The sequence below is a fragment of the Bacillus rugosus genome (genome assembly GCF_023238245.1).
GTDB classification, from domain to species: Bacteria; Bacillota; Bacilli; order Bacillales; family Bacillaceae; genus Bacillus; species Bacillus rugosus.
This window is the reverse complement of the sequence record NZ_CP096590.1, coordinates 3,513,872-3,571,542: the sequence shown is the minus strand read 5'-3', so window position 1 is coordinate 3,571,542 and position 57,671 is coordinate 3,513,872. Positions and strand designations below refer to the sequence as shown.

Below are 57,671 nucleotides of genomic sequence, written 5' to 3'. Positions count from 1 at the left end.
AGGTGATTCATCTAAAAAAGTTGTGGAAGAACTACTCGGATAAAAAACATATTCTTTTAAAGGAGTCCTTGAGATGTTGTTTTCAATTGTAATGCCTGTTTATAATTCGGGATCATATCTAAGAGAAGCCATTGACAGTATCATTGATCAAACTATTAATTTTGAAGAAAACATAGAAATAATATTGGTTGAAAATAATAGCACTGACAATTCAAAAAACATATGTAAAGAATACGCAACAGCATTTCCGAATAACATTAAAATTATCTATCAAGATACACCAAATGTCAGTTTAGCAAGAAATAATGGATTAAAAGCTTGTGAAAATAGTGAATTTATAGGCTTTATAGATTCTGACGACAAAATTTCACTAAATGCTATTGCTAAGGTGTTAAAGTTTTTTGAAAATCATACCGATATTAATTTAGCGGTGCTGCCGTTATTTTTCTTTGACAATAAATACGGAGAGCACTCACTAAATTATAGATTTAAAAGTGAAAAAAGTATTGTAAATATAACTGATAATTACTCCGCTATTCACTACCATATTGGTGGAACATTTTTTCGAAAAAAAACAATAAAATGTATGGGTATTGCTTTTAACGAACAAATGGATTTCTGGGAAGACGTTTTATTTATTAATACCTTTTTAATGAAAGAACAAAAATATGGACTTATTCCTGATGCTAAATATTTCTATAGAAAGAGGAAAGATGAAGGATCTCTAGTAGACACTTCGTGGTCTAAAAAAAATAGGTATACGTTTTTACTTATAAATGGATATGGTGAAATGATCAAGAGATCATTAGAAGAATACGGCGAAGTTATACCTTATATTCAATGTTTAATACTTAATCATGTAAAGTTATTTATTTTTCAAAAAAACAATAATCTGGTTTATGAAGTATTAAATGAGATAGAACAGCGTGAATTTTTTAATGAATTACATCACATTTTAAAATATATAGATGAAAAGTTAATTGTAAATCAAAACATGAAAACATATTTAAAAGAGTATCTAATTTCATTTAAACGATGGGGTTATCCTGTTAACAGACTTATTGAATTAGGAAAACTTGAAAATGAAAAAATAATTATTACTTCATGGAAAGTCGATAAATTTTCAATTGAACTAACTGTTAGTTTCAGTAATGAAGAATCTGCTATTAATGATAATAATAATGTTTATGTTTCCTATGGAAGAAAATATATAGAGGCCAAGTTAATAAACGAAAAAAAACAAAAGAATATTGTTATTTGGGGAACTACCGTTAGGGATAGAAAATATTCTTCTTATCAATTAAAACTTCCTTTAGGAGTTATTTTTTTTAGGTTTATTGTTAAAAAAGATAATGATTATATTCATCTTCAAAAAGTTAACGTTTTAACTAGATTATTTAAAAAGTTAATTAAAATCTAATACTTTTCAATAGAACAAATAATTAAAAGGAGAATGGAAACTTGGAACAAAAGAATTTTTTCTTTTCTATTATAATGGCAATTTACAATGTTGAAGAATTTTTAGAAGAAGCAATAACAAGCATAATTGATCAGTCGCTTGATTTTGAGCATCATATACAGTTGATTTTAGTGAATGACGGAAGTGTTGATGCGTCAAGTGAAATTTGCTTAAAGTTTAAAGAAAAGTATCCAGAAAATATAGTTTATATCGATAAGGAGAATGGCGGAGCGAGTAGTGCGCGTAATGAAGGTTTAAGATGTGCCAAAGGGAAATATATTAATTTTCTAGATCCAGATGATACATTATCTCCTTCAACTCTTTTAAAAGTATATGATTTTTTCGAAAAGAACTATTCTAAAGTTGATGTAGTTTCCATTCCAATGATGATGTTTGGAAAAACAAGTGGTCCACATTTATTAAATTATAAATTTGACAAAACTAGGCTAGTTCATACCTTGAAAGAACATACGGGGATTCAATTATCAGCACCTAGTTCATTTGTAAAAAAAGAAGTAGTTAAAAATCATTTTTTTAATGAAGATATGGCCTACGCTGAAGATAGTGAATGGCTGACTAAAATCATTATGAAACGTCAAGTATACGGAATTGTAATAGAGGGGCAATACAATTATCGGCGAAGGGAGGATGCATCGTCCGCAACTCAAACAGGAAAAAACGACAAAAAATGGTACACGGATTATTTGAAGAATTTCTGTCGAGAATTAATTAATTATACTATTACAACATTAGGGTACGTTCCAAGATATATTCAGTATATGATTGCCTATGACTTGCAGTGGAGAATAAATATAGAAGACAGAACTGATGTATTAACTGATAAGGAAGTTGAAGAGTTTTTTGACATGTTAGAAAGGATACTCGCATTTATAGACGACGACATAATTTTCGAACAAAAGTCTATTAACTTGCATAGAAAATACTTTTTAATCAAATTGAAATACAAAAATCAAAAAAATGTATTCAAAAAGATCTTTTTGAATCGTAATGTGAATTTATACTTTAAAGAGAAATTAATTAATTCTATGAGATATGAAGCTTTAACAATGGAGCTATTAAACATAGAAAAGGGGATTTTAACCCTCGAAGGTAATTTCGGTTCATTATTTGATGCTACCGAATTAGAAGTCAAAGCATGTGTTAATGACAAAATGTATCATGCTGAAAAAATTGATAGAACAGTGCACAATTTATATTGCTTAAATAAGCCAGTTAAAGAGTACTTAGGCTTTAAAGTTGATATCCCTGTTGATGATCTTGAAAACAACTCAAATATTGAAATGATGATTTCATCAAATGGCAAACTAATAAAAGTAAAAATCAACTTTGGACGGTTATTCCCGCTGGATAAACATATAGTCGATTTCTATACCAAAAATGGTATAGGGATTTATTTCGATCATGAATATAATAATTTAGTAGTCTTAAAAGATAAAAATCAAATTATTAGAGCGAAAGAAAAACGGGCACAAAGACGTTTTAAGACTTTTAATAAAGTAGGCGCTGAAAAAGCATCAAATGTAAGAAAGATTATGGAACACCTCTATAAAATAAAGAAAAATAAAAGAGTATGGCTATTTATGGATAGGATCAACAAAGCAGATGATAATGCTGAAGCATTATTTGAATATGCAATGCAGCAGAAAGACGATATCAAAAAATATTTTATTATCAGTAAAGATAGTCCGGATTATAATAGGCTGAAAAAAATAGGACCAGTTGTTGCATATGGTTCACCTAAACATAAGTTTTTGCATTTACTTGCTGATGAAATAATATCTTCCCATGCAGATGATTATGTAGTAAATCCATTTGTTAATATGAGGAAATATTATAAAGATTTATTTAAATTCAACTTTATATTTCTTCAGCATGGAATTACGAAAGATGATATATCCGGATGGCTTAATAAGTATAAGAAAAATATAAGACTATTTATTACTGCCGCTCAACCCGAGTATGAGTCTATAGTTAACGGTCATTATAATTATTCAAAGAGGGAAGTAGTTCTAACTGGATTTCCTAGGTTCGATAAGCTTGTTAATCATAATCACAAAAAGATATTAATTATGCCAACATGGAGAAATCACTTAGTGGGAAAAATAAATCCGCAAACAGGGAAAAGAGATTATTCACCACTCTTTAAAAACTCAGTTTATTTTAATGAACTTAATAATCTATTAAATGATGCTAAACTTATTAAGGAAGCTAATGAAAAAGGATACGAGATCGTATTCTTCCCGCATCCAAATATTGTTCAGCAGTTGAAAGATTTCAACAAAAATAGTTCAGTGAGAATTGCGGATATTAATGAAAGTTATCGAGATCATTTCAATAATAGTGCGATTTTAGTTACAGATTATTCATCTGTTGCATTTGACTTTGCTTATCTTAAAAAACCTGTTTTTTACTTCCAATACGAAAAAAATCATTTGGAAAAGGGTTATTTTGATTACAATTCTATGGGCTTTGGAGATGTAGTTACTGATAAAGATACATTAGTTGATAAGTTGATAAACTGTATGGAGAACAATTGTCTAATGGATGCCAAATATATTGATAGAGTAAATCAATTTTATAAATATACGGATAAAGAAAACTGTAAACGTGTTTATCAACAAATTGTTAGTCTGGAAACAAATATTAAAGAGGGAATTAAGAAATGAAAAAAGTAGCTGTTTATGGTAGTTGTGTTACACGCGATAACTTTAACTCTCAATTTAATGCTGATTACAAACGTTATTTCGATTGTGTATTAACACAAAACCAAACGTCCATTATTTCAACAATGAGTAAACCTAACTACCTCGTTTTTGAAAACGAGAACATGTCGACTCATGAAATAAACACCTTAAAGACTGATTTTGAGAATAGCTTTTTAAATGAAATTAAATCTGTCCAGCCAGACATATTGATTTTGGACTTTTTTGCAGATGTGCATTTTGGCTACGTAGAAATTTCAGATAACCAGTTTGTTACAAATAATAGATGGACCCTCCCTAAAACGAATTATTATAAACTTACAATTCAAAATAAAAAACAAAGTTTTAATATAGAAGATCATTTTGAAAATTATTTTGCACTATGGAAACAAAAATTTAATCTTTTCTATAACTACGTTAGATTAAATTGTCCTAAAACCAAAATTATCTTAAATAGTGCAAGAAACGTTCATCACTTTTTTGATAAAGAAGACCAGAAAAAATTGCTTATAAATGGAGGAAACATCAAGGTAATTGATGTTGATTATTATAATAAGATTTGGAATAAATTTGACGCATATGTATTAGAAAGCTTCAATGACATTGAGGCGATAGATTTATTCAAAAATAAAAGCTATAATTCCTTTGAAAACCATCCATGGGGTAAATTTTATGTGCATTATACAATGGATTATTACACTGATTTTATCGACCAGTTAAAAAAAATAAGTCTGTAGAGTAACTCGTCAACGGGGGAACAAACGTGAAAATTGAGATAATGAACATTTCTGCAAATTCTAAAAATGATGGATGGATGATATTTGGGCATGCCGACAGAATAGAGGAATTTGAGGGCCTGGCTCTTAAATTAAAGACTAATAATATAGCTTTTGAACAGCCTATTGAGTTAAATCTACCTTATTCTTATATGCATGAGGATGGTTATTTCTTATGTGAAGTGAAATTTGCTCAAATCATAAAAACGAAAAAACTCTCCTTCTCTAATAATTGGGAATTGAAAGTATTGAACGAAGATGCTCAAATACTAATTAGCTGTCCCGATAGTCAATATAAACTAAGAATAAAGCGACCAGATTCTTTGTATTTTGGGACCTTGTCTTTTGTAAATAATAAGTTAGTTATTACAGTACAGCCTGAAGATATAAAACTTAGTATATACAGTATTGAAAAGGGAAATTCACCTGAGAAGTTTATATTAAAATTTGGAATAAATGGAGAGAAGCGCAAATTATTTGAAACTAAGGATTTATTATTTGTTCTTTCACGCAGACCTCATGGAACCCTTTATCAGTTTCATGAAGAACAAATAGAAATCGGAAAACTGGCACAAGTTGATGACCACTTTGAGGTTGATCTTGATTTATATAATCTACCGGCTAATATCATCGTTGACGATTCAAACATTTGGGATTTTTATATCAAGTTAGACAATAATTATTCTGAATCTATTTTGATTTCTTGTTTAGTTGATATAGATTTACCCAATTTTCTTGATAAATTAAGTGCATTGAGAAATCACTCATTTCATTATGTCAAATTAAATAAAACAGGAAGCAATAGCTTATCTCTTCACACGTACCGAAAAGATACAAATATTGCTCAATTAACCTCATTTGAAGAAAATGACAAGCACGTAAAACTTTATATTAAGATAAATACTCAGTTAAAATCACAATGTAAAGTAGTCTTTAGAAAAAGAGAAAAAAAAGGAAAAGGCTTTGAATATTATTTTTCTCAAGAATTCAGTCTTTTAAATAACGGTGATCATTTTATTTGTGACATAGACAAAGAGAATTTGTTACATTTCCTAAGAAAAGATCATGCGAGTGTATGGGATGTTTTTATTTTAATTGATAGTAAAGATTATGTTTATATTAGCTGCAATGAAAATATTGAAACCGATTATTTTAATATAGCAGATGGATATAAAGTAAAGTTTTTTAAAAATGGTGGGAATAGATTATCTGCGTATATACTTTTTGATTCACACAAAGAAGCAGATACGCTTAATATAGCTGTTTTAGGTACTTGTTTTAGCAGAAATGCATTCAATTCCTCAGCATTTTTTAACCCTGATTACAAAAAATTTTATAAATGTTGCTATACACAATTCCATTCATCAGTCATTAGCTTGATGTCTGATCCTGTAGATGTAGATTTTAATCAGTTTAATGATGTTAAAGAAAGTGATCGGTCATGGGTGGAAACGGATTTTAAAAAAGACTTTTTTGAAAAGTTGAAAGAAGCAAAACCGGATTACATTATTATTGACCTTTATTGCGATGCGAGTAAGCCGGTTATTAGAACTCAAGAAAATAATTATGTGACTTGCAACTATTTTATAGAAGCTAGTAAGTTTTTATCAAATTGGAGTGATGTACATATTATAAATCATCATGAAAATCATAAGTATTTTGAACTTTGGAAAGAAAATGTTGGTAAATTTCTCGATAAACTAAGAACTATTATTCCTGAGGATAAAATTATATTGAATAAGGGAAGGTTTACTGAAACATATTATGGATTAGATGGTAAACTAAAAACATTTGATGATATTCCAATGATAAGGAGAAATAATTATTTTTGGGATAAATTAGATAATCATTTCCTGTCTATTGCTCCTTCAGCAAAAGTTATAGATTTGACTGATACAAAGTTTATAGGGGATGAAAGATATCCTTATGGTTTATCTTATTCTCATTATGAGTCAGGTTATTATAAAGAATTTTTAAACAGATTATTAAAAATTACATCTGAAGATCAAATAAAAAATTAATTTCATGAATAGTTCTAAAATAAGGTTGTTGTTGTTTTTATCTTTTTTAGAACTATTCTTTTTATATTGGCTGAATCTTGGATTTTTCTAAGTTAACTACTGGCTCTGCCGACTATTACATGAAAAATGATTGAATATCTGTTACAATATTCACCGGTGCTTTCAAATTTCTTTAACCGAAAGATCCAAAAAATCATTTAAGTCTAAGGAAGATAAACAATGAATGCATTAGTAAGAATCGTAAAAGAGCAAGTGACATCGTTTCCTTTAATTTTGCGCTTGGCTTCGTATGAGACAAAGTCTCAGTATCAGATGAATTATCTTGGTGTGTTATGGCAGTTTTTAAATCCTCTCATACAAATGCTGGCGTACTGGTTTGTATTTGGTATGGGGATTCGCAACAGTCAGCCGGTCATAACGGGTGTCGGAGAAGTGCCTTTTATTGTTTGGATGCTGGCTGGTTTGATCCCATGGTTTTTTATTAGCCCAACGATTCTTGATGGATCAAACAGTGTATTTAAGCGGATCAATATGGTCGCGAAAATGAATTTTCCGATCAGTTCGCTGCCTTCTGTCGTAATTGCTTCAAATTTATTTAGTTATTTTGTAATGATGGGCATTTATGTCATTGTCCTTTTAGCGAGCGGTGTTTACCCTAGCTTGCATTGGATACAATATATTTACTATTTAATCTGCATGATTGTGTTTATGTTTTCATTTAGCTTGTTTAACTCTACAATCAGTGTGCTTGTCAGAGATTATCAATTTCTGCTGCAGGCCGTAACCAGATTATTGTTCTTTTTACTTCCGATTTTTTGGAATATCTCAGAGCAGCTCGGGAAAAATCACCCGAACCTTCTGCCTGTGCTTAAACTGAATCCGATTTTTTATCTGATAGAAGGATTCCGGAACAGCTTCTTAGACGGCAAATGGTTTTTCCAAGACATGAAGTACACGCTGTATTTCTGGCTGTTCACATTCCTTTTATTGTTAGTAGGTTCTATCCTGCACATGAAATTCAGAGACAAGTTTGTTGACTTTCTTTAATACGTAAGGAGATTGTACGATGAAACTAAAAGTTTCGTTTCGAAATGTTTCAAAGCAGTATCATTTGTATAAAAAACAATCGGACAAGATTAAAGGATTGTTTTTTCCGGCTAAGGATAATGGTTTTTTTGCTGTGCGGAATGTCTCCTTTGACGTGTATGAGGGAGAGACAATCGGCTTTGTAGGGATAAATGGGTCAGGGAAATCAACCATGTCTAACCTGCTGGCTAAAATTATCCCGCCGACCAGCGGTGAAATTGAAATGAACGGACAGCCGTCGCTGATTGCGATTGCTGCCGGTTTAAATAACCAATTGACGGGCCGGGACAATGTCCGGCTCAAGTGTTTAATGATGGGGTTAACCAATAAAGAAATTGATGATATGTATGACAGCATCGTGGAATTTGCCGAGATTGGCGATTTTATTAATCAGCCGGTTAAAAACTATTCCAGCGGTATGAAATCGCGACTCGGTTTCGCGATTTCCGTGCATATTGACCCTGACATTTTAATTATTGACGAAGCGCTCTCCGTAGGGGACCAAACGTTTTATCAGAAGTGTGTAGACAGAATAAATGAGTTTAAAAAGCAAGGAAAAACCATTTTCTTTGTCAGCCACTCCATCGGCCAGATTGAAAAGATGTGTGACCGCGTCGCTTGGATGCACTACGGCGAGCTTCGTATGTTTGATGAGACAAAAACGGTTGTTAAAGAGTACAAAGCGTTTATTGACTGGTTTAATAAGTTGTCGAAAAAAGAAAAAGAGACATATAAAAAAGAGCAAACGGAAGAGCGGAAGAAAGAAGATCCTGAAGCGTTTGCCCGTTTCCGCAAAAAGAAGAAAAAGCCGAAATCACTGGCTACTGCAGTTCAGATTGCTGTTTTGTCAATCCTGACAGTTTTTACTGCGGGAACAATGTTCTTTAATGCCCCGCTTCGTACAATTGCTTCGTTTGGCGCGATTCCGCAAAATGAAGTGAAGAAGCATGATGGCGATGCAAAAGGCCAGGCAGAGAAACGCTTAACAGCAGTCAATAAGCAAGGGTTTATAGCAGATGAAAAAGTGTCTGCTTATAAGGATCAAGATTTAAAACAGAAAGCTGACGTTACACTGCTATTCGGTACCGAAGTGACGGTAGCTGCAAAAGGCAAACAAGCAGCGAAAATAAAGTTTGACGGGCAGTCTTATTTTGTGAAAGTAGGCGCTGTTACAACAAACGTAAAACATGCTGAACTGCGGGCAGCTGCCTTTACGCCTTATGTCTCGCAAAATGCAGCTGCTTCCTATGAATACTTTCTGAAATTCCTGGGAGACAGCAGCAGCAGCATCCAATCGAAATTAAATGGATATACTGAAGGAGATACAGCTGACGGCAAAAAAACGCTGGATTTTGATTATGAAAAAATCAGTTATGTGCTGGAGAATGATAGAGCTTCTGAGCTTATCTTCCACAACATCTCTCCTGTTACCCCGGCGTCACTATCTTTAAGTGACAGTGATGTATTGTATGACAGCAGTAAGGGTCGTTTTCTTGTGAATACAGCTGATCAGGTTTTTGCAGTTGATAATAAAGAGCATACACTGACCTTGATGTCGAAATAAGAAAAGGCTATTGGATGAATGTCCAATAGCCTTTTTGTTTAGATTTCTTCTTTGTTTAGTAAACCTTCCATAAATGGAACGAGCTGATCGCGTAGCTCTTTATCTTGCATCGCAAACTCAAGAGTTGTTGTGATAAAGCCCAGTTTTTCACCAACGTCATAACGCTTGCCTTCAAAGTCGTAAGCAAACACTCTTTGAATTTCATTTAGCTTTTGAATGGCGTCTGTCAGCTGAATCTCTCCGCCGGCTCCAACCTGCTGCTCCTCTAAGTACATGAAGATCTCAGGTGTAAATACGTAACGGCCTAAGATGGCAAGGTTAGAAGGTGCAGTGCCTTTAGGCGGCTTCTCAACGAAGTTTTTCACCTGGTAACGGCGGCCCTCACTTGTCAGCGGGTCGATAATGCCGTAGCGGTGTGTTTCTTCGTCAGGCACTTGCTGAACACCGATAATAGAAGAAAGTGTTCTTTCATACTCATCCATTAATTGACGCAATCCTGGTGTTTCTGCCTGAACAATATCGTCTCCAAGCAGGACCGCAAACGGCTCATCGCCAATAAAGTTGCGTGCGCACCAGACAGCGTGTCCGAGTCCTTTAGGCTCTTTTTGGCGGATATAGTGAATGTCAGCCAGGTTAGAAGCTTTTTTCACTTTTTCAAGAAGTTCTGTTTTTCCTTTTTCTTCTAGGTTTCTTTCAAGCTCAGGAGAGTAATCAAAGTGATCCTCAATCGCACGCTTGCTTTTTCCTGTTACGATAATAATATCCTCAATACCTGCTTCAACAGCTTCTTCAATTATGTATTGAATGGTAGGCTTATCAACAATAGGAAGCATTTCTTTCGGCATTGCTTTCGTAGCCGGCAAGAATCTTGTTCCGAGACCTGCGGCAGGGATTATGGCTTTACGTACTTTTTTCAATTTCAAAGCACCTTCCTTAAGAACAGATTTAGGGTTCAGCTTTATTGAATGCTGAGTATTTAAAATGTTTAAGTTTCTTTTCACATCAATACCCTATTTTCATTCTGTTAAACACATTTAATCATATAAGAAAAACCAATATTAAACAAGAGTCAATTAGTAACTTTGAGTTCATGGAAATACTAAAAAATAACACAAATTGATAGAGAAACCAGTTTACTTTGAACTGAAAACTTCCATCGGTGTAACTGCTTTTTCATCTCTAGAGCCAGCTCAGCAAAAATGATATAATGTAGTTCTGAAAAAGTGACTGTACGAATTTTATCCGAAAGGTAATAAATAGATGATGACGATTAAGGTTTCTACCCCAAAATTAGCATATGTTTGTTCAGGGCTGCAGGCTGCAAAAAAGTTTAGTATTAATACAATTGATTGGAATTATCCAATGGAGATTATCACTTTAAATCATGAGCCTAATGGGCCTTCTTCTTTTAAAGATGCTCTTGTTATCAATATGTACAACTACTTTAAAGGATCTGAACCGCAGAAAGATAAAATCGAGCATCCGATTGAACAAGAAGGTTTAACATATATTCAAGAACCGAACAAGCCAGTTTACCGTTACTACCATAATGGACGTTATATCAAATATCAAAGGTTTACAGCATCAGGAGAACTTGCTGTCATTGATTATTTTAATGAAAACAGGCAAAGGTTTAAAAGAGAAGAATACGATTCATCCGGCTATGTACACAGTTTAATGTACATGGATCTGGAGACTAACAAACCGAAACAGCATCTTTATTTAAGAGCAGATGGCACCTGTTATATGACCAAATGGTATAAGAATGATGGAACAACTGAAAAAATTGTCATTTTTGACGAAAAAGAGAATATAGTCAATGTATCGTGTTCAGAAAATGAACTTTCCTATTTTTTTCTGAGCCGCTTGATAAATAAGACGAAATATTTATTTTTAACATCAGAAAACGAGATATATACAACACTGAAGTCTCTTTCGGTTAAATATTCATCCATGTACTTAGGTTTTATAGAGACGAATGAGATGTTGGACAGCCCTGAAAAGGAAATAGACCACCTTGATGCGTTCGTGGTTCCTTCTTTGAAGAGATATCATGACACGGTTCAAAAAGCGGGGCCTCGCACAAATATTTATTATGTTTCTGATGAGCCATTTACCCGCAAACGTTTTGCGGACAAACTAATTGATCAGGTGCCTTTTAATAATCAATTAAAAAATATGGATGTTGAGCTGTTAACGTCAGAATGGCAATCAAAATCCGACTTGTATTTGTCAGCCAAGGTCGAATTTAAAGGCGACATTTCGGCCCATTCTGTTGGCCGTCATAAAATGTATTGGAAATTAAAAAATCAAAAGAGCGGCACTGAAAGTATATTTAATGCAAACGTAAGCAGTGAGGAAGCGCTGATGTTTACTGTAAGCGGTACGCTCCGTGTTCATTCTGTATTAGATCAGCTGTCCACGATTGAATTGTATCTCTGTTGTGAGTGGGATAATCGCTTCTTTGCATCGAGTGTGCGAGTAAACGATCCAAAGGAAATTCCATCATTAGAACGTAGTATTTCAGGCTGGCAAATTACTTTGGCGGAAGAAAATAATCATTTGCGTGTTCATACAGCTGAGGGATTTCGGAGAAAATTAATGAAACGGCTGTTTGTGAAAAAATAGAAGAAAAAGCTTTACCAGAAGAAGGAGCTTGAAGATGAGAAGGATCTTTTCACTAATATATGAAATAGACATTGAAAAAGGCGGCATTACAAGCTCGATGATGTCAAGATCTTTTACATTTGCGGAGCGCGGTCATAAAATCGATTTGGTCACACTTGATTATAAAGAGAATTATGATCAGATAGAGAAAGAGCTGAAGAACGCAGGAAGACTGCATGCTGATGTAAATATCCTTAATATTTATGATTACTATAAAAATCAGCAGCGGCATATAAAAGTCGGGAATGCACAACAAAGTTATTATGAGCAAAATCGTAATCGCTTTGAAGAACCATATGCCGTTTTTCATAATGAAGAAAAATTAGAAACGGAATACTTCAAGAATGGTTTATATATAAAAAAGAAAAAATGGGATGAGTCGAATAACCTTTTATATGTGGACCATTTCAATGAAAATATGCAAAAGACAAAGCGGGAATTCTTTCACGGTGCTTATGTAAATAAAACTGTTTTTTTCGATACGAGAAGCGGAAAAATTAATCAAATTCACTATACAGCACCGGACGGCTTTTGTTATTTAACGGAATGGCACCATTTCAATACGGGAGCCAGTCAGGGAGTTATGCTGTTTGAACGAGATCAAAAGGAAGCTTATTTTTTCAAAAACAAGCACGCATTTCATACCCATTGGCTTGAGAAGATATGTGAAAAAGAAAAAGACCCTATTATCATCTGTGATGGAGTCGGAAGTGCTTCAAAAGTAAATGAAATGCGTGAGGGATTGGCAAAACGGTATTATTGTGTTCACTCAAATCATTTAGATTATCCTTATACGTTAGGCAGCAAAGTTCGGAAAAATCATCAATACGCGATGGAACATATTAAAGATTATGACGGGCTGATCGTATTAACGAATGAACAAAAAGAAGATATTATGAAGGATTTTGAATCGAACAATAATATTTTTGTTATTCCCCATGCTCCAAGAAGGCTTGAAAAATTACAAACGTATGAAAAAAAGAAAAACGAATTTGTCATGGTGGCCAGATATCATGAAGAAAAAGGGATCGATAAGGTCATAAAAGCAATGGAAATCGTAAAAAGATCCCGGCCTGATATTGTCCTTAATATTTATGGCAGCGGTCCTGGCCACGAGCAATATCAGCGATTGATCGATGATCTCCAGTTAGATAATGTGCATTTAAAAGGGTATATCGCAAATCCTGCTCCATTTTATCAGCAGGCGCTTGCTACATTGTTAACATCTAAATTTGAGGGGTTCAGTCTTGCCATTTGTGAATCGTTTTCGTGCGCCACTCCGGTCATCAGTTTTGATGTGAAATACAGCCCAAGAGAGCTCATAAAAGAACACGAAACGGGAATGCTTGTAGAACCTGATCATATTGAAATGCTTGCTGATAGTATCATTTATTTGTACGACAACCCTGAGAAAGCCATTCAATATGGAAAAAATGCAAAGAATTTAATGGATACAGAATATAGTGAAGACCGATTAATTGAAAGATGGGAAGAAGTATTTGAAATGACGAAATAGTGCATTTCTAGACCATTTTTGTTCATTATATGAGCTTTTGTGAAGAAATAGAAGCGGATAAGAATAGAGGTGTAATGTTGAAAATTACTGCAGCAGTACCCACATACAACTCAGAACATTTTATCTCCCGCTGCCTGGATAGTCTGGTTCAACAAACCATGCCGAATAATGAGTATGAAATTATTTGTGTAGATGATTGTTCTCAGGATGGCACGGTTTCAATATTGAAAAAATACAGTGAACAGTATTCTAATATAACGGTTATTGAACGAAAGGAAAACTCGGGAGGGCCGGGAGAGCCAAGAAACCAAGCCATACGTGCTGCGAATGGTGAATACATCTTTTTTATTGATTCCGATGATTATTTGGGAATTGAAGCGTTTGAGAGAATGTATCAATTTGCACAACAGCACGATTCAGATATTGTGCTTGGAAAAATGGTCGGTATAAACGGCAGAGCGGTCCCGCAAGCTATTTTTAAAGAAACAAAACCTGAGGCGGATCTTGTTAAATCTCCGCTTGTCTACTCAATTGGTCCGACAAAACTTTTTAAAGTTTCACTGCTTAGAAAGCATGACATATATTTCCCATCTAATATACAGGCCACAGAGGATCAGGTATTTGTCATAAAAGCTTATTTAGAAGCGGACAAAATTTCTGTCTTGGCTGACTATGATTATTACTACGCTGTACAGCATGACGGCGAGCATATGACATTTGCATATGTTGCGCCTCAAAGCTACTACGGCGCAATGAAGGTAATCGTAGATATGATTTGTGAGTGCCGTCTTTCTCATACCCGCAAAATGAAGTTTATGGCGAAGTTTATAAATCGCCATTTTGACTTTTCAAGAACCACGGATTTTACCGTAACGATCGAAGATGAGCGGGAACAGCAAACATGGATGACAGAGCTGCATCATTTTGTTGAACAAAATATTCCACGGGAAATTGACCAGCTTGTCCATTCTCATACGCGGTTAAAATTATTTTTTGTGCGGCAGAATGACTTAAAGGGTTTGAAGCAGTTTGAAGCTGATAAAGAAAATATGACTCAATTTACGTCTGTTAAAAATGGTCATATCATAGCAAACTATCCCAGCCTTACGCCGTATCAGTTAACAGAGAATGAACGGATTATTGATGACAGAAACAAAATCAGTCATTACGTGAGCAAATTTCAAATGAAGAACAATACTTTTTCATTAAGAGGGTCGATTACCCACACGGCTTTACAACCAGAGCAACAAGCTATGCAAACTTTATTAGGCATTTGGGTGCATCGTGAAAGAAAAACTGAAAAAATCATTTTTCCGGTGTATGCTAAGGACGGGGAATTTGAATTTCTCACGAAGTTTACTGATTTGGCCGTTAATGAAGAAGATATTGGAGTTTGGGACTTCTTTATTGAATCAGAGATTGACGGTTATAAAAAACGCGCGCGAATTGGCAGCAGCAGAGAATCGTATCCTTATTCAAAACATGCTAAATATATTGGAAATAATGGGAAATACGCTTTTAGCGCAAGACCGTACTTTACAAAAACATACGATAATTTGTCTGTGGATATAAGAAAGCAAGAAGTTTTGAAAGTGGAATTCAGAAAAAATGATTCGGATTTAACGTTCGTATTCCCTGGAAGCCAATTGTTCTTTCCGCAGCAATCCTTATTATTGCTGGAATGCAATAATCAAGAGTTTTTAATTCCAATAAAAAATCAAATCAGTTCAGCTGATGGGACAGTAATACAGGTTGACCGGAATCTAGTTGAACAAAAATTTGCCCCGTCTCACATAAAAAACATGAATATCGTTTTATCAATAAATTCATACAAAACGATATTGGTTCCAAAAAAGGATGTCAGCGTGTACTTTTGCAGTAAAAATATTGAAAAAAAGCTATGGTGCTTTAAAATAAAGAAGAAAGTAGACCTATTTATACAATCAGACCAATCAAGATTCTATCTAACAGCCCGTTAAACAAAGAAACCAGGTGACAATATGAAAAAACTAAAAGTCATGACCGTCTTCGGGACCAGGCCTGAAGCAATCAAGATGGCACCGCTTGTGCTGGAATTGAAAAAATATCCCGAAATAGATTCCTATGTGACAGTCACTGCCCAGCACAGACAAATGCTAGACCAGGTTCTAGATGCGTTTCACATCAAGCCTGATTTCGATTTGAACATTATGAAGGAACGGCAGACGCTGGCTGAGATTACGTCCAACGCCCTTGTGAAATTGGATGAGCTGTTTAAAGATATCAAACCCGATATTGTGCTGGTCCATGGGGATACGACGACGACGTTTGCAGGAAGCCTAGCCGCTTTTTATCACCAAATTGCTGTCGGGCATGTGGAGGCCGGCCTTCGTACAGGGAATAAGTATTCCCCTTTTCCGGAAGAGCTCAACCGCCAGATGACCGGGGCGATTGCTGATTTGCATTTTGCGCCGACAGACCAGGCGAAAGACAATTTATTAAAAGAAAATAAGAAGGCTGACTCTATTTTTGTGACAGGAAATACTGCGATTGATGCACTCCGCACAACGGTGAGGGACGGCTATTCACATCCTGTCCTCAATCAGGTGGGCGAGGATAAAATGATTCTGCTGACCGCGCACCGCCGGGAAAATCTGGGTGAGCCAATGGAAAACATGTTCAAGGCTATCCGAAGAATTGTTGAGGAGTTTAACGATGTACAGGTCGTTTACCCTGTGCACCTGAATCCTATTGTCCGGGAAGCGGCTCAGAAGCATTTTGGCGACTCTGACAGAGTGCATCTGATCGAACCTTTAGAGGTGATTGATTTCCATAACTTTGCGGCAAAATCGCATTTTATTTTAACAGATTCGGGCGGCGTGCAGGAGGAAGCACCTTCTCTCGGAAAACCGGTGCTTGTGCTGCGCGATACGACGGAACGCCCTGAAGGAGTGGAAGCCGGAACGCTAAAACTTGCAGGGACGGATGAGGAAAACATTTATCAGTTGGCAAAACAGCTGTTAACTGATGATGATGAGTACAAGAAAATGTCTTACGCCTCTAATCCGTATGGCGATGGAGAGGCTTCCAGACGGATTGTGGAAGAATTGCTGTTTCATTATGGGTTTCGGAAAGAACATCCGGAATCATTTACAGGCACATAAAAAAGAAGCTTTGCACACTGTGCGAAGCTTCTTTTTGTTTTAATTTTCGAGGCTTTCCTTCAGCTCTTTTGTAATATCGGAAAGGGCGTTTTTATCTGCTTGATAGTAGTAAATTCCGTTGATTTTCGTGCCAGTGCCTTTCAGTTCATGCTGTTTAATATTTTTACGCGCGCCTTTGTAGTCGGATTGGATATCCCACATGTTATCGAAGGTTAAATTCGTTTTCACATTATCTTCAACGACTTTAAACATATCTCCGAACTTCGTGATGGAAGAAATATTTGCGCCTTTATTAATGATTCCTTCAATCACTTGGCGCTGGCGGTCTTGACGGCCAAAATCGCCTCTCGGATCTTCTTTTCTCATCCGGGTATAGGCGAGTGCCTCTTTTCCGTTTAGCGTGATTTTTCCTTTGCCGAACGAATAACCGTCATAGCTGAACGCGAATGTGCTGTTTACTGTGACACCGCCAAGTGTATCAACAACGTCTCTAAAGCTTTCCATGTTCACTTTTACAAAATAATCAACCGGAACATCGAGGAAGTTCTCAACAGTGTCTACCGTCATCTGCGTGCCGCCAAAAGCGTATGAATGGTTGATTTTATCCATTGTGCCTTTTCCGATAATTTTTGTATAAGTGTCACGCGGAATGCTGACCATGTCGGTTGTATTCGTTTTTGGGTTAACGGTCATATAAATGAGCGTATCGGCACGGCCCTTATCGCCGTCGCGTTCATCCACACCCATGATTAAGACAGAAAACGGGTCTTTTTTATTGATGTTGACTTCAGTATCCCTTTTTTTAGATTTATCAATACTCTCATGAATACTTGCCACAGTTGAAGCTGCTTTATGCCATAAGTAGTATGCATAGCCGCCTGTTCCGAGCACAAATACGGCCACAATGGCTAAAATGACAAGTAACGCTTTTCTTTTTTTCTTTCTTTTTTCAGCTCTCATAATAAAGTCCTCGCTTTTTTGTAATCTAGTACGATTATAAGTTTCTTAATATTTGAAAACAACTAAAATTTGTCTGATTCTTTACAATAGACGGCCGCTTGTAACAAATGTTTCGGTATTTTAAGAAAATCCGCAAAAATTTTTCGTTGTTTTGAAAGAAATCTTAAAATAAGCTTAAAATTGTCGATAAAAAGTGGAGAGGTGATATAGGAATGAAAAAACTTGCTATTTTAATGTTCTCAATGCTGCTTCTTTTGTCTGCATGCGGCACAGCTGAGAAATCATCAGGTTCAGAAACAAATTCAGGTAGCCAGGATGCGGCTGCTGAAGAGACTGTAACGAAGGAAGGCACATTTGCCGGTTTGGCGGACAGCCATACGATTGCAGTCACTATTGATGGTAAAGAGACATCGATTCAGGTTGGTTCAGACCTTCAGGACAAAATGAACAGCATTTCAGAAGGACAAAAAGTTGAGGTCAAATATACAAAAGATTCAAATGGCGTATTATTGCTTAAGGATCTTGAGACAAAGGAATAAAAACTTCTTAGGGGGTTCCATGTTTTGAAAAAAATGAAGCTCTTGCTTCTATCATCAGTCACTGTGGCGGCCTTAGCATGTCCATCGTTTATGCAGTCTGCGAAAGCCGCTGATAAAACCATTTCTGTTAAGCTGAGTAATTATGTAGGCAGCAAATCAAGCTTGGATGTCGATATCACAGGCGGTTATGAAATTCCCGGCTCAAGAATTGCGGATACAGAGCGATATGGTGGAGCAACCCGTTTTGATGTTGCCAATAATGTAGCTTCAGCCGGATGGACAAATCCAACGACTGTGGTCATTGTGAATCGAGACGCTTTTGCCGATGCGCTCTCAGCAACACCGCTTGCCAAAAAATACGATGCGCCGATTCTATTAACAGACGCGGATTCGCTAACACCAAAAACAGAAAGTGAAATTGCAAAACTAAATCCTGACAATATTCTCATCATTGGCGGGACAATCAGTGTTTCTAAAAATGTAGAAAATACATTAAAAAAATATGGTTCTATCGACCGTATTGGCGGAGCAACCCGTTACGAGGTTTCTAAAAACATAGCGGATCGAATGGGAAATTACAGCCAGGCAGTAGTGGCTACAGGCATGGTCTTTACAGATGCCCTGTCAATCGCGCCATATGCTGCAATGAACGGTTATCCGATATTACTTGCTGGAGACAATAACATCCGCAGCGATTACAAAATTCCGAGCAACGTAACAATAGTCGGCGGTCCGTTGAGTGTCAGCACTGGCGTGGAAGCCACATTAAAAAAGCAGGCGACTGTGAAACGGATTGGCGGGGTTTCCCGGTATGAGGTATCTGCCAATATCGTAAAAGAATTAAATATGAAAGCAACAAAGGTATTCATGTCAAATGGTCAAACATTTGCGGACGCATTAACGGGGTCTGTGCTTGCAGCGAAGCAGGGAAGTCCTTTACTGCTGGTTGAATCCGGCAGCCTGCCGTCACCAGTCGCTGATGTAGTGGCATCAAAAGGAACTCAGTCATTTGCGCTGCTTGGAGGAAGCATCTCCATCAGTGATACGCTAAAGAACAAACTGGCAGATACTTTTGCAGGAACTGGCTATACAGTCAAGTTATCCGGCGGAAATCTGGCGCTTTATAAAAACAACACTGCCATTAAGACGTTTGGAACTTCTTTCACAGTAAATCCTAAAAAATATGCAACGACAAATTCTATCAGTCTGAATGGAACGCCATATCTCGGAAACATGAAATTTACGATTGAGTCAGGCAAATACGTTCGTCCGATCAATGTAGATATCCCTTTTGAAGATTATTTAAAGGGTGTTGTACCTCATGAGATGCCGGCGAGCTGGCAAAAAGAAGCGCTTAAAGCTCAAGCTGTCGCTGCCAGAACTTATTCCATCAGCTCGGCAGGAAAAGAAGTACAAGACACCACCGCTTTTCAGGTATATGGAGGATATGACTGGAATTCAAAAACATCAGAAGTGGTAGAAGCTACAAAAGGAAAAGTTCTGAAATACAATGGCAATTTGATTTCAGCTACGTATTCCTCAAGTAATGGCGGCTACACAGAAGCGAGCGGCGAGGTGTGGAGCAATCAGCTTCCTTATTTGATCGCCAAAAAAGATACGTACGACCCGCAAATCAGCTGGTCTCTGTCTTTAAACAAAACCCAGCTTGATAAAAACAGTCTGAATCTGAAAAGCCCGGGATCTTGGTGGAGCACAAAAAATGAAACGAACTCAGCATATTTGAGCGGTTTGAAAAGCTGGTTTATTAAAAATAAATACAGCAATGCCGAGTCTATCAAAATCACAAAAATATCCAGTGTGAAATTCAGCACGGAGAAAACTGCCGGTCAGCGGCCGGAAACAGCAAGTGTAACATTCTCATACTTCGTGAAAGAAAAATCAAATGGCTACATTCTTTCTAATGGTAGCCTGAGTGAAAAAACAGCAACAATTTCTGTACCGACAACAGAGCTGAGAACAATGCTTGGAGCTTCAAACATGAAGAGTACATATGCGTCTGTCTCAAGCAATACAAACGCCTTTATCATCAGCGGTAAAGGATACGGACACGGCATAGGCATGAGCCAGTACGGAGCCAATGCCAGAGCTGCTGCCGGACAATCCTATACAACGATCTTAAGTTTTTACTATCCAGGAACGACTCTATCAAGCTATTAAAAGATTGATAGAAGTCCAGGGAGGCGCATGCCTCCTTCGTTCGTTATTTGATGTACGAATCATTATCAATCTTTGGAGGGACTATTTTTGCGGATCTTTCTTAAAAGCATACCGATGCTGATATTAGGAGTCGTTTTATTTGTACCAAATGTGTTTGCGGCCAACTCTGTTACAAGGCTGGATGGAGCAAGCAGATATGAGGTTGCTGTAAATGTTTCAAAACAAGGCTGGAGCAGTGCGAGCACGGTTGTTGTGGCGAACGGAACAGCATATGCCGATGTATTAACGGCTGCTCCTCTGGCTTATAAATACAATGCTCCAATTCTATTAACGGAATCATCTAAACTGACTACACCGACGAAAAACAGAATCAGCCAGCTTAAACCGAGCAAGGTCATCGTCATTGGCGGAACGATCAGTGTTTCTAACAACGTTGTAAGTGAAATTAAAAATTTGGGTGTTTCCACAGTGGAACGGATCGGCGGAAGAAGCCGTTACGAAGTTGCCCAAAATATTTCTAAAAAAATGTCTTCAAATTCAAAAGCAGTAATCGCAAATGGAACGGCATATGCTGACAGTCTGGCAATCGGTTCTTATGCTGCACGCAACGGCATTCCAATTCTTCTGACTACTGCAAGCTCCATTCCAGAACCAACGAAAAATGCGATGAGCAGCAAAGGAACAACATCGACTATAGTGGTCGGGGGAGAAATCAGTGTCTCAAAAAGTGTTTACAGCCAGCTTCCTTCACCAACAAGAATCGGCGGAAACAGCCGTTTCGAAGTGGCTGCAAACATAGCAAAAAAATATTATTCTTCATCAAAAGCCGCATTTGTCAGCAATGGCTATCAATATGCGGATGCTTTAGCGGGTTCCGTTCTGGCGGCTAAACAAAATCGTCCAATGTTATTTACGGATGCCGGCTCCCTGCCGACTGCGACAAGAGCAGTCATCGGTTCAAACAGCAAGAATACATTCACTGTACTCGGGGGTACTATTTCCGTTACAACGAATGTTGTCAACCAGCTGAAAAATGTAATTGTAGGAAAAAAGGTATTTGTGGATGCCGGACACGGGGGTTATGACAGCGGAGCGGTTGGTAACAGATTAAAGGAGAAAGACGTTAACCTTGCCGTTGCAAAGCTTGTAAACAGCAAACTCTCTGCTGGCGGAGCGATTCCGGTTATGGCCAGATCTACAGATGTTTTTTTAGAGCTTTCTGAACGGGTTGCCAAAGCTAAAAGCAATAATGCAAACCTGTTTGTGAGTATTCACGCCAATTCAGCGAGTCCTGCTGCAACCGGTACTGAAACTTACTATTATACAAAGTATGAGGCAGACAACAGCAAACGGCTTGCGACAGAAATACAAAACAGACTTTATAAAGCACTCAATACTCAAAACCGAGGCGTGAAACTCGGGAATTTCCATGTTATCAGAGAATCAACAATGCCGAGCAGTTTAGTGGAGCTGGCATTCATATCAAATGTGAACGACGCAAGTAAACTAAAGAGTGCTTTGTACCAAGAAAAAGCAGCTCAAGCAATATATGAAGGAATCATCGGTTATTATTAGGAAGAAATTTGTATACATTGATAGCGGCTTGCCGGCAGAACCCATCAGGAATTGCAGGCAAGCTTTTTTATACGATAAAATAAGAAAAATTTTAAAGTATACATGCTATGTAAAAGTTTAACAAAATTTAAGGTTAGGCCTATTCTTATTGACAGATGTATTTGATATAATTATCAAGCAAAAATATAACCGATCCATTAGGGTAGTGAGGTAATCGATGAAGATAAGCATTGTTATCCCTGTATATAATTCAGAAGATCTTATTTCCGAATGTCTTGACAGCTTAGTTAATCAAACGATGCCAAAAGAGGATTATGAGATTATATGTGTTGATGATAAATCTACGGATTCATCTTTAGACATTTTGAATCAATATAAAAAGAAATATGACAATATTGTTGTTGTTGAAAGAACGGTAAATTCAGGCGGCCCAGGTGCCCCGCGGAATGATGCAATAAAAATTGCCAAGGGTGAATACATCCTGTTTGTTGATTCCGATGACTATCTAGGCAATGAAGCATTGTTAAGGTGGTACAATTTCTCAAAAGAGAATGAATCAGATATTACTTTAGGGAAGTTAAAAGGGATAAACGGCCGAGGTGTTCCCAAATCAATGTTTAAGGAAACGAATCCGGATGTTGATTTGGTTGATTCCAAAATTGTTTTCACATTGGGACCTCAAAAACTGTTTAAAGCCTCACTTTTAAAAGAAAATCAAATCACCTTCCCTACTCACATAAAAGCAGCGGAAGATCAAGTATTCACAATGAACGCTTATTTAAAAGCAAAGAAGATTTCTGTTTCAGCTGACTATGATTATTACTATCTGGTCAAAAGAGACGGCGAACATATGAGTGTTGCTTATGTTCCTCCAGAGAACTTTTATGGAGCAATGGAAGATATTATCTCTGCTATCAAGGCAAGTGACCTGGAAGAAGCCAGAAAAATTAAGCTGATGGCAGTATTTTTAAACAGGCATTTTGATTTTTCCCGGACAAAAAATGTCACGATTAAAATGAAAACAGATGAAGAAAGAGCTGAATGGTTTAAATATTTGTCAGCATTTATTCATGCAGTGCCTGAAGAGGCTGATCAATTTGTGCTTCCGCATATCAAATTGCGGTTGCTGTTTATTCGGAATAATGATTTGCAAGGATTAACCCAGTATGAGCGGGAAGAACAAGACATTAAAAAGTTCTGTACTGTTAATAACGGGGAGTTAATTGCACGTTATCCAAGCTTAGAACGGTATCCAATCTCTGAAGAGCTATTAAAAGTAAATTATAAAAATAAGCTTGAACATTTTCTGCAGAATATTGAATTTAGCGATCATAGCCTTAGTATTCAAGGAACCATTAAACACAAATTGTTGGATGATGAAACGAATAAAAATCAATCTCTGACAGGAGTATTTGTTCATCGCGATACAAAGGCGGAAAAATACATTGTGCCGGCTTCATATGAAAATTCAACTTTTACATTTGAGTGCAAGTTTGATGAACTGGCTTCTGCTGAAGAAGATTTAGGCGTTTGGGATTTCTTTATTGAATCATCAATAGACGGCTACAAATTAAGGGCAAGAATAGGAAACAAACGTGCCGCGTACAAGTATTCCACAAAAACGATGTATTTAGGGCATAACGCTTTGTTTGTCTACAGCGCCAGACCCTACTTCACAATGAACTATGATAATCTCTCGATTGATATAAAGAAACATGCATACACAGAAGCTGAACTTTCTTATGAAACAGAATCAAAAGATTTATCATTTATTTTTAAAGATAAGCAAATCTGTTTGCCAAATCATTCAAAAATCATTGTGAATACTGGACAGTCTGAAATTTCATTACCAGTAAAACGTATTGATTTAGAGCCTAATTGCACAAAATTGACAGTAAACGTGCAGAGTTTGCTTGAACAGCTAGCTCATGTAAAGAAAGAGCGATTAATTGAATTTGCGATAAACACTTCTCAAAATAAAATCAGTGCAAAAGTGGATAACCAAGCAATTATCCTGGACACAAAAAGCCTGGAACGAAAATCTATGTTATTCTTCAATAAAATGGTTGAAGTTCAGTACAAGCTGTTAACCTCTAAATCAAAATTTTATTTTCAATATTAAATGCTTCGCAGCGAAAAGAGACAAATCTGTAAAATGGTTTGTCTCTTTTTTTATACAATATGCTTAATTTTTAAAAAAAGTGTCTAAAACAATAAAAAGTTTACGATTAAATGTCAGAAAAAATAACAAATTCACACTTCTTAACATACCATTTACATCCAATTAACATCTGTCTGCTAAACTGACTGGCATAGGTCATCATAACATCCCAAACAAATCGTGAGGTGTGTGTCAGTGAGTGCAGAGAAAAGCATGAATGTGAGTCGTGAATTCTCAGTTCAGCAAATACATTCTTTTACATTATCTGAAAAGACGGCTCGTTATTTGGCAGTAAAACGCGTAATGGATATTTGGTTTGCGCTCATTGGATTGGCGATTGCGCTGCCAATGATTGCGGTATTTTCAATATTGATTTGTTTGGAAACGCCGGGGCCTGCCATATATACACAGGAACGCGTAGGGAAAGGCGGGAAACCATTTAAGCTTTATAAGCTTCGTTCCATGAAAATAGATGCCGAGAAGTCCGGGGCTGTTTGGGCGCAGAAGCAAGATCCGCGGGTAACAAGGATCGGAGCTTTTATCAGAAGAACGAGAATTGACGAGCTTCCTCAGCTATTTAATGTGCTGAAAGGCGATATGAGTATGATTGGCCCTCGTCCGGAACGTCCAGTGTTTACGGAAAAATTCCAGAATGAGATTCCAGGCTTTACACAGCGTCTGGCTGTTAAACCGGGATTGAGCGGCTGGGCTCAGGTGAATGGCGGTTACGATATGACGCCTAAGGAAAAGCTGATATTTGATTTATATTATATTCGCAATCTGACTTTCACTTTGGAATTAAAAATTATGTTAAAAACTTGTAAAGTAGTCTGGACAGGTGATGGTGCAAGATAAAACTGAATGCCTGCATTCACCATCAATCTGAGCTTAAAAAGAAGTAGGGAATATGATGCCAAGTATTACAAAACAAATCATGAGCGGCGCAAAATGGACAAGTATTTCAACCATGTGTATTACAATCATACAAATCGTTCAGTTTGCTCTGCTAGGAAATATGATGACCTTAACGGAATTCGGACTCGTCGGCATGATCACAACGGTTACAGTTTTCGCCCAGATTGTGCTTGATATGGGGTTTGGCGCAGCGTTAATTCAGCGGGATGATGCAACAGAGCGCCAGCTGTCAACATTATATTGGCTTAACATTATGACCGGCGTCTTGCTGTTTGTTCTTTTATATGTGAGCAGTCCCGTCATTGCGGGATTTTATCAAAGGGAAGAGCTGGTGTTTCTGATTCGGATTTTAGCGATTATGTTTTTGGTTGCCCCAATCGGACAGCAGTATCAGTATATGCTGCAAAAGCAGCTGCATTTTAATACCTTAAGCAAAATTGAGATTTTTTCTAATGTATTGTCATTCGGATATTTAGCGGCAGCGGTTTTTATGATGGATGCAATTTTGGCGTACGTCATTTCCCAAGTGCTGCTGCAGTCCAGTAAGGGGATTTTATATTGGGCTGTATACCGGAAAAAATGGCACCCCGCTTTTGTTTTTGACTTGAGGGGAATGAAGGAGTTCTTTTCCTTTGGAGCCTTTCAGCTTTCATCCCGCCTTGTGAACAGGCTGGGGGCGAATATCGATATGATTTTGATCGGTCGGTTTATCGGTGCTGAAGCATTGGGGATTTATAACCTTGCTTACCAGATTGTCACCATTCCGGTTTTGAAGATCAATCCAATCGTGACACGGGTGGCATTCCCTGTTTTTGCAAAAAACAAATATGAAAACAGCGTGATCAGAGAAGGCTTTCTAAATATGACAAAAATGCTTGCACTTGTTTCGTTTCCGCTGTTAATCGGGCTCGTGTCTGTGTCAGATGCTTTTATCGCAGCGGTTTTCGGAGAAAAATGGCTTGCAGCTGTTCCAGTCCTAAATGTTCTGGCCATTGTCGGGATACTCAGAGTGCTTATGAATCCAAATGGATCTGTGCTTCTAGCTAAAGGAAGAGCGGACTTAGCGTTTTATTGGGATTCCGGCGTGCTGCTGCTGTACGGATTGTCACTGTTTGCAGCCGTTCAGACGGGAAGTCTGCTGACAGTCGCATGGGTATATGCCATCATTAGCGTTTTCAATTTTCTGATCGGGCGCTGGCTTCTGGCATATGTCATCAAGCTTAATCTTTCGGCTTATTTCCAGTCGATTATGAAGCCGTTTCTGCTCACAGCCGTGATGGCCATCATCGCATTTGCTGTAAGCCTAGGTACAGAACACTTCAGTCTGCAGGCAGAAATGAGGCTGGCCATTTCAGTGGCGGCGGGGGCGCTGTGCTATCTCTTTCTTTTAGTAAAAGCGTACCCTCAAACGAAAAGCAAACTACTAAGAAAAGGACGTTTGTCATGAAGATTTTGTGGATCACAAGCGTATATCCGAGCAGCCTGAAACCCGGTGAGGGTGTGTTTCATGAGACACAGGTGCAAGAGCTGCAAAAACTCGGGCTTGATATTACCGTCATATGCCCAAGGCCTTTTCATTCCGCGCCTGCCCGCATGCTGAAAAAGGCATATCGAAAAAAAGATGCCAGACCTGAGTATGAGATGAGGAAGGGGATACCGGTTTACCGGCCTTTCTATCGAGCAATTCCTGGCCAGCTGAAGTGGGCGCAGCCTCACCGGAGAATCGCATCATCTGTCTTAAAAACGATGAAACAGCACGACTTACATCCGGATCTGATCCATGCGCATTTTGCTATGCCATCGGGCGGGGCTGCTGCAGTTGTGTCGGAGTCAGAGCGAATTCCTTATGTCCTGACCTTGCACGGCAGTGATGTGAATGTCTATCCGCATTACAGCAAAGGGGCGTTTAAAGCATTCAAGCACGCAGTAGGTTCCGCATCAGCTGTTTTAACTGTTAGCCACAAGCTCCAGGAAGAAACCAAAAAGCTTGCCGGCTTTGACAGCTCGGTTTTGCCGATCGGCATACAGCTCAGCCGCTTTCAGGAGAATGAGCAGACAAAAGAAGAAATCAGAAAAAAACTCGGGCTCCCGCTCGAGCAGCGTCTGGCCGTCTATGTGGGCCGGCTCGTTAGAGAGAAAGGCATTTTTGAACTGTCTGAAGCCATCGAATCGTTGAAGGAACCTCCTAAGGCAGTCTTCGTCGGGGATGGTCCTGCAAAATCAATGCTGACCCAGAAAGGACATATCGTCACAGGCCAAGTGCCGAATCATAAGGTAAGAGACTATTTGTTTGCGGCAGACATGTTCGTGCTTCCTTCTTACAGTGAGGGGATGCCGACTGTTGTGATTGAGGCGCTGGCGCTAAGGGTTCCTGTCATCTGTACAGATGTTGGCGGTGTGTCATCGTTATTCGGAAAGCATCGGCATCTGCTGATTAAACCGAAATCTGCTCAAGCCTTGGCGGAGGCGATCGCTCTGTACGAACATGAGCAAATATGGAAACCGGAAGTAGCAGATGATTTGTATGAAATCGTGCAAGCCCAATTTGACGCCGGAAAAAATGCCAAGGCCTTGCATTATCAGTATCAGACGGTCATGAAAACGTCCGTTTAATCGTAAGAAACTGCGACCAATATAAATAGGAAGGTATTTTACAGGAGAGGGATGAGCGCTGTGAAAAAAATAGCTGTCATTGGAACAGGTTATGTAGGACTCGTGTCAGGCACGTGCTTTGCGGAAATCGGCAATAAAGTTGTTTGCTGTGATATCGATGAATCAAAAATCAGAAGTCTGAGAAATGGAGTAATCCCGATCTATGAGCCAGGGCTTGCAGATTTAGTTGAAAAAAATGTAATGAATCAGCGCCTGTCTTTTACTAACGATATCCCGTCCGCCATTCGGACGTCAGACATTATTTATATTGCAGTCGGAACGCCGATGTCCAAAACAGGTGAAGCTGATTTAACATACGTAAAAGCGGCGGCGAAAACAATCGGTGAGCACCTCAACGGCTATAAAGTGATCGTAAATAAAAGCACAGTCCCGGTCGGAACAGGAAAACTGGTTCAATCTATCGTTCAAAAAGCTTCAAAAGGAAGATTCTCATTTGATGTTGTATCTAACCCTGAATTCCTTCGGGAGGGCTCAGCGATTCATGACACGATGAATATGGAGCGTGCCGTGATTGGCTCAACAAGTCATAAAGCCGCTGCCATTATTGAGGATCTGCACCAACCTTTCCACGCTCCTGTGATTAAAACAAACTTAGAAAGTGCAGAAATGATTAAATACGCCGCGAATGCGTTTCTGGCGACAAAGATTTCCTTTATTAACGATATCGCAAACATTTGTGAGCGAGTCGGTGCAGACGTTTCAAAAGTTGCTGATGGCGTGGGACTTGACAGCCGTATCGGCAGAAAGTTTTTAAAAGCGGGTATTGGGTTCGGCGGCTCTTGTTTTCCTAAGGATACAACCGCACTGCTCCAAATCGCAAAATCGGCCGGCTATCCATTTAAGCTCATCGAAGCTGTCATTGAAACGAACGAAAAGCAGCGCGTTCATATTGTAGATAAACTCTTAACTGTCATGGGAAGCATCAAAGGAAGAACCATTTCAGTCCTCGGATTGGCCTTCAAGCCGAATACAAACGATGTGAGATCTGCTCCCGCTCTTGATATTATTCCGATGCTTCAGCAGCTGGGCGCGCATGTAAAAGCATACGATCCGATCGCTATTCCTGAAGCTTCAGCCATTCTTGGTGAACAGGTCGAGTATTACACAGATGTGTATGATGCGATTGAGGACACAGATGCATGCCTGATCTTAACAGATTGGCCGGAAGTAAAAGAAATGGAGCTTGTAAAAGTGAAAACCCTCTTAAAACAGCCGATCATCATCGATGGCAGAAATTTATTTTCACTTGAAGAGATGCAGGCAGCCGGATACATTTACCACTCTATCGGCCGCCCTGCCGTTCGGGGAACGGAACCTTCTGACAAGTATTTTCCGGGCTTGCCGCTCGAGGAATTGGCTAAAGACTTGGGGAGCGTCAATTTATAAAAAGAAAAAGTGTTACTTGGTTGAAGCTGCCGGATGCTAGGCTCGGCCGCCGGCTCCTGAAACATCAGGAAAGGGGTTAAACATGTGAGTATCAAACGTTCAGCGGTCCATACGCTTGCGTTACTGGCCGCTGCCATATTTGGAGTTGTCCTATTGCTGGGAGCCATCCAGAAAGATATAGGTTTCATGCAGATGGCTGCCCTGCTTGCGGTGTTGGTGATCAGTCTGTTTGCGCTGACGCTTGCAACCGCATTTACAACAAAAGAACGGCTCTTCATGGCTGTCATCTATATTTTGATCGCCTGCACTTTTTTAAATAATGCATTTTTCGCGATTCATCTTGGATTTTTCAGTTTGTTCCTTTACAGGCTTCTGCTCATTGCTGCGGGGTGCCTACATGTGATCGGGATGGTTCGGAATCGAACACATATTGAAAGATGGAACGGGCTGCAAGTGAAAGGAATATTGCTCTTTTTCGCCTTTTGGTTTATATACGGCCTTGTTTCTCTACTGTGGGCTAAGTCGGTCACAGCCGGCATCAAATATTTGGCCTTATTGGCAATGGGGATTTTCTTCATTTACCTCATTGTCATGTATGTGCAAAAAATGGAGCGGCTGATGATGGTTTATACCATTTGGCTGGTGATGACAGTATTCCTGATGATCATTGGTTTTTACAATCATATCACCCATCATCATCTCCCGAGTTCAACGTTGTACAACGGACCGGAGTATAAGCAGCATTATCCGACCTCGGTATTTTTTAATCAAAATGACTTTGCGACCTTTTTATCAATCAGCTTCTTTTTTTACATCACTTTGATGAAAAACATAAAAAATGGATATATCAAGGCGATTGGCCTTGTGCTCTCGATCTGTGCGTTGTATTTAATTTTTGCTACCGGTTCAAGAGCCAGCCTTCTGGGGATTTTTGCAGGCATTGCTGTCTATATCTTCATTGTATTGCCGCCTGTTCTAAAGAAAATGGCCATATGGCTGTCAGCGGCGGGAATTGCCATTTTTGCAGTTCTTTTCGCCAGCCGATTGTATTCAAAGTTTTGGGAGCTGTTTCTGGCCCCGCAGGCGCTGCATTCATTTCATGACAGGCTTCCATCAAATGTGGCTCGGGCTAATCTGCTGAAAAACGCATGGCACTTTTTCCTTGATTCATACGGATTCGGAGTTGGAGCAGGGAATGTATCCTATTATCTTGAGCACAAAGCTTTATATGATACTGACAATGTGGCAGAGGTGCACAACTGGCTCGTTGAAATCCTTACTAACTTTGGCTTGTTCATCATGCTGGGATATTTGGCCGTTTATGCCTACCTCATATGGGTGCTTTACAAATTTTATGAAAGAAAATTAGAAAATCAGTCAAAACTGATCACAGAAGGGCTTATTACTGCTCTGGTCAGTTTTCTGGTATCTAGTATCAGCCCAAGCTCTGTTTCAAATTTATTTTTCCATTGGGTGTTTCTGGCACTCGTCATCGCCGCCGTCAATGTGTTAAGGCGATCCAGACAGATGCCTGAACCGATGTACAGATAAACAGACTACAAAAAGCAGGGAGACTTATATGAACGATATATTGATAAGAATAGCCCGTCGCATTAAAAAAAATATCATTTGGATAATAGCAGTGCCAATTATATTAGGCGCGGCGGGGTATATCCTGCCGTCACAGATCGCTGATCAAAAGAGCTATACAGCTGAGGACACTTTAGCTGTGGGGAGATATGATCATCCGGTTTATAACAGCATAGAAGAGATTCCCCTTTTGCTTAAGAGCGACTCTTTTTTGAAGGAAGCGCTTCCTGATGAAAAGGATGAAGATTTGGCAGAGATCAAAGAGAAGCTTACCATCAAAACGGAATCTAAATCTTTGCTGACATTGAGCTATAGCGACGAGGATAAGGATAGAACAGAATCTGTCTTAAACGCTATTTCCTCTGCTTTTCTCAAAGACGATCAAAAACTGTATGCAGAAAGAGAAGCCGTCATCCGCCGCAGCATAGACGCGCTTGAAGGCGAGTCGGTGAGCGAGGATTCCAAAGTGGATAAAGAGAGATTTTTGTATGAGCTGAAAAACACGCAGCTTAATTTAAAAGCGGCCAGTGTCACTGATTCTGAAACTGTAAGTGAGACAGCAGGCGGCGGAATGTCTCCGAAAAAGAAAGCGGTTCTCGGCGTTATGATCGGCCTCACGATTGCCTTTATGTTCGTTGTCATTCCTGAATTTTTCAGGGAATCCTTTTAAAATCATACGATGGAGATGTGATCATGACCAATTGGAAACCTCTCGTATCTGTTATTACGCCTTCCTTTAATGCGCGTGACTATATTGAAGACACGATTCATTCTGTCTTAGATCAGAGCCACTCTCAATGGGAAATGATTATCGTGGATGATTGCTCTACGGATGGCACACGCGACATTTTACAGCAGTATGAAAAGATAGATGAACGAATTCAGGTGGTGTATCTGGAGGAGAACAGCGGAGCCGCGGTTGCTCGCAACAAAGCATTGGAGCGCGCTCAAGGACGTTACGTAGCATTTCTTGATAGTGATGACAAATGGAAAGAAGACAAACTGGAAAAGCAGCTTGAGTTTATGATGGAACGTTCCTGTGCGTTTTCTTTCACAGGCTACAGCCTAATGGCACAGGACGGGACCCCGCTCGATAAATTTATTCATGCCCCGGAAAGCCTGACGTACGATGATGCTTTGAAAAATACGATTATCGGCTGCTTGACGGTGATGATTGACAGGGAGCAAACGGGACAGATCCAAATGCCGAATATCAGAACGAGGCAGGACTTGGCCACATGGCTGTCTCTTTTGAAAAAAGGATTTACCGCCTATGGAATGAATGAATGTCTGGCTGAATATCGGCTTGTCAATAACTCGATATCCAGCAACAAATGGAAGGCAGCGAAAAAAACGTGGTTTGTCTACAGGGAGATCGAACGGCTGCATTTAATGAAAGCAACATGGTGTTTTGTTCAATATGCAAAAAATGCGGTGAAAAAGAGATTATAGCCGCAAACAGAGAGAAAAGGTGATGAAGGTGGAAACAAAAGAAGCAATCATTCATGTCGTCGTTGCCACTGCTGAATGGGGAAAAGACCAATTGAGATATAGAAGGCACCGGCTGGCAGAATTTTTAGCTGATCAGGAGGAAACGAAGGAAGTCATTTGGGTGTGTCCGGCTCCGCGCCCCCAGGGAAATGAATTTCAGCAAGTTCATTCAGGCATCAGGCAATTCGCTGTCAAAGACTTGCTGCAGAAAAAAATGTTTCGTTTCGGACGATACACAGATGTCTTTTACAGACATAAGCTCTCACCATTACTTGATGAACTGACAGCTGCCACTGCAAACGGAGAACGCTGCTGTTTATGGTATACGTTTCCCGGGTTCCCGCTGCTGTCTTCGCTGTACCCCTGGGATCATGTCATTTATGATTGCAGTGATTTATGGGCCGCGCCGATCAGCGGCCGTTCAAATTTGCTGTCTGGATTCCGGCGAAAAGTCATTAAATCGGCGGAGCTAAGAATTATACATCGTGCTGATTCCATTACCTGTTCATCGGATTATCTTCACAAAGAAGTAGATAAAAAACTGACTGAAGGGCGAGATAAGGTTCATACTGTTGAAAACGGTGTTGAATATGAGCTGTTCTCTGCAAATAAAACGGCTCCCGATCGCAGCATATTACAGGGAAGAGAAGGAGCAGTATTAGGCTTTATCGGCGGAATTAAACCGAAGCTCGATTTTAAAATGATTGAAGAAGCCGCGTTGCAAAAGCCTGGTTGGACATTTTTATGGGTTGGCCCGGATGCCACCAATGGCGATGTCTCGTTTCAAGAGCTTCTGAGGCTTCCCAATGTCATATGGACCGGCCCGGCAGATCCAAAAGAAGTTCCGCATTATATGGAGCTTATCGATATCGGCATTATGCCATATAAAAATTCATCTTATAATCAAGCTGTGTTTCCGCTGAAACTATTTGAATTTTTAGCGGCGGGAAAGCCTGTCGTCGGCTCTAATCTTCCGTCAACCTCAAAAATGCAAAAGCCGTATGTATACGAATATGTAGAAGGCGATCATCCGCTTGATTTTATAGCCGCTTGTGAAAAAGTAATCGGCCAAAACGGAGATGAAACATATATAGAAATGCGCCGAAACATCGCTCAAGCAAAGGATTGGACCAGTTTATTTAAACAAATTATGAAATATACAGGGATTCAAAAACATGCGTAGTCCTATAATTTGGGATGCGCGTTTTTTGATTATACGTGTTTCTTTTTGATGAAGCTTGTTATAATAACTAAGGAGAAGGTATAATGGAAGGAACGGTTCTCTATATAAATAAAGACTTCATTTAATTCCAAAGGAGACTTCTTTATGCTTGACGAACGCATGATTCGCATTGTTGTTGCGTTTATTGTCTCGCTGCTGACGGTTTTAATCATAACCCCAATCGTAAAAAGGATTGCGATTAAAATAGGTGCAGTTGACCAGCCCAGCAATCGAAAAGTACACGACAAAATAATGCCCCGGATGGGCGGGCTGGCCATATTTATCGGGGTGGTTGCAGGCGTGCTTGCATCCGGTATTTACACAGAGACAAGAATGACGGCTATTACAGTCGGAGCATTCATCATTATTGTGTTAGGTATTCTTGACGATAAATATCAATTAAGTGCAAAAGTTAAGTTTTTGATTCAATTAGGTGTAGCCATCATGATTGTAAGCACTGGCTTAAAAATGGATTTTTTCTCAGTACCTTTTTTAACAGAACGATTTGAGTTAGGATGGATGGCTTATCCGCTGACAGTATTATGGATCGTCGGCATCACGAACGCAATTAACCTGATTGATGGATTGGATGGCCTTGCTGCCGGTCTCTCTGTTATCGGTCTGTCAACAATCGCCGTTATGGCGCTATCCGGCGGAAAAGTACTGATTCTGTCACTCTCATTGGTTGTGATCGCCAGCACGCTTGGATTTTTGTTTTACAACTTTCATCCGGCAAAAATTTTTATGGGTGATACAGGATCACTTTTTTTAGGGTATTGTATTTCGATTCTTTCATTATTAGGCCTGTATAAAAGTGTAACATTGTTCAGTATCGTTATCCCGGTTATTATACTAGGCGTACCGATTTTTGATACAACGTTTGCTATTATCAGGAGAATATTAAACAAACAGCCGATTTCGGCACCCGATAAGTCGCATATCCACCATAGACTGATGGCCTTTGGCCTTTCACATCGGATGTCGGTCATTGTTATTTATCTGATTGGATTTATTTTCAGTATAAGTGCAATTGTGCTCAAAAGTGCCACGATTTGGCTTTCTTTGTTTATTATCTTCATTTTAATTATTTTTATGCAGATTATTGCAGAAGTGACAGGACTTGTGAATGAAAAATTCAAGCCGTTTACGAAATTTTATAAACGACTGGTGAAAAGGAATTAAAAACTCCGGCTAATGTGCCGGAGTTTTTTTCTGTGCAAAAATGCCCGATCCTCTAAAGGACCGGGCATTTTTTTAATAAGATGAATCAGTTGTTGAATTTGTTGTACCGTTTGAGCTTGTGCTGCTGTCATTCGAATAGCTGCTTCCGCTTGTTGTACCGTCAGTTGTTGTGCTTTCATCTGTGCCAGTGCTGCTTGTATCTGGAGTATAATCTAAATGCTCTTGGAGCGTTTTTCTGACTTTTTCCAGATTTGTGGCATCAGGTTCAAAATAATACGTGTTGTTAGGCCCTAAATACAAATCAGATCCTGTAATGCTCAACGTGTCGATTTTCTTGCTGGTAAAGCCGCTGTAAATCTGCTGCAGCGCTAAACCTTCAGTAATGCGAATATTGGTTTCAACGTTTTCACTGGCTTTTTCTGCGATTTTATCAATCTTAGCAATGTTGCTTGCACTTGACATTCGGTCAATCAGTGCATTTAAAATTTGTTTCTGCCTGTCATTACGGCCAAAGTCTCCGCGTTTATCCTGTTTTCTCATACGGGCATACGCCAAGGCTTCTTCGCCGTTTAAGTGCATCTCGCCTTTTTTAAAGTAAATCCGTTTGCTTTCGTCTACGTCACTTTTTTCATCGAAATCGAAAGGTACATCTACATCAATACCGCCAACTTCATTAATTACATCTTTAAATCCGTCAAAATCAACTGTGACATATTTATCGATCGGGATTTGCAAGAAGTTTTCAACAGTTTCAACGGTCTCATCTTTTCCGCCTTTACTGTAAGCGGCATTAATCTTTGTTTTGCTTCCGGTTGTGTCACTGGCTAATTGCACCCGTGTATCACGCGGAATGCTCAGCATTTTCATGGTTTTATTTTTGGGATCAAGGGTAACTACAATAAGAGAGTCGGATCTCCCTTTTTGTCCTTTGGTCGCGTAGTCCTCTATTCCCATAAATAAAATAGAAAATGGTTTTTTCTTCATGTCTACAACTTCGCTGCGAAGATTTGATTTATTTCCGCGGGAAAGGGCATCGTATGAATCGTCCGCAGCGTTAATGGTTTTGTAAAGTTTATATCCACCTAGCCCTACGACTACCAATAATGCAAGGGCAAACAATAACACAATTCTTTTTAAAATTTTCCTGCGTTTGCTCTTTTTCTTTTTTCGCACACGCACTCTAACGCGTTCAGCCATTATTCAGTCTCCTTTATGTGATTGACGGCTTTTTCAAGATACGTCAACTCTCCCTCTTTAATATCACTCTTTCCATTTGTCAGTTCTGTCATCCACTCAGAAAATGTGTTTGTTTCTGTTTCTTCCACGTATGTTTCGAATTCAACATTTTCGGCATAATGGATTTCCTTTAACAGAAATTGTGATTCCCTTAATTCATTTTCAATCTTGCCAAGCCAAGTGTAATCTGCGGAAGTATGCATGACCCGCATAAGCTTCCGTTCTACAACACCTATATGATTTAATCCTTCAGACACTGATTTCCCATAAGCGCGAATTAATCCGCCGGCTCCAAGTTTAATGCCTCCGAAGTATCGTGTAACGACGGCGCAAGTATCTTTAAGTCCGCGTTTTTTTAATACCTCAAGCATCGGCACTCCCGCTGTACCACTTGGTTCTCCATCATCATTGGCTTTTTGTATATGATCGTTCTCGCCAATTACGTAAGCCGAGCAATTATGAGTCGCATTCCAGTGCTGTTTCTTTATTTTCTGTATAAATTCCTGTGCCTCTTGTTCGGTAGAAACACGGCTTAAATGACAGATAAAACGCGATTTTTCTATAACAATTTCGTGTTCTCCTGTTTCTTTCACAGTAAAATAGCTGTGCAGCATGCTTGCTGACCCCCTGCTAAGCATAAAAGACTGCCTATAGAAATTCGTACAGTCTTTAGAATTTTTGTGCGTATTTTGGTATCATAAAGAGTAGAAGGTATATAAAATTGTTTTTTTCTAGAATATACGCATTCTTTCATTATAATTCGACATAATTTGCAGATCAATTACATTTATAATAAAAATATATGACAACGCCGTGACGGAGGGAAATTATGAATAAAACAAAGATGGATTCCAAAGTTCTGGATTCTATTTTGATGAAGATGCTGAAAACCGTTGACGGGAGCAAGGACGAGGTTTTTCAAATCGGGGAACAGTCACGCCAGCAGTATGAACAGCTGGTTGAAGAACTGAAACAAATTAAACAGCAGGTGTATGAAGTTATCGAGCTTGGCGATAAACTTGAAGTGCAAACCCGCCATGCGAGAAACCGTTTATCCGAGGTCAGCCGCAATTTTCATAGGTTCAGTGAAGAAGAAATCCGCAATGCTTACGAAAAAGCCCATAAGCTGCAGGTAGAATTGACGATGATCCAGCAGCGTGAGAAACAGCTGCGCGAACGCCGGGATGATTTAGAGCGAAGATTGTTAGGCCTTCAGGAAATCATTGAGCGGTCTGAATCATTGGTAAGCCAAATAACAGTTGTGCTCAACTATTTGAATCAGGATTTGCGCGAGGTCGGATTGCTTCTGGCTGATGCTCAGGCAAAACAGGATTTCGGCTTAAGAATTATTGAGGCACAGGAAGAAGAGCGAAAAAGAGTATCCAGAGAAATTCATGACGGACCTGCTCAAATGCTGGCGAATGTTATGATGAGATCGGAATTAATCGAGCGGATTTTCCGTGACCGGGGTGCTGAGGACGGATTCCAAGAAATTAAAAATCTCCGTCAAAATGTGCGGAATGCCCTTTACGAAGTGAGAAGGATTATATATGATTTAAGACCGATGGCCCTTGATGACCTAGGCCTGATTCCAACTTTAAGAAAATATCTATATACAACCGAGGAATATAACGGGAAGGTCAAAATACATTTTCAGTGCATTGGTGAAACAGAGGATAGGCGGCTTGCGCCTCAGTTTGAAGTTGCGCTCTTCAGGCTCGCACAGGAAGCTGTGTCTAATGCGCTAAAGCATTCTGAATCTGAAGAAATTACAGTCAAAGTTGAGATCACAAAGGATTTTGTGATTTTAATGATAAAAGATAACGGCAAAGGGTTCGACCTGAAGGAAGCGAAAGAGAAGAAAAACAAGTCATTCGGCTTGCTGGGCATGAAAGAAAGAGTAGATCTATTGGAAGGAACCATGACAATAGATTCCAAAATAGGTCTTGGGACATTTATTATGATTAAGGTTCCGTTATCTCTTTGACTATGATTTGTAAAATAGAGCCAAAAGGCATATTGACCGAATGCTAGAGTATATAGAACAATAATACAAGGAGGCGTGGCTTGTGACTAAAGTAAACATTGTTATTATCGACGACCATCAGTTATTTCGTGAAGGTGTTAAACGGATATTGGATTTTGAACCTACCTTTGAAGTGGTAGCCGAAGGCGACGACGGAGACGAAGCGGCTCGTATTGTAGAGCACTATCATCCTGATGTTGTGATCATGGATATCAATATGCCAAACGTAAATGGTGTGGAAGCTACAAAACAGCTTGTAGAGCTGTATCCTGAATCAAAAGTAATTATTCTATCAATTCACGATGACGAAAATTATGTAACACATGCTCTGAAAACAGGAGCAAGAGGTTATCTGCTGAAAGAGATGGATGCTGATACATTAATTGAAGCGGTTAAAGTAGTTGCCGAGGGAGGTTCTTACCTTCATCCGAAGGTTACTCACAATCTCGTTAACGAATTCCGCCGTCTTGCAACAAGCGGAGTTTCTGCACACCCTCAGCACGAGGTCTACCCTGAAATCCGCAGACCATTACATATTTTAACTAGACGGGAATGTGAAGTGCTGCAGATGCTTGCAGACGGAAAAAGCAACCGCGGTATTGGTGAATCATTGTTTATCAGTGAGAAAACCGTCAAAAACCATGTGAGCAATATTTTGCAAAAAATGAATGTAAACGACCGGACGCAAGCTGTTGTGGTCGCCATTAAAAATGGCTGGGTAGAAATGAGATAGTTATAATACGAGACTTGCCTTTTATCAGGCAGGTCTTTTTTTAGGCTGCCGTTTCGCTTACAATAGAGTTATAAAGCAATAAGGCAGGTATCGAAGCTATGAATATTGCAGTCGTAACAGACAGCACAGCATATATCCCGAAAGAAATGCGTGAACAACATCAAATACATATGATCCCTCTCCAGGTTGTTTTTGGGGAAGAAACTTATCGTGAAGAAATCGAACTAGACTGGAAAAGCTTTTACGATGAAGTAAAAAAACATACCGAGCTTCCGACGACTTCTCAGCCGTCAATCGGCGAGCTGGTTGCTTTGTATGAAGAGCTTGGCCAGTCTTATGATGCGGTTATCAGTATCCACCTTTCCAGTGGGATCAGCGGAACGTTCAGCAGTGCAGCAACTGCTAACACAATGGTCGACAATATTGAAGTGTATCCATTTGACTCAGAGATCAGCTGTCTGGCTCAAGGCTTTTATGCTCTTAAAGCTGCTGAATTAATCAGAAATGGAGCATCATCACCTGCAGATATTATAGATGAACTGGAGGAAATGAAAAAAACAGTTCGGGCGTATTTTATGGTAGATGATTTAGCACATCTTCAGCGGGGCGGACGATTAAGCAGCGCCCAAGCCTTTATTGGGAGTCTTCTAAAGGTAAAGCCTATTCTTCATTTTGACAATAAGGTAATTGTGCCTTTTGAGAAGATTCGTACACGTAAAAAAGCAATTTCGCGAATTTATGAGCTTTTAGACGAAGATGCGAATAAAGGATTGCCTATGCGAGCTGCTGTTATCCATGCAAATCGAGAAGAAGAAGCAGCGAAAATCATTGAAGAACTTTCTGCAAAATATCCTCACGTTGAATTTTATAACAGTTATTTTGGCGCGGTCATCGGCACTCATTTGGGTGAGGGTGCGCTAGGAATTTGCTGGTGTTTTAAATAACGTAAAATCTCCGTTTTAGTAGCGGAGATTTTTTTATATTTTTATTTTGATTGCTGGACAGAAAATATTGACTGAGGCATACTGTCTCAAAAGGAGGCGGTGCTATGCTGATTATGCCAGCTGAAAAGAACATTTCTTTTTCGAAAGAATTGCAGCAGACGCTTCAAAGCCGTCATTTGCTAAGAACTGAACTCCCATTTTCCGATGAGTTGATTGAATGGCATATCGAGAATGGATATATTGCCGCTCAAAACTCTATATCCATAAATAAACTGGGGTATAAATGTAATAGGTGCGGCCAAAATGATCAGCGGTATTTTTCTTTTTATTACTTCTCTGGAAAGAATCAGATGTATTGCCGTTCCTGTGTCATGATGGGCAGAGTGAGTGAGGATGTGCCTTTATATTCGTGGATAGAGGAAGATGAACCAAACTGGCAGCCTATAAAGCTGAAATGGGATGGCAAGCTCTCAAGCGGACAGCAAAAAGCCGCTAATGTCTTAATTGATGCAATATCAAAAAAAGAAGAGCTCCTCATCTGGGCAGTTTGCGGCGCTGGCAAAACAGAGATGTTATTCCCCGGTATAGAATCCGCGTTAAATCAAGGGTTGCGTGTATGTATTGCGACACCACGCACCGATGTTGTATTAGAGCTTGCTCCGAGACTCAAGGCTGCCTTTCAGGGCGCAGACATTTCAGCACTTTACGGAGGAAGCGATGACAAAGGGCGTTTATCTCCGCTTATGATTTCCACCACACATCAGCTTTTGCGATATAAAGACGCATTCGACGTTATGATTATTGACGAAGTTGATGCTTTTCCGTATTCTGCTGATCAAACTCTTCAATTCGGTGTTCAAAAAGCAAGAAAGAAGAACAGCACCCTTGTTTATTTAAGTGCAACACCTCCTAAAGAATTAAAAAGAAAAACACTGAACGGACAGTTACATTCAGTTCGCATTCCAGCAAGACACCACCGGAAACCTTTGCCTGAACCGCGCTTTCTATGGTGCGGAAACTGGAAAAAGAATTTATATCGAAATAAAATCCCGCCAGCGGTAAAAAGATGGATAGAGTTTCATGTGAAAGAAGGGAGGCCGGTTTTTTTGTTTGTTCCCTCCGTTACTGTTCTGGAAAGGGCAGTTGCATGCTTTAAAGATGTTAATTGCCGAACAGCGTCAGTGCATGCGGAAGATAAACAAAGGAAAGAGAAAGTACAGCAATTCAGAGACGGTCAGCTTGATCTCTTAATCACAACAACAATATTAGAAAGAGGCGTCACGGTTCCAAAGGTGCAAACAGGTGTATTAGGGGCAGAATCGCCTATCTTTACGGAAAGCGCACTTGTTCAAATCGCAGGAAGAACCGGGCGGCATAAAGAGCATGCGGACGGTGATGTCGTTTTCTTTCACTACGGAAAAACAAAGAGTATGCTAGATGCAAGAAAGCATATAAAGGAAATGAATGACTTGGCAGCAAAAAGTAATTGAACAGACTAGCCATTATTTGAAAACGTGGTACAGTATACTCATATAACCGACGATGAGGAGCTGTAAAAATGCTTGTCAATTCAAAAGAAATCGTAATGAAAGAACTGCTCGACCGATATATGGACCAACTTCATATGACCTGCACTTGCCAAGTATGCAAAAACGATGTATTGGCACTTTCTTTAAACAAAGTGAGGCCATCCTACGTCACTGATCTTAAAAAGATCGCATATACGAAAGCTGAGCTGGTAGATAAACAAAAAAACACGGCTATGCTTGTCATTTTGGCTGAATCTGCTGCTATGGTGTCAGAGAGTCCAAGCGATTTATGCCAAACGAAGCAGGAGGAGGCATTTATAAACTGATTTGTCTATTATGCGGTTCGCCATTTTCTCAAGCTGCTACATGGAGAGCACTTTTTTTATTAAAGCCTGAAGAAAAGGTCTGTCATTCCTGCAGAAGAAAATTAAAGAAAATCACAGGACATATCTGCACCATGTGTGGCAGACCTCAATCAGTTCATGCGGTATGCAGGGATTGCGAGGCGTGGAAATCAAGGGTCAGTGACAGTTTGCTGCTGCGCCAAAACCGTTCAGTTTACACATATAATGATATGATGAAAGAAACGCTCTCCCGTTTTAAATTTAGAGGAGATGCAGAAATCATAAATGCTTTTAAAAGTGATTTTTCTTCAACTTTCTCACAGGTTTATCCCGATAAGCATTATGTTCTCGTTCCTATTCCGCTGAGCAAGGAACGGGAAGAAGAGCGCGGATTTAACCAGGCACAGCTCCTGGCAGAATGTTTAGACCGCCCTATTCACCACCCCCTCATCCGCCTGAATAATGAGAAACAGTCTAAGAAAAAGAAAAGAGAACGCCTGCTTTCAGCGCGTATTTTTGATACAAAAAACAAGTCAGCTGAAGGTATGAATATCATTTTAATAGACGATCTTTATACAACAGGCGCCACTTTGCATTTTGCAGCCCGCTGTTTATTAGAGAAAGGAAAAGCCGCTTCAGTGGCATCTTTTACCTTGATCAGAAGCTAAATGATTCTGTTTTTATGCCGATATAATCACTAGAAATTAACACAGGCATATTATCGAATAAGGAGAAAAAAGATGGGAGAACTGGCGAATTGTCCGAAATGCAATGCTTTATTTTTAAAAACAAAGCTGCAAACCGTATGTCAGGCGTGTATTAAGGAAGAAGAAAAATCATTTGAGATCGTATATAAGTTTTTAAGGAAACAGGAAAACCGGCAATCGACTTTGAGCCGGATAACCGAGGAAACAGGTGTAGAAGAAGAGCTGATATTGAAATTCATCAGGCAGAAACGCATTCAAATCACTCATTTTCCTAATTTGGCATACCCTTGTGAAAGATGCGGGACATCGATTCGGGAAGGCAAGTTTTGCAAGGCTTGCCAGTCCGATTTAAAGGCTCAAATGGATCATTTGGACCACGAGGACACACTGAAAACAGAGAGGGAAAATAGTAGAAAAGACACATACTATGCCTATAATACCAAAAACAGCTGATTCCCTAAACTAACTGAAAACGCAGTCGATAAAAGGGTTAAGATTGTTTAAAGACTGCAACGGAAAGCGAGAGGAATCCTATGAAAATCAATCAATTTGGAACACAATCCGTTAATCCATACCAAAAAAATTATGAAAAGCAAGCGGTGCAAAAAACTGCTGCACAGCCTCAAGATAAAATTGAAATTTCATCACAGGCTAAAGAAATGCAAAATGCATCCGACGCAGTCGCTGGTTCACGCCAGGAAAAAATTGCGCAGCTTAAAGCGCAAATTGAAAACGGGTCATACAAAGTAGACGCAAATCATATAGCGAAAAATATGATTAATTTTTATAAAAAGCAATAAAAAAGGAGAAAGCCCATGTCAGCAAAGCCAATTATTGACCAATTGAAGCGACTTTGCGTTCTGCATGAGCACCTGCTCACGCTTTCTGAGGAAAAGACGGAAGCGCTCAAAGCCGGCAAAACAAAAGAGCTTTCTAACATTTTGACAAAAGAACAAAAGTATATTCAAGCAATCGGGCAGACAGAAGATGACCGGACCAAAGCGACTTCCGCCTTTCTCGGATACAGCGAAAATAACACCATTTCCGCATGTATCGCCAAAACCTCAGGCCGTGAAAAGGAAGAGCTGGAACAACTATATGAAGCTCTTTCTAACGTTCTCGGACAGCTGAAAGAAGTGAATGAGATGAATAGGCAGCTGACGAGGGACGCGCTGCAATTCATCTCTATTTCGTACGATATGCTGGTTCCTAAGGAAAATAATTTCAATTACAGCAAATCGATTAAAGCTGAGCTTCCAAAGAGCAGCCGAATGAAACTTTTTGATTCAAAAGCTTAGCAGAAAGGAATTCAGAATATGACATCTACCTTTATGGGGCTTGAAACTGCAAGGCGGGCGTTAAGCGCTCAGCAGGCAGCGTTAAGCACTACTGCAAATAACGTGGCAAATGCCAATACTGATGGTTATACAAGACAGCGAGTCTCATTAGAGGCAACTGACTATTTTCCTGCTGTATCAAAAAACGCAGAAAAAACTGCGGGACAAATGGGAACGGGAGTTCAAGGGAAGTCAGTTGAGAGAATAAGAGATATCTTTCTTGACTACCAATACCGTCTTCAAAACAACAGTGCCGGATACTATGACACGAAAGCCAAAGCACTGTCCCAAATGGAAGGCGTTTTAAATGAGACGGATGACAGCGGCTTGAACAGTGTGCTCAATTCATTTTGGAATTCCCTGCAGGAATTATCGAATAATACAAACGAAGACAGTGCGCGTTCTGTTGTTACGCGAAAAGGACAAGCTGTAGCTGAAACGTTTAATTATATTTCTGAATCACTTACAAATGTTCAATCGAACTTAAAAGCAGAGCTAAATACAACTGTGTTGGATGTCAATTCTCTGCTTTCTCAATTAAACAGTTTAAATAAGCAAATTGCACAAGTAGAACCAGTCGGGCTTCTTCCGAATGGTTTATATGACCAGCGAGATTTGCTGATAGATAAATTATCCTCAATGGTTGATATCAAAGTCAGCTACAACAAATCAGGAGGGAATGCACTTTCTTCTGCTGAAGGAACTGTATCAATTGAAATCCTTGATAAAAATAAACAGTCGCTGGGAACTGTTTTGGACGGTAAAAATTATGAGGTTTCAGAACTTGCAGCCAACTATGATAATGAAACTGGGTTAGTATCAAGTATTTCAATCGGAGATACAGCTGTACAGGTGGAATCATTCAGCAGTAAGGGATCCCTTTTAGGATTTGTAGAGTCTTACGGGTATGTAACAGCAGACGGCGAAGAAAAGGGCATATATCCGGAAATGCTTTCTGATCTTGACAATATGGCACTTGAATTCGCGAAAGCTTTCAATGAAGTGCACAGAAATGGTTTGACCAAGAGCGGTGAACAAGGCGGGGACTTTTTTGATTTTACTGGCGGTGAAACTGAGCCTGCAAAGGGAGCGGCGGGCAAAATTAAAGTTGCTGACAGCATAATAGATTCAAAAGGCGCAAACATTGCTTTCTCACTGACTGGTGCAGCCAACGATAATGCAAATGCTACAAAATTAGCGAATGTTTTAACCGGTAAAATAACCATTAATGGTAAAGAAACTAGTGTGTTAGATTATTATGCGGGTCTGATTGGCGAGCTGGGGATCAAAGCTCAAGAGGCGAATCGCCTGGCGTCTAATACAGAAACACAGCTGAATGATGCTGACATAAACCGTCAGCAAATGAGCGCGGTCTCTTTAGACGAAGAAATGACCAATATGATTCAATTTCAACACGCATACAATGCCGCTGCAAGAATGGTGACGTTACAAGACGAATTGCTTGATAAAGTAATCAACGGCATGGGTGTTGGAGGAAGGTAGGTAGAGTCAAATGAGAGTAACACAAGGGATGATTCAGCAAAACTCACTGAGATATATCGGTTCAAGCTACTCGAAGCTTGATAAACTTCAATCGCAGATTTCGTCAGGGAAAAAAATCTCAAAAGCTTCCGACGATCCTGTAGTAGCGATGAAAAGCTTAAAGTATACGTCACAACTGTCTCAAGTGCAGCAATATAAAAGTAATGCTTCTCAGGCCTTTACCTGGCTCGAAAATACAGAAACTAACATTACTGAAGGAGTTGACATCCTATCAAAGGTCAGAGAATTAGCTGTTCAAGCTCAAAATGATACAAACGGCGAAGCGGAGCGGCAAGCGATTGGCGTAGAAGTGAAGCAGTTAAAGGAACAGCTTTTAAATATTGCGAATACACAAGTGAACGGCAGATATATCTTTAATGGCACAAATTCAGACAAGCCTCCGGTTACAGATAACGGAGACGGTACTTATACGATTTCTGATACCGCTGATGTTGTTGTCAATATATCAAATAATATGACGTTGAAAGTAAATTCAGATCCAAAGTCAGCTTTTGGGGGCACTTCTGAAAGCGGACAGAATGTATTTGAAATGCTTGACTCATTTGAGAAAGCACTTAGTTCAGGTTCACTAGATGGCATGGACAGTGTTTTAGATGATATTGATCAATTTTCTGATGGCATGAGCGCTGAACGCTCTGATCTTGGAGCAAGATACAATCGTCTTGAACTGGTTAATACACGACTTTCAGCTCAAGAAGAAACAGCTACAAAAGTGTTGTCAGACAATGAAGATGTGGAACTGGAAGAAATAATAACAGAGTTTATTGCGCAGCAAAGCGTGCATAGGGCTACTCTGGCTGTAAATGCACAAATTGTTCAGCCTACATTAATTGACTTTTTAAAGTAAGCGGCTCTCAGGAGTTCGCTTTTTTTATAGTTCAGGAGGTAGAGTGATGCAAATTCCCAGATTGATTATGCATAGTGTTCAAGGGAAAATTGGTTTAACAACAACGCCCGCCAGTTTAAAAATGGAGCAGCCGCAAGCTGATCTAGAGATTGAACAGCCTAGCGCGGAAATAGAAATATCGGTGACACCAGGAAAACTTACGATTGACCAAACACAAGCATGGGAAGAATTAGACAGAAAACATGTATTCAAAAGAATCGAAGAAGCCGCGCAGCAAGGGCATGAGGATGTAACGGAAGGAATAGCCCGTACTGCAGAAGAAGGCGCAGAGCTTATGAGAATTGAAAATAAGGGGAACCCAATCGCTTCACAAGCAAAGAGGAACTCTGAGATGCATCAAATTCAATTAGGCGAACATTATGCTCCTTCTCTTTCAAGGGTGAAAATACAATATGCCCCGTCAGAGCTTGATATTCGGATTACGCCGCGAAAGCCTGTTATTCAGGCTGAACCGCGTAAACCAGTTGTTGAATATACGCCGGGAAACGTTAAGGTTGACATGCTTCAATACCCTGATTTAAATATAGATGTAGAATACCCGAAAGAATCACACAACGAAAAGTAAACAGAAAAGGATCGTGAACAATGATCATTCATACAAAGTACCATGGCCAAATGAACGTAAAAGAAGAACAAATCATTCTTTTTGAAAACGGGATTCCAGGCTTTTTAGAAGAAAAACAGTTCGTCATTCTTCCGCTTTCGGAAGACTCTCCCTTCGTGGCGCTGCAGTCCGTCACTTCAGAAAATCTTGCGTTCATCGTTGTAAGTCCGTTCATCTTTTTTAAGAATTATGAATTTGACCTTGATGAATCGACTGTTGAACTTTTGGATATCGATAATATTGAAGAGATAGAAGTCATAACAATATTGACCATGGCAGAGCCATTCGAAAAATCTACTGCAAATTTATTGGCTCCCATTATTGTGAATCGCAAGAACATGATGGCTAAGCAAGTCGTTTTACACGACTCCTCATATACGACAAAGCATCCGATTGGAGGAGAATCATGCTAGTTTTATCGCGGAAAATAAACGAAGCGATTCAAATAGGTGTCGATATTGAAGTAAAAGTCATTGCGGTTGAGGGTGATCAAGTGAAACTTGGAATTGACGCCCCAAAGAATATTGATATTCACAGGAAAGAAATATATTTGACCATTCAGGAAGAAAATAACCGAGCAGCAGCGTTATCCAGCGATGTGATCTCTGCATTATCCTCACAAAAAAAGTGAGGATTTTTTCATTTTTGTATTAACAAAATCAGAGACAATCCGATATTAATGATGTAGCCGGGAGGAGACGCAAAAGACTCCGCCAGTTATAAAAAATGAGGCACAAGGACGTGCCTAAAAACACATTCAGGGAGGAACAAAACAATGAGAATTAACCACAATATCGCAGCACTTAACACACTGAACCGCTTGTCTTCAAACAACGGTGCTAGCCAAAAGAACATGGAGAAGCTTTCTTCAGGTCTTCGTATCAACCGTGCTGGAGATGACGCAGCAGGTCTTGCGATCTCTGAAAAAATGAGAGGACAAATCAGAGGTCTTGAAATGGCTTCTAAAAACTCTCAAGACGGAATCTCTCTTATCCAAACAGCTGAAGGTGCATTGACTGAAACTCACTCAATCCTTCAACGTGTTCGTGAGCTTGCAGTACAAGCAAACAATACTGGTACTCAAGACGGTACTGACTTAGGTGCTATCCAAGAAGAGATCAAATCTCTACTTGAAGAAGTTGGTGGTATGACAGGTGGAAGTAAAGGTATCTCTGACAGAACTGAATTTAACGGTAAGAAGCTTCTTAATGGCGACTTTGCAACTAACAAATTAACATTCCAAATTGGTGCAAACGCAGGACAACAACTTTCAGTTAATATCGGTGATATGAGTGCAACTGGACTAGGAATTGACGGTATCGATGTTACTGCATTCGAAACTGATGCAACTGCATTTGATACACAACTTGGTTTAATTGATACTGCTATTAACAATGTTTCAACACAACGTTCAAAACTTGGTGCGGTACAAAACCGTCTAGAGCATACAATCAACAACTTAGGCGCTTCTGGTGAAAACCTGACAGCTGCTGAGTCTCGTATCCGTGACGTTGACATGGCTAAAGAGATGAGCGAGTTCACAAAGAACAACATTCTTTCTCAAGCTTCTCAAGCGATGCTTGCTCAAGCAAACCAACAGCCGCAAAACGTACTTCAATTGTTACGTTAATTTTGAAAAAGACCTTGGCGATTGCCGGGGTCTTTTTTTATATTCCTAACTCCAAATCTTTCCCCCTGCTGTCTATAACTCGTGATATAATAATCGGATTCTCCACCTGCTTTATAAATGTATTTCCAAACAAGAAATCTAAAACAGATGAGTTTTTTTCCAAAAATATGTGTAATCTTATCTCGACTTAGTCGATATAAACGATAGATTGGGACATAGGGGATGATCAATTGAATATTGAAAGGCTCACTACGTTACAACCTGTTTGGGATCGTTATGATACTCAAATACATAATCAGAAAGATCATGAGAGTGAGGTTCCTGTTCATCAAGTTACATATACCAATCTTGCTGAAATGGTAGGGGAAATGAACAAGCTTTTGGAACCTTCGCAAGTTCACCTGAAGTTTGAGCTCCATGAGAAGTTAAATGAATACTATGTACAAGTAATAGAGGACTCTACAAATGAAGTCATCCGCGAAATTCCGCCGAAACGGTGGCTTGATTTTTATGCGGCTATGACTGAATTTCTTGGGTTATTTGTAGATGAGAAAAAGTAGATTAGGAGTGGTTTGGAATGGTCACGAGAATAACAGGTCTGGCGTCAGGAATGGATATAGATGATATCGTATCAAAGCTGATGCAGACAGAAAGAGCGCCACTGGATAAGCTGACACAAAAAAAACAGACTCTTGAATGGCAGCGTGACAGCTACCGTGAAGTAAACTCAAAAATAAAAGAACTGCAAGATTATATGTCTAAAAATACGTTGACATATCCGAGTACGTATCAGAGCAAAACTGTTACCAGCTCCAATGAGTCTGTGTTAACTGCTACAGGAAGCGCAAGTGCGCCAAACTCTTCTTCTACTGTTGAAGTAGCGAGCTTGGCAACCGCAGCGACTTATAAGGCAAATAATTATACGGGATACACACAAGGCGATTATAATTTGGCATTTAACGTTGTTGCGCCTGGCGAGACAACAGCAAAAACAGTAAACATCAGTGTGACGAGCGCAGATACGATTGATAATGTGATTTCTAAACTTAACAGCTCAGATCTAGGCGTATCAGCATTTAAAGATAAAATTTGGAATGGTACAGAGTATGTAGAAACGATTGCGTTTTCTTCTAAAGCAACAGGTGCAGGAGGCAGCATACAGGCAGCAGACTCTGCTACAGCCGACTTTATGTCCGGACAGCTTGGTTTTTCTTTAGACGCTGATAATAAGCTAACTGCTTACAAAGAAGGAACAAATGCAAAAGTCACAATTAATGGCTTTGAAATGGAGAAGCTGACAAACAACTTTACGGTTAATGGCGTTACCTACTCGATCAAAAACACAACTGCAGCCACAGGCCCTGTTACCACATCTGTTTCTACTGATGTTGACGGGATTTATAATCAAATTAAAGAGTTTGTAGATAAATACAATGAATTGGTTGACAGCCTGAATGAAAAGCTTAAGGAAGAAAAATACAGAGATTATACGCCGCTGACGAGTGAACAAAAAGAAGCAATGTCCGATAAAGAGGTAGAACTCTGGGAAGAGAAAGCGAAAAGCGGTTTGCTAAGAAATGATACCAGCATAAGCACTGGTACGAACCAAATGCGTACGGATTTTTATACTCAAGTAAATGCGAATGGAAAAAGCTATCAATTAACTGAATTTGGCATCACAACCTCAAGTGCGTACCAATTACGAGGACATTTGGAGATTAATGAAGACAAATTGAAAGCCAAAATACAAGAAGATCCGCAAAGTGTTGCCGCCTTATTTACAAGCGGAACGAACAGCAGTGACTATAGTGATAAAGGAATTATGAAACGCATCGGTGATACACTGAAAAGCACAGTGAAAAGCATTGAAGCAAAAGCCGGCAACTCGACAATGGGCGCCGATAACTACTCAATCGGTAAAAATTTAAACACGATCAGCACGGATATTATCAAAATGCAGGACCGATTGAACACGATAGAAAACCGTTATTATAAAAAATTCAGTGCAATGGATTCTGCGATTCAAAAAATGAACGAACAAGCGTCCTATTTATCACAGCTTCTTGTACAATAAATGTAATTTGGAGGATGACACATGGCGATCCAAAATCCTTATACAGCCTATCAGCAAAATTCAGTGAATACTGCTACACCAGGTGAACTGACACTTATGCTGTATAATGGCTGTTTGAAATTTATAAGACTCGCATCTCAGGCCATTGAGAATGATGATATGGAACGTAAAAATGAAAATCTGATTAAAGCGCAAAATATCATTCAGGAATTAAATTTTACGCTGAACCGCAACATAGAGCTTTCCGCTTCCATGGGTGCGATGTACGATTATATGTATCGAAGATTGGTACAGGCAAACATCAAAAATGATACGAGCATGCTGGCTGAGGTCGAAGGATATGTAACAGATTTTCGTGATGCATGGAAACAAGCCATTCAAAGTGAACGGAAGGACCGACACGGATCAGGCGGGATCGCATGAATAACATAGATCAACTATATACTGAGACGCAGAGTATGCTGTCGCATATACAAGATACACCGGAAAGCGATGAACTTTTAAAGCAAATTGAAGACTTTGTGGCTAAACGGTCTGAACTTATTCAGGAGATATCTCTGCCGCTTTCAGAAGAAGAAAAAAAGCAGATGAAGCTTGTCCTGACATGGGATCAGCTTATTGTGAAGGAAATGAAAAGATTAAAGCAGTCAATCGCAGCAGAACTTCAGCAGGTAAAAAGAAAACGTGCGATGCATACGACGTATTTAAATCCTTATAACAACATCACGATTGACGGCAGATATTATGACAAGCGTAAATAGGTGAGTGCCTTGAAGAGCATTGAAGATTATACGCTTTTATCAGCTTATTATCATCTTCTTTTTACGATTGAGGAAGGGCTATGTTATTTGATAGAAGCTGAACAGAATTTATCAAAAACAGAAGGGGATCGGATCTACCAAGATCTGATCCAAGCCTTTTTTTATTTGGATTCAACACATTCAACACTTCTTTTTATTTTGGATACGCGGTGTGCTGAAATTTGCATTAAAGCATTTGACCAAATTTTTGCAGAGTTTGATCAATTGGTTTCTTTCTCTTTTCCCTCACATGAGTTCTGCGAGTATTTAAAAGAGCATTTTCTGATTCATTATAGAAAATGGATGCTGTCTATTCATCGATGTATGGAACCCTTTGTTATCAATTAGGCGAGTGTGAGGTATTTGTTTTTTTCAATCAGCATATACATATACCTCCGAACCGCATACAGCAGGAATACAAACACAATTCGACAAAGTTCACTGAATTTTCACAAAAAAATTACGTTTCAGCAGGAATTGTGAAGGGTAAAGAAGAAATAGATACATATCCTTAATAAAAGGGAGGCGTTCTTTGATGAACTATAACATCAGAGGAGAAAATATTGAAGTGACACCCGCGTTAAAGGATCATGTCGAGAAGAAGATCGGCAAGCTGGAGCGTTATTTTGACCATAGCGTGAATGCCGATGTGAACGTCAACTTGAAGTTTTACAATGACAAGGAGTCTAAAGTTGAGGTTACGATTCCGATGACAGATCTGGAGCTTCGATCCGAGGTGCATAACGAGGATATGTACAACGCAATTGATCTCGCAACAAACAAACTGGAACGTCAAATCCGTAAGCACAAAACGAAAGTAAACCGTAAATTCCGTGAGCAGGGCTCTCCAAAATATTTATTGGCAAACGGCCTTGGCTCTGATACAGATATTGCGGTTCAGGATGAAATAGAAGATGAGGAGAGCTTGGACATTGTCCGTCAGAAACGCTTTAATCTAAAGCCAATGGACAGTGAAGAAGCGATCTTGCAAATGAATATGCTCGGCCATAATTTCTTTGTTTTCACAAATGCGGAAACAAACCTAACAAATGTCGTGTACCGCAGAAATGATGGGAAATATGGCTTGATTGAACCGACTGAATAATGAAGAGAAACCTTCCGCGATAACCGCGGAAGGTTTTTGTTTTTCTTATTTGCAAATTCTTTGGAAATAACAGAAGGTATGATATGATAATGAGAGGTATACATGGACTAGTAAATTATTTATACATGTCTGCAAATCAGGCATGTGATGATAGAGGAGCGTTATAAATGCTTGGAATTTTAAATAAAATGTTTGATCCAACAAAACGTACGCTGAATAGATACGAAAAAATAGCTAACGATATTGATGCTGTTCGCGGAGACTATGAAAATCTCTCTGACGACGCGCTGAAACATAAAACGATTGAATTTAAAGAGCGCCTTGAAAAAGGGGCGACAACTGATGATCTTCTTGTTGAAGCATTCGCTGTTGTTCGGGAAGCTTCGCGCCGAGTAACCGGCATGTTTCCGTTCAAAGTCCAGCTCATGGGGGGCGTAGCGCTTCATGACGGAAATATCGCGGAAATGAAAACAGGGGAAGGGAAAACGTTAACGTCTACTCTGCCTGTTTATTTAAATGCGTTAACAGGTAAAGGCGTACACATCGTGACTGTCAACGAATACTTGGCAAGCCGTGACGCTGAGCAGATGGGGAAAATTTTCGAGTTTCTCGGTATGACTGTCGGTTTGAATTTAAACTCAATGTCAAAAGATGAAAAACGGGAAGCTTATGCAGCTGACATTACTTACTCCACAAACAACGAACTTGGTTTCGACTATTTGCGTGACAATATGGTTCTTTATAAAGAGCAGATGGTTCAGCGCCCGCTTCATTTTGCGGTAATAGATGAAGTTGACTCTATTTTAATTGATGAAGCGAGAACACCGCTTATTATTTCTGGACAAGCTGCAAAATCCACTAAGCTGTACGTACAGGCAAATGCTTTTGTCCGCACGTTAAAAGCGGAGAAGGATTATACGTATGATATCAAAACAAAAGGTGTACAGTTGACTGAGGAAGGAATGACGAAGGCGGAAAAAGCGTTCGGCATTGATAACCTGTTTGATGTGAAACATGTCGCGCTCAACCACCATATCAATCAGTCCTTAAAAGCACACGCTGCGATGCAGAAGGACGTTGACTATGTAGTGGAAGACGGCCAGGTAGTCATTGTTGATTCCTTCACGGGACGTCTGATGAAAGGACGCCGCTACAGCGAGGGACTTCACCAGGCGATTGAAGCAAAGGAAGGGCTTGAAATTCAAAATGAAAGCATGACCTTGGCGACCATTACGTTCCAAAACTACTTCCGGATGTACGAAAAACTTGCCGGTATGACTGGTACGGCTAAGACAGAGGAAGAAGAATTCCGCAACATCTATAACATGCAGGTTGTCACGATTCCTACTAACAAGCCTGTTGTCCGTGACGACCGTCCGGATTTAATTTACCGTACGATGGAAGGTAAGTTTAAGGCGGTTGCGGAGGATGTCGCACAGCGTTACATGACCGGACAGCCTGTTCTTGTCGGTACAGTTGCGGTTGAAACATCTGAATTGATTTCTAAGCTGCTTAAAAACAAAGGGATCCCGCATCAAGTGTTAAACGCCAAAAACCATGAGCGTGAAGCGCAGATCATTGAAGAGGCTGGCCAAAAAGGCGCAGTTACAATTGCGACAAACATGGCGGGGCGCGGAACGGACATTAAGCTTGGCGAAGGTGTAAAAGAGCTTGGCGGCCTCGCAGTTGTCGGAACGGAACGCCATGAATCACGCAGGATTGACAATCAGCTCCGTGGACGTTCTGGACGTCAGGGAGACCCGGGGATCACCCAATTTTATCTTTCTATGGAAGATGAATTGATGCGCAGATTTGGAGCTGAGCGGACAATGGCGATGCTTGACCGCTTCGGCATGGATGACTCTACTCCAATCCAAAGCAAAATGGTATCCCGCGCGGTTGAATCGTCTCAAAAACGCGTCGAAGGCAACAACTTCGATTCACGTAAACAGCTTCTGCAATACGATGACGTCCTCCGCCAGCAGCGTGAGGTCATTTATAAGCAGCGCTTTGAAGTCATTGACTCTGAAAACTTGCGCGAAATCGTTGAAAATATGATCAAGTCTTCTCTCGAACGGGCAATTGCAGCCTATACGCCAAGAGAAGAGCTTCCTGAAGAGTGGAAGCTTGACGGTCTTGTTGAGCTTGTCAACACGACTTATCTTGATGAAGGTGCGCTTGAGAAGAGCGATATCTTCGGCAAAGAGCCGGATGAAATGCATGAACTCATTATGGATCGCATCATGACGAAGTATAATGAAAAAGAAGAGAAATTCGGCGAAGAGCAAATGCGTGAATTCGAAAAAGTCATCGTCCTTCGAGCCGTTGATTCAAAATGGATGGATCACATCGATGCAATGGATCAGCTTCGCCAAGGGATTCACCTTCGAGCTTACGCGCAGACGAATCCGCTTCGTGAGTATCAAATGGAAGGCTTTGCGATGTTTGAGAATATGATTGAATCGATCGAGGACGAGGTTGCAAAATTTGTGATGAAAGCTGAGATTGAAAACAATCTGGAGCGTGAAGAGGTTGTACAGGGCCAGACAACGGCTCATCAGCAGCAAGAAGGCGACGATAACAAAAAAGCAAAGAAAGCACCGGTTCGCAAAGTGGTTGATATTGGACGAAATGCCCCATGCCACTGCGGAAGCGGAAAAAAATATAAAAATTGCTGCGGACGGACTGAATAGTTCGCTCAGGCAAGGTTGCTGACCGCGGCGCTTTGAGCGCCCGCGGATCTTTTAATGAGGTGAATGGAATGGAATTATCAGAAATCAGAGTAGAGCTCGAAAATATGGCTTCTCGTTTAGCGGACTTTAGGGGGTCTCTTTGACCTCGAATCAAAGGAGGCCCGCATCGCTGAGCTAGATGAACAAATGTCTGATCCGGAATTCTGGAATGATCAGCAAAAAGCTCAAACGGTTATAAATGAAGCAAACGGCATAAAGGATTATGTCAATTCGTATAAAAAATTGAATGAATCCCACGAAGAATTGCAAATGACTCATGATCTTTTGAAGGAAGAGCCGGACTCTGACCTCCAGCTTGAGCTTGAAAAAGAACTAAAATCATTAACAAAAGAGTTCAATGAGTTTGAGCTTCAGCTTCTTCTCAGTGAGCCATATGATAAAAATAATGCGATTTTAGAACTGCACCCTGGTGCTGGCGGTACAGAGTCACAGGACTGGGGCTCTATGCTTCTTAGAATGTATACCAGATGGGGAGAACGCCGCGGCTTTAAGGTGGAAACGCTCGATTACCTTCCGGGTGATGAGGCGGGAATCAAGTCAGTCACATTGCTGATCAAAGGACACAACGCTTACGGTTATCTCAAAGCAGAAAAAGGTGTCCATCGTCTCGTGCGGATTTCACCGTTTGATTCATCAGGCCGCCGCCACACGTCTTTCGTTTCATGTGAAGTCATGCCTGAATTTAACGATGAGATCGATATAGATATCCGTACGGAGGATATTAAAGTTGATACGTACCGTGCAAGCGGAGCGGGCGGACAGCACGTCAATACGACAGATTCAGCCGTTCGGATTACTCACTTGCCGACGAATGTGGTTGTGACGTGCCAAACGGAACGCTCACAAATTAAAAACCGTGAAAGAGCCATGAAAATGCTGAAGGCCAAGCTGTATCAGCGCAGAATTGAAGAACAGCAGGCAGAGCTGGATGAAATTCGCGGTGAACAAAAAGAGATCGGCTGGGGCAGCCAAATCCGTTCTTACGTATTCCATCCGTATTCCATGGTAAAAGACCATCGAACTAATACAGAAATGGGGAACGTTCAAGCGGTAATGGATGGAGACATTGATACATTTATTGATGCCTACCTTCGTTCTAAGCTATCATAAGCAGAAAAACACACCTGATATATGCAGGTGTGTTTTTTAATTCCTTCATATCCTTGATTTCACTGCTGCTTTAGCATATTACCACTGTATTTGGGTGTTATTTACATCTGATCAGGGAAGGATTAAAATGCTATCGGAGAGCATTGGAAGAAACGGAGGATATATAATGGACGTACGGAATAAAACATATCGAATTATAAAGGATTATGTATACATACTGATAGGAGCAGCGATTACAGGTGTGTCCTTTAATGTATTTTTGCTTCCAAACAAGATTGCTGCCGGCGGTGTCAGCGGAATCAGTACGATTTTGCAGTCATATGGTTTTGAAGCAGCGTATGTACAGTGGATTTTTAATATTCCTTTATTTATTGCCGGTGTCATTTTGCTCGGCGGAAAATTTGGACTTAAGACGCTTGCAGGTTCTGTTTTTTTACCGCTTGTGGTGTTTTTGACAAGAGATATTCAGCCTGCCACCCATCATGAGCTCTTAGCGGCGATTTTTGGCGGCGTCGGAATCGGTGTCGGAATCGGCATTGTATACTTAGGGAAAGGCTCGACGGGAGGAACGGCCTTGGCTGCACAGATCATTCATAAGTACTCCGGTCTGTCATTAGGGACGTGTCTCGCCCTCATTGACGGATTAATTGTCGTTACAGCTATGATCGTATTTAATATTGAGCAAGGTTTATATGCCATGCTTGGTGTCTATGTGTCCAGCAAAACGATTGATGTCGTTCAAGTCGGCTTCAACCGTTCAAAAATGGCGCTCATCATTACAAAGCATGAGCAGGCTGTCAAGGAAGCCGTTTTACAGAAGATTGACAGAGGCGTGACGAAAATTTCCGCGGTCGGCGGATATACTGACGATGACCGTCCGATTTTAATGTGTGTGGTTGGGCAAACTGAATTCACCAAATTGAAACAAATCGTTAAACAGATTGATGAGTCAGCTTTTGTGATTGTGGCAGATGCGAGTGAGGTGCTGGGCGAGGGTTTCAAACGCGCTTAAACGAGGTTATAATATGGAAGAGATCGTAAAGGAGTTGTGCTACTCAACATGAAATCAAAGTTATTGATACTAATGCTTGTATTTGCGCTTTCTGTTCTATTGGCTGCTTGCGGTTCAAACGATGCAAAAGAAGAGAAGACAGACACCGGCAGCAAGACTGAAGCCTCTGCATCTGAGGGGGAAGAATTATATCAGCAAAGCTGCGTAGGCTGCCACGGCAAGGATTTAGAAGGTATGTCAGGGCCTAATCTCCAAGAGGTCGGAGGCAAATACGACGAAGATAAAATTGAAAGTATCATTAAAAACGGCCGCGGCAATATGCCGAAGGGACTTGTAGATGATAAGGAAGCCGCTGTTATTGCCAAATGGCTGTCAGAAAAAAAGTAAGGTGAAAAAATCTTTGCCGCAGCAGGCAAGGATTTTTTTATGC

General features: G+C 39.7%; 53 protein-coding genes (1 of these 53 cut by a window edge). 49 read left to right on the top strand and 4 right to left on the bottom strand.

The window, feature by feature from the left end; all coding sequences use genetic code 11:
- The 7 genes from M0696_RS18110 to tagH form a co-directional block, all read left to right on the top strand.
- Positions 1-43, top strand: partial view of a CDP-glycerol glycerophosphotransferase family protein gene (locus M0696_RS18110; RefSeq protein ID WP_282707818.1) — the final stretch only. The gene continues 1,142 nt to the left of window position 1, outside the view; only the last 43 of its 1,185 coding nucleotides appear in the window; its start codon lies beyond the left edge, outside the window; its stop codon occupies positions 41-43.
- Between the two features lie 30 nt (positions 44-73).
- Positions 74-1,420, top strand: coding sequence for a glycosyltransferase family A protein (locus M0696_RS18105; protein WP_248602245.1), 1,347 nt, complete (start codon positions 74-76; stop codon positions 1,418-1,420).
- A gap of 41 nt (positions 1,421-1,461) precedes the next feature.
- Complete coding sequence (locus tag M0696_RS18100; protein ID WP_248602244.1) at positions 1,462-4,146, top strand: bifunctional glycosyltransferase/CDP-glycerol:glycerophosphate glycerophosphotransferase; 2,685 nt, start codon at positions 1,462-1,464, stop codon at positions 4,144-4,146.
- On the top strand, positions 4,143-4,919 hold the full coding sequence (locus tag M0696_RS18095) for a DUF6270 domain-containing protein (protein WP_248602243.1): 777 nt from the start codon (positions 4,143-4,145) through the stop codon (positions 4,917-4,919). Before M0696_RS18100 ends, M0696_RS18095 begins: the two co-directional genes overlap by 4 nt.
- 26 nt (positions 4,920-4,945) lie before the next feature.
- Positions 4,946-6,979, top strand: a complete 2,034-nt coding sequence (locus M0696_RS18090) for a DUF6270 domain-containing protein (protein ID WP_248602242.1) — start codon at positions 4,946-4,948, stop codon at positions 6,977-6,979.
- A 219-nt stretch (positions 6,980-7,198) separates the two neighbouring features.
- The gene (gene tagG / locus M0696_RS18085) at positions 7,199-8,026 is read left to right on the top strand and encodes a teichoic acids export ABC transporter permease subunit TagG (protein ID WP_003219641.1); all 828 of its coding nucleotides are present in this window, start codon (positions 7,199-7,201) and stop codon (positions 8,024-8,026) included.
- A 19-nt stretch (positions 8,027-8,045) separates the two neighbouring features.
- Complete coding sequence (gene tagH / locus M0696_RS18080; protein ID WP_248602241.1) at positions 8,046-9,629, top strand: teichoic acids export ABC transporter ATP-binding subunit TagH; 1,584 nt, start codon at positions 8,046-8,048, stop codon at positions 9,627-9,629.
- A gap of 38 nt (positions 9,630-9,667) precedes the next feature.
- Here tagH and galU read toward each other — a convergent pair whose 3' ends face one another.
- On the bottom strand, positions 9,668-10,546 hold the full coding sequence (galU, locus tag M0696_RS18075) for a UTP--glucose-1-phosphate uridylyltransferase GalU (RefSeq protein ID WP_248602240.1): 879 nt from the start codon (positions 10,544-10,546) through the stop codon (positions 9,668-9,670).
- Between the two features lie 343 nt (positions 10,547-10,889).
- On the opposite strand from galU, the gene M0696_RS18070 reads away from it, so the two are divergent.
- The 4 genes from M0696_RS18070 to wecB all read left to right on the top strand — a co-directional run bounded on the left by M0696_RS18070 (position 10,890) and on the right by wecB (position 16,955).
- Entirely contained in the window at positions 10,890-12,257 is a 1,368-nt protein-coding gene (locus M0696_RS18070) for an alpha-glucosyltransferase N-terminal domain-containing protein (RefSeq protein ID WP_248602239.1), read from the top strand.
- A gap of 34 nt (positions 12,258-12,291) precedes the next feature.
- Complete coding sequence (locus M0696_RS18065; protein ID WP_248602238.1) at positions 12,292-13,812, top strand: glycosyltransferase; 1,521 nt, start codon at positions 12,292-12,294, stop codon at positions 13,810-13,812.
- A 74-nt stretch (positions 13,813-13,886) separates the two neighbouring features.
- Entirely contained in the window at positions 13,887-15,791 is a 1,905-nt protein-coding gene (locus M0696_RS18060; protein ID WP_248602237.1) for a glycosyltransferase, read from the top strand.
- A 21-nt stretch (positions 15,792-15,812) separates the two neighbouring features.
- On the top strand, positions 15,813-16,955 hold the full coding sequence (wecB, locus tag M0696_RS18055; RefSeq protein ID WP_248602236.1) for a non-hydrolyzing UDP-N-acetylglucosamine 2-epimerase: 1,143 nt from the start codon (positions 15,813-15,815) through the stop codon (positions 16,953-16,955).
- A gap of 39 nt (positions 16,956-16,994) precedes the next feature.
- Here the strand turns inward: wecB and tagU are convergent, their stop codons facing one another.
- Positions 16,995-17,915, bottom strand: a complete 921-nt coding sequence (gene tagU / locus M0696_RS18050; protein ID WP_166847639.1) for a polyisoprenyl-teichoic acid--peptidoglycan teichoic acid transferase TagU — start codon at positions 17,913-17,915, stop codon at positions 16,995-16,997.
- A gap of 212 nt (positions 17,916-18,127) precedes the next feature.
- Here tagU and M0696_RS18045 point away from each other — a divergent pair, with 212 nt between their 5' ends.
- The 13 genes from M0696_RS18045 to M0696_RS17985 all read left to right on the top strand — a co-directional run bounded on the left by M0696_RS18045 (position 18,128) and on the right by M0696_RS17985 (position 34,827).
- On the top strand, positions 18,128-18,454 hold the full coding sequence (locus tag M0696_RS18045; RefSeq protein WP_166847642.1) for a hypothetical protein: 327 nt from the start codon (positions 18,128-18,130) through the stop codon (positions 18,452-18,454).
- Between the two features lie 24 nt (positions 18,455-18,478).
- Complete coding sequence (locus M0696_RS18040) at positions 18,479-20,632, top strand: SpoIID/LytB domain-containing protein (protein WP_248602235.1); 2,154 nt, start codon at positions 18,479-18,481, stop codon at positions 20,630-20,632.
- Between the two features lie 87 nt (positions 20,633-20,719).
- Positions 20,720-22,207: an N-acetylmuramoyl-L-alanine amidase gene (locus M0696_RS18035; RefSeq protein ID WP_166847648.1), complete on the top strand. Its 1,488-nt coding sequence runs from the start codon at positions 20,720-20,722 to the stop codon at positions 22,205-22,207.
- Between the two features lie 217 nt (positions 22,208-22,424).
- Positions 22,425-24,329 carry a (poly)ribitol-phosphate teichoic acid beta-D-glucosyltransferase TarQ gene (tarQ, locus tag M0696_RS18030; RefSeq protein ID WP_166847651.1) on the top strand — a complete coding sequence of 635 codons (1,905 nt, stop codon included), beginning with the start codon at positions 22,425-22,427 and terminating at the stop codon, positions 24,327-24,329.
- A 234-nt stretch (positions 24,330-24,563) separates the two neighbouring features.
- Entirely contained in the window at positions 24,564-25,223 is a 660-nt protein-coding gene (locus tag M0696_RS18025) for a sugar transferase (protein WP_014115374.1), read from the top strand.
- Positions 25,224-25,278: 55 nt separating this feature from the next.
- The gene (gene tuaB / locus M0696_RS18020; RefSeq protein WP_166854581.1) at positions 25,279-26,730 is read left to right on the top strand and encodes a teichuronic acid biosynthesis protein TuaB; all 1,452 of its coding nucleotides are present in this window, start codon (positions 25,279-25,281) and stop codon (positions 26,728-26,730) included.
- Entirely contained in the window at positions 26,727-27,896 is a 1,170-nt protein-coding gene (gene tuaC, locus M0696_RS18015; protein ID WP_166847654.1) for a teichuronic acid biosynthesis protein TuaC, read from the top strand. The genes tuaB and tuaC overlap by 4 nt, the downstream gene beginning before the upstream one ends.
- Before the next feature lie 60 nt (positions 27,897-27,956).
- The gene (tuaD, locus tag M0696_RS18010) at positions 27,957-29,342 is read left to right on the top strand and encodes a UDP-glucose 6-dehydrogenase TuaD (RefSeq protein WP_166847657.1); all 1,386 of its coding nucleotides are present in this window, start codon (positions 27,957-27,959) and stop codon (positions 29,340-29,342) included.
- A gap of 84 nt (positions 29,343-29,426) precedes the next feature.
- Positions 29,427-30,893, top strand: a complete 1,467-nt coding sequence (tuaE, locus tag M0696_RS18005) for a teichuronic acid biosynthesis protein TuaE (RefSeq protein WP_166847660.1) — start codon at positions 29,427-29,429, stop codon at positions 30,891-30,893.
- A 28-nt stretch (positions 30,894-30,921) separates the two neighbouring features.
- The gene (gene tuaF / locus M0696_RS18000; RefSeq protein ID WP_248602234.1) at positions 30,922-31,602 is read left to right on the top strand and encodes a teichuronic acid biosynthesis protein TuaF; all 681 of its coding nucleotides are present in this window, start codon (positions 30,922-30,924) and stop codon (positions 31,600-31,602) included.
- A gap of 23 nt (positions 31,603-31,625) precedes the next feature.
- On the top strand, positions 31,626-32,384 hold the full coding sequence (gene tuaG, locus M0696_RS17995) for a teichuronic acid biosynthesis protein TuaG (RefSeq protein ID WP_003219681.1): 759 nt from the start codon (positions 31,626-31,628) through the stop codon (positions 32,382-32,384).
- A 28-nt stretch (positions 32,385-32,412) separates the two neighbouring features.
- On the top strand, positions 32,413-33,606 hold the full coding sequence (gene tuaH / locus M0696_RS17990; protein WP_222142456.1) for a teichuronic acid biosynthesis protein TuaH: 1,194 nt from the start codon (positions 32,413-32,415) through the stop codon (positions 33,604-33,606).
- 144 nt (positions 33,607-33,750) lie between these two features.
- Positions 33,751-34,827, top strand: a complete 1,077-nt coding sequence (locus M0696_RS17985; RefSeq protein ID WP_222142130.1) for an MraY family glycosyltransferase — start codon at positions 33,751-33,753, stop codon at positions 34,825-34,827.
- A gap of 72 nt (positions 34,828-34,899) precedes the next feature.
- Here M0696_RS17985 and M0696_RS17980 read toward each other — a convergent pair whose 3' ends face one another.
- Together M0696_RS17980 and M0696_RS17975 are read right to left on the bottom strand one after the other, a co-directional pair.
- Entirely contained in the window at positions 34,900-36,024 is a 1,125-nt protein-coding gene (locus tag M0696_RS17980; protein WP_222142129.1) for an LCP family protein, read from the bottom strand.
- Positions 36,024-36,677 carry a YigZ family protein gene (locus tag M0696_RS17975; protein ID WP_166847675.1) on the bottom strand — a complete coding sequence of 218 codons (654 nt, stop codon included), beginning with the start codon at positions 36,675-36,677 and terminating at the stop codon, positions 36,024-36,026. Before M0696_RS17975 ends, M0696_RS17980 begins: the two co-directional genes overlap by 1 nt.
- A 215-nt stretch (positions 36,678-36,892) precedes the next feature.
- Here M0696_RS17975 and degS point away from each other — a divergent pair, with 215 nt between their 5' ends.
- The 25 genes from degS to cccB all read left to right on the top strand — a co-directional run bounded on the left by degS (position 36,893) and on the right by cccB (position 57,628).
- Entirely contained in the window at positions 36,893-38,050 is a 1,158-nt protein-coding gene (degS, locus tag M0696_RS17970; RefSeq protein WP_166847694.1) for a two-component sensor histidine kinase DegS, read from the top strand.
- Between the two features lie 82 nt (positions 38,051-38,132).
- The gene (gene degU, locus M0696_RS17965) at positions 38,133-38,822 is read left to right on the top strand and encodes a two-component system response regulator DegU (RefSeq protein ID WP_003219701.1); all 690 of its coding nucleotides are present in this window, start codon (positions 38,133-38,135) and stop codon (positions 38,820-38,822) included.
- A 98-nt stretch (positions 38,823-38,920) separates the two neighbouring features.
- Positions 38,921-39,766, top strand: coding sequence for a DegV family protein (locus tag M0696_RS17960; protein ID WP_248602233.1), 846 nt, complete (start codon positions 38,921-38,923; stop codon positions 39,764-39,766).
- A gap of 107 nt (positions 39,767-39,873) precedes the next feature.
- Positions 39,874-41,256, top strand: a complete 1,383-nt coding sequence (comFA, locus tag M0696_RS17955; RefSeq protein ID WP_248602785.1) for an ATP-dependent helicase ComFA — start codon at positions 39,874-39,876, stop codon at positions 41,254-41,256.
- A 68-nt stretch (positions 41,257-41,324) separates the two neighbouring features.
- The gene (comFB, locus tag M0696_RS17950) at positions 41,325-41,621 is read left to right on the top strand and encodes a late competence protein ComFB (protein ID WP_166847699.1); all 297 of its coding nucleotides are present in this window, start codon (positions 41,325-41,327) and stop codon (positions 41,619-41,621) included.
- Positions 41,585-42,307: a ComF family protein gene (locus M0696_RS17945; protein ID WP_166847702.1), complete on the top strand. Its 723-nt coding sequence runs from the start codon at positions 41,585-41,587 to the stop codon at positions 42,305-42,307. Before comFB ends, M0696_RS17945 begins: the two co-directional genes overlap by 37 nt.
- A gap of 72 nt (positions 42,308-42,379) precedes the next feature.
- On the top strand, positions 42,380-42,799 hold the full coding sequence (locus M0696_RS17940) for a TIGR03826 family flagellar region protein (protein WP_166847705.1): 420 nt from the start codon (positions 42,380-42,382) through the stop codon (positions 42,797-42,799).
- A gap of 80 nt (positions 42,800-42,879) precedes the next feature.
- Positions 42,880-43,146, top strand: coding sequence for a flagellar biosynthesis anti-sigma factor FlgM (flgM, locus tag M0696_RS17935; RefSeq protein WP_014665557.1), 267 nt, complete (start codon positions 42,880-42,882; stop codon positions 43,144-43,146).
- Between the two features lie 15 nt (positions 43,147-43,161).
- Positions 43,162-43,644 (top strand): flagellar protein FlgN, encoded by a 483-nt coding sequence (flgN, locus tag M0696_RS17930; RefSeq protein WP_166847708.1) that lies wholly within the window; start codon positions 43,162-43,164, stop codon positions 43,642-43,644.
- Positions 43,645-43,662: 18 nt separating this feature from the next.
- Positions 43,663-45,186, top strand: a complete 1,524-nt coding sequence (gene flgK / locus M0696_RS17925; RefSeq protein ID WP_166847711.1) for a flagellar hook-associated protein FlgK — start codon at positions 43,663-43,665, stop codon at positions 45,184-45,186.
- Positions 45,187-45,196: 10 nt separating this feature from the next.
- The gene (gene flgL / locus M0696_RS17920) at positions 45,197-46,093 is read left to right on the top strand and encodes a flagellar hook-associated protein FlgL (protein WP_248602232.1); all 897 of its coding nucleotides are present in this window, start codon (positions 45,197-45,199) and stop codon (positions 46,091-46,093) included.
- Between the two features lie 46 nt (positions 46,094-46,139).
- On the top strand, positions 46,140-46,718 hold the full coding sequence (locus M0696_RS17915) for a DUF6470 family protein (protein ID WP_248602231.1): 579 nt from the start codon (positions 46,140-46,142) through the stop codon (positions 46,716-46,718).
- Between the two features lie 20 nt (positions 46,719-46,738).
- Positions 46,739-47,170 (top strand): flagellar assembly protein FliW, encoded by a 432-nt coding sequence (fliW, locus tag M0696_RS17910; RefSeq protein ID WP_222142125.1) that lies wholly within the window; start codon positions 46,739-46,741, stop codon positions 47,168-47,170.
- Positions 47,164-47,388: a carbon storage regulator CsrA gene (csrA, locus tag M0696_RS17905; protein WP_222142124.1), complete on the top strand. Its 225-nt coding sequence runs from the start codon at positions 47,164-47,166 to the stop codon at positions 47,386-47,388. The genes fliW and csrA overlap by 7 nt, the downstream gene beginning before the upstream one ends.
- Positions 47,389-47,532: 144 nt before the next feature.
- On the top strand, positions 47,533-48,387 hold the full coding sequence (hag, locus tag M0696_RS17900; protein WP_010332058.1) for a flagellin Hag: 855 nt from the start codon (positions 47,533-47,535) through the stop codon (positions 48,385-48,387).
- Positions 48,388-48,617: 230 nt separating this feature from the next.
- Entirely contained in the window at positions 48,618-48,947 is a 330-nt protein-coding gene (flaG, locus tag M0696_RS17895) for a flagellar protein FlaG (RefSeq protein WP_222142123.1), read from the top strand.
- Positions 48,948-48,964: 17 nt separating this feature from the next.
- The gene (locus M0696_RS17890; protein ID WP_166847737.1) at positions 48,965-50,461 is read left to right on the top strand and encodes a flagellar hook-associated protein 2; all 1,497 of its coding nucleotides are present in this window, start codon (positions 48,965-48,967) and stop codon (positions 50,459-50,461) included.
- A 21-nt stretch (positions 50,462-50,482) separates the two neighbouring features.
- Complete coding sequence (fliS, locus tag M0696_RS17885; protein WP_003219733.1) at positions 50,483-50,884, top strand: flagellar export chaperone FliS; 402 nt, start codon at positions 50,483-50,485, stop codon at positions 50,882-50,884.
- Positions 50,881-51,222, top strand: a complete 342-nt coding sequence (gene fliT / locus M0696_RS17880) for a flagellar protein FliT (RefSeq protein WP_166847740.1) — start codon at positions 50,881-50,883, stop codon at positions 51,220-51,222. Before fliS ends, fliT begins: the two co-directional genes overlap by 4 nt.
- Before the next feature lie 9 nt (positions 51,223-51,231).
- Positions 51,232-51,609: a DUF8042 domain-containing protein gene (locus M0696_RS17875; RefSeq protein WP_166847742.1), complete on the top strand. Its 378-nt coding sequence runs from the start codon at positions 51,232-51,234 to the stop codon at positions 51,607-51,609.
- Positions 51,610-51,796: 187 nt separating this feature from the next.
- Entirely contained in the window at positions 51,797-52,366 is a 570-nt protein-coding gene (hpf, locus tag M0696_RS17870) for a ribosome hibernation promotion factor (protein ID WP_248602230.1), read from the top strand.
- Positions 52,367-52,533: 167 nt separating this feature from the next.
- Complete coding sequence (gene secA / locus M0696_RS17865; protein ID WP_166847759.1) at positions 52,534-55,059, top strand: preprotein translocase subunit SecA; 2,526 nt, start codon at positions 52,534-52,536, stop codon at positions 55,057-55,059.
- A gap of 68 nt (positions 55,060-55,127) precedes the next feature.
- A protein-coding gene (gene prfB, locus M0696_RS17860) for a peptide chain release factor 2 (protein ID WP_248602229.1) occupies positions 55,128-56,229 on the top strand; the annotation gives its coding sequence in 2 pieces (ribosomal slippage) (positions 55,128-55,199 and positions 55,201-56,229; 1,101 coding nt in all).
- 166 nt (positions 56,230-56,395) lie between these two features.
- The gene (locus tag M0696_RS17855) at positions 56,396-57,241 is read left to right on the top strand and encodes a YitT family protein (RefSeq protein WP_166847763.1); all 846 of its coding nucleotides are present in this window, start codon (positions 56,396-56,398) and stop codon (positions 57,239-57,241) included.
- Between the two features lie 48 nt (positions 57,242-57,289).
- Positions 57,290-57,628, top strand: a complete 339-nt coding sequence (gene cccB / locus M0696_RS17850) for a cytochrome c551 (protein ID WP_166847766.1) — start codon at positions 57,290-57,292, stop codon at positions 57,626-57,628.
- Positions 57,629-57,671: the final 43 nt, after the last annotated feature.

What these genes read in the sequence shown, in the direction of transcription:
- wecB (WP_248602236.1), top strand. Translation starts at nt 15,813, where the DNA reads ATGAAAAAACTAAAAGTCATGACCGTCTTCGGGACCAGGCCTGAAGCA.
- csrA (WP_222142124.1), top strand. Translation starts at nt 47,164, where the DNA reads ATGCTAGTTTTATCGCGGAAAATAAACGAAGCGATTCAAATAGGTGTC.
- hpf (WP_248602230.1), top strand. Translation starts at nt 51,797, where the DNA reads ATGAACTATAACATCAGAGGAGAAAATATTGAAGTGACACCCGCGTTA.
- tuaB (WP_166854581.1), top strand. Translation starts at nt 25,279, where the DNA reads ATGCCAAGTATTACAAAACAAATCATGAGCGGCGCAAAATGGACAAGT.
- tarQ (WP_166847651.1), top strand. Translation starts at nt 22,425, where the DNA reads ATGAAGATAAGCATTGTTATCCCTGTATATAATTCAGAAGATCTTATT.
- M0696_RS17945 (WP_166847702.1), top strand. Translation starts at nt 41,585, where the DNA reads ATGCCAAACGAAGCAGGAGGAGGCATTTATAAACTGATTTGTCTATTA.
- M0696_RS17940 (WP_166847705.1), top strand. Translation starts at nt 42,380, where the DNA reads ATGGGAGAACTGGCGAATTGTCCGAAATGCAATGCTTTATTTTTAAAA.
- M0696_RS17890 (WP_166847737.1), top strand. Translation starts at nt 48,965, where the DNA reads ATGGTCACGAGAATAACAGGTCTGGCGTCAGGAATGGATATAGATGAT.
- comFB (WP_166847699.1), top strand. Translation starts at nt 41,325, where the DNA reads ATGCTTGTCAATTCAAAAGAAATCGTAATGAAAGAACTGCTCGACCGA.
- fliW (WP_222142125.1), top strand. Translation starts at nt 46,739, where the DNA reads ATGATCATTCATACAAAGTACCATGGCCAAATGAACGTAAAAGAAGAA.
- tagH (WP_248602241.1), top strand. Translation starts at nt 8,046, where the DNA reads ATGAAACTAAAAGTTTCGTTTCGAAATGTTTCAAAGCAGTATCATTTG.
- fliT (WP_166847740.1), top strand. Translation starts at nt 50,881, where the DNA reads ATGAATAACATAGATCAACTATATACTGAGACGCAGAGTATGCTGTCG.
- flgK (WP_166847711.1), top strand. Translation starts at nt 43,663, where the DNA reads ATGACATCTACCTTTATGGGGCTTGAAACTGCAAGGCGGGCGTTAAGC.
- M0696_RS17980 (WP_222142129.1), bottom strand. Translation starts at nt 36,024, where the DNA reads ATGGCTGAACGCGTTAGAGTGCGTGTGCGAAAAAAGAAAAAGAGCAAA.
- M0696_RS18065 (WP_248602238.1), top strand. Translation starts at nt 12,292, where the DNA reads ATGAGAAGGATCTTTTCACTAATATATGAAATAGACATTGAAAAAGGC.
- M0696_RS17960 (WP_248602233.1), top strand. Translation starts at nt 38,921, where the DNA reads ATGAATATTGCAGTCGTAACAGACAGCACAGCATATATCCCGAAAGAA.
- flgL (WP_248602232.1), top strand. Translation starts at nt 45,197, where the DNA reads ATGAGAGTAACACAAGGGATGATTCAGCAAAACTCACTGAGATATATC.
- tagG (WP_003219641.1), top strand. Translation starts at nt 7,199, where the DNA reads ATGAATGCATTAGTAAGAATCGTAAAAGAGCAAGTGACATCGTTTCCT.
- M0696_RS17855 (WP_166847763.1), top strand. Translation starts at nt 56,396, where the DNA reads ATGGACGTACGGAATAAAACATATCGAATTATAAAGGATTATGTATAC.
- secA (WP_166847759.1), top strand. Translation starts at nt 52,534, where the DNA reads ATGCTTGGAATTTTAAATAAAATGTTTGATCCAACAAAACGTACGCTG.
- M0696_RS18095 (WP_248602243.1), top strand. Translation starts at nt 4,143, where the DNA reads ATGAAAAAAGTAGCTGTTTATGGTAGTTGTGTTACACGCGATAACTTT.
- tuaG (WP_003219681.1), top strand. Translation starts at nt 31,626, where the DNA reads ATGACCAATTGGAAACCTCTCGTATCTGTTATTACGCCTTCCTTTAAT.
- M0696_RS18045 (WP_166847642.1), top strand. Translation starts at nt 18,128, where the DNA reads ATGAAAAAACTTGCTATTTTAATGTTCTCAATGCTGCTTCTTTTGTCT.
- M0696_RS17915 (WP_248602231.1), top strand. Translation starts at nt 46,140, where the DNA reads ATGCAAATTCCCAGATTGATTATGCATAGTGTTCAAGGGAAAATTGGT.
- tagU (WP_166847639.1), bottom strand. Translation starts at nt 17,915, where the DNA reads ATGAGAGCTGAAAAAAGAAAGAAAAAAAGAAAAGCGTTACTTGTCATT.
- M0696_RS18070 (WP_248602239.1), top strand. Translation starts at nt 10,890, where the DNA reads ATGATGACGATTAAGGTTTCTACCCCAAAATTAGCATATGTTTGTTCA.
- degS (WP_166847694.1), top strand. Translation starts at nt 36,893, where the DNA reads ATGAATAAAACAAAGATGGATTCCAAAGTTCTGGATTCTATTTTGATG.
- M0696_RS18060 (WP_248602237.1), top strand. Translation starts at nt 13,887, where the DNA reads ATGTTGAAAATTACTGCAGCAGTACCCACATACAACTCAGAACATTTT.
- M0696_RS18105 (WP_248602245.1), top strand. Translation starts at nt 74, where the DNA reads ATGTTGTTTTCAATTGTAATGCCTGTTTATAATTCGGGATCATATCTA.
- M0696_RS17985 (WP_222142130.1), top strand. Translation starts at nt 33,751, where the DNA reads ATGCTTGACGAACGCATGATTCGCATTGTTGTTGCGTTTATTGTCTCG.
- flgN (WP_166847708.1), top strand. Translation starts at nt 43,162, where the DNA reads ATGTCAGCAAAGCCAATTATTGACCAATTGAAGCGACTTTGCGTTCTG.
- tuaF (WP_248602234.1), top strand. Translation starts at nt 30,922, where the DNA reads ATGAACGATATATTGATAAGAATAGCCCGTCGCATTAAAAAAAATATC.
- M0696_RS17975 (WP_166847675.1), bottom strand. Translation starts at nt 36,677, where the DNA reads ATGCTGCACAGCTATTTTACTGTGAAAGAAACAGGAGAACACGAAATT.
- hag (WP_010332058.1), top strand. Translation starts at nt 47,533, where the DNA reads ATGAGAATTAACCACAATATCGCAGCACTTAACACACTGAACCGCTTG.
- cccB (WP_166847766.1), top strand. Translation starts at nt 57,290, where the DNA reads ATGAAATCAAAGTTATTGATACTAATGCTTGTATTTGCGCTTTCTGTT.
- fliS (WP_003219733.1), top strand. Translation starts at nt 50,483, where the DNA reads ATGGCGATCCAAAATCCTTATACAGCCTATCAGCAAAATTCAGTGAAT.
- flgM (WP_014665557.1), top strand. Translation starts at nt 42,880, where the DNA reads ATGAAAATCAATCAATTTGGAACACAATCCGTTAATCCATACCAAAAA.
- tuaC (WP_166847654.1), top strand. Translation starts at nt 26,727, where the DNA reads ATGAAGATTTTGTGGATCACAAGCGTATATCCGAGCAGCCTGAAACCC.